The sequence below is a fragment of the Hydrobacter penzbergensis genome, assembly GCF_900106985.1.
Classification (GTDB): domain Bacteria; phylum Bacteroidota; class Bacteroidia; order Chitinophagales; family Chitinophagaceae; genus Sediminibacterium; species Sediminibacterium magnilacihabitans.
The window spans coordinates 173,014-230,684 of the sequence record NZ_FNNO01000004.1 but is presented as its reverse complement, the minus strand read 5'-3'; the positions used below and the strand labels follow the sequence as shown (position 1 = coordinate 230,684).

Genomic DNA, 57,671 nt, shown 5'->3' with positions numbered 1-57,671 from the left:
CGCGGATTCAATGAATGCCTGATTACCTATGTACTGGCAGCCAGCAGCGAACGGTACCCTGTTCAAAGCAATGTGTACCATCGCGGATGGGCCATCAACAATTATTTTAAAAACGGAAAAGAGTTCTATGGTATCAAACTGCCGCTTGGCTTTGATTATGGGGGGCCGCTGTTCTTCACACATTATTCTTTCCTGGGTCTAGACCCGAGAGGATTGAAAGACCGCTATGCCGATTACTGGCAGCAAAACCAGAACCACACGCTCATCAACCATGCCTATTGTTTAGATAACCCCAAAAAATTCAAAGGTTACGGAGCAAATTGCTGGGGCCTCACTGCAAGCGACAACCACCAAGGTTATAGCGCCCATTCACCCACCAATGACCTGGGTGTGATCACACCTACTGCCGCGCTCTCGGCATTTCCTTATACGCCTGAATTTTCAATGAAAGCATTGCGTCATTTTTACGACGACCTGGGCGATAAGATATGGGGTGAATATGGTTTTACAGATGCTTTCAGTGAAGAACATAACTGGTATGCTCAATCGTACCTGGCCATTGACCAGGGGCCGATTGTTGTGATGATCGAAAACTATCGTTCGGGCTTGTTGTGGAAGCTCTTCATGAGCTGTCCCGAAGTTCAACAAGGATTGAAGAAACTCGATTTCAAATCACCGTCTATCAATTGATCTATGAAAAAGGCAAAGATTTATTGTTCCATTGCACTGGCATTGTTGCTGAGTACAAAAAGTTTCTCACAGCAACGTACTTATTGCAACCCGATTAACATCGATTACGGTTATACGCCTATTCCCAATTTTGCTACCGAAGGGAAGCACCGCGCCACAGCCGATCCGGTAATCGTAACATACAAAGGCGACTATTATCTCTTCTCCACCAACCAATGGGGTTATTGGTGGAGCAGTGATATGAATCACTGGAATTTTGTTTCACGGTCGTTCTTACGACCCGAACACAAAGTGTATGATGACCTGTGTGCGCCGGCAGTATGGGTGCAGGGAGATACTTTGCTCGTTTTCGGCTCCACCTATACTTCCAAATTTCCCATTTGGATGAGTACCAATCCCAAAGCCAATGAATGGAAAGAAGCCATTCATGATTTCACACCGGGGGGCTGGGATCCCGATTTCTTCAGGGACGATGATGGCAGGTTGTACCTATATCATGGCAGCAGCAATCGCTATCCCATCTATGGTGTAGAAGTGGATCCCAAAACATTTCAATTGATTGGTGCCAGGAAAGAAATGTATTTGCTGGAACCTTATAAATATGGATGGCAGCGCTTTGGAGAAAACCTCGACGATATTTTTCTCGATCCGTTTATTGAAGGCGCATGGATGACCAAACACAATGGCAAGTACTACCTGCAATATGGCGCTCCGGGAACAGAATTCAGTGGTTATGCAGATGGCGTGATTGTAGGTAATGCCCCGCTTGGGCCATTCAAGCCGCAGCCCATGCCCTTCAGTTATAAGCCTGGTGGCTTTGCACGTGGAGCGGGGCATGGCGCTACTTACCAGGACAAATGGAAAAACTATTGGCACATATCCACCATTGGCATATCGGTAAAAAACAATTTCGAGCGGCGGGTAGGCATCTGGCCTACTGGTTTCGATAAAGATGGGGTGATGTATTGTAATACCGCATTTGGTGATTATCCGACTTATCTGCCTGATGGCCCTGCTGATCATTTGAAAGGGAAATTCACCGGATGGATGTTGTTGAATTATAACAAGCCTGTAACCGTGTCTTCTACCCTCGGCAGTTACAGCGCCAACAACGCTGTTGATGAAGACATCAAAACCTATTGGAGCGCTGCTACGGGCAATGCAGGAGAATGGATCGTGACCGATCTAGGAAATATCAGTACGGTTAATGCTGTACAGATCAATTACGCAGATCAGGATGCGGAATTTCTGGGTAAATCGCACGATGTATATCATCAATATCAGTTATGGTATTCTGCAGATAACAAGCACTGGCAATTATTGGCAGACAAAAGCAAGAACAAAACCGACGTGCCGCACGACTATGTTGAGCTGGACAACCCCGTTAAAGCCAAATACATCAAGCTGGTTAACCTGCACATGCCTACCGGCAAGTTTGCCCTCAGCGGCCTGCGGGTTTTTGGCAATGGCGGCGGCGCCAGGCCAGATACGGTTCAGCACTTCATCGTTTTGCGTACGGAGAAAGACAAGCGCAGCGCCTGGATCAAATGGCGTTTATCTGGCGATGCCTATGCATACAATATCTATACCGGCACAGAGCCCGACAAGTTATACAATTGCATCATGGTGCACAATACCAACCAATATTTTTTCAAAGCAATGGACAAAGACCTGCCTTTTTATTTCCAGATTGAAGCCATTAATGAAAATGGCGTATCGGAACGCACCAAAGTGATCAGGTCTGAATAACTTTACCATACCAAATTCCTTTTACCATTCATCCAGCAATATGAAAAAGAATCACTTCATCGCCTTTTTGGTGGCTATCGCCTGTAGCTTCAACGCCCTGGCGCAAACGCCTTCATCCTCCAAAATGAATGCATTCATCACCGGCCTCATGAGTAAAATGACCCTCGATGAAAAGATCGGACAGCTCAACCTGCCTTCTGTGGGTTTTGATGTAACCGGTCCTATTTTGAGTCAGGGAGTGGAAGGAAAGTTAGAGAAAGGTTTAGTAGGAGGTGTGTTTAATACGTATACACCTGCTGCCATGCGCAAGTTGCAGGATATAGCTGTTAAAAAAACGCGGTTGAAAATACCTTTGCTTTTCGGTTATGATGTGATCCACGGGCATAAGACTATTTTTCCTATACCTCTGGGTTTAGCTGCAAGCTGGGATCTCCCGTTGATAGAAAAAACTGCCAGAGCAGCTGCTGATGAAGCCAGTGCCGATGGTTTGAACTGGGTGTTCTCTCCCATGGTAGACATAGCACGCGATCCACGCTGGGGACGGGTTGCAGAAGGCAGCGGTGAAGACACATGGTTGGGATCTCAGATTGCAAAAGCAATGGTGATAGGATACCAGGGGCATGATCTCACGAAACAAGATGCCGTAATGGCTTGTGTAAAACATTTCGCACTCTATGGCGCTGCGGAGGCAGGAAGAGATTACAATACGGTGGACATGAGTGAGCGAAAAATGTTTGAAATGTACCTCCCTCCTTACAAAGCCGCTATCGATGCCGGTGCCGGATCGGTAATGAGTTCTTTTAACGATATCAACGGAATTCCTGCCACTGCCAATCAATGGTTACTCACAGATGTGTTACGCAAGCAATGGGGTTTCAAGGGTTTGGTGGCTACAGATTATACTGCGATTTTGGAATTGATGAACCATGGATTGGGTGATGAAGCACAAGTGGGTAAGTTGGCGCTGATGGCCGGCTCTGATATGGATATGGTGAGTGAAATATTTCTCAACCGGTTAAAAAAACTGGTGACGGACAAAAAACTGGATGTGCATTATATAGACCAGGCTTGCAGGCGTGTGCTGGAAGCGAAATACAAACTCGGGTTGTTCAATGATCCTTATCGGGGAGTAAGTGAAGAGCGCGCAGCAAAAGAGATCATGTCTTCAGAAAAAATGGAACTGGCCAGAACAGCCGCTACAAAAAGTATTGTGTTGTTGAAGAACCAGGACAATATCCTTCCTTTGAACAACCAACAGCGTATTGCATTCATTGGTCCGCTTGTAAAAGATCAGCGTAACCTCATCGGTTGCTGGAGTGGCGCTGGTGACTGGAAAAAAGCCACCAGCTTTTGGGAAGCGCTTACAGCACAATACCCGCAAAACAATTTCAGCTATGCCAAAGGCGCAAACCTTATCGATGACCCTGTACTGGTGAAAAAATTAAACCCGCATGGAGCCGCTATTACAGCAGACAGCCGCAGTGTAAAAGAGCTGATCGAAGAAGCCGTTGAGCATACCAATAAAGCAGATGTAGCTGTTGTATTCCTGGGAGAATCTGCGCTGATGAGCGGTGAGGCTGCCAGCAGAAGCGATATCAGCTTACCCGAAAACCAGCAGGTATTGCTACAAGCGTTAAAAGCAACCGGCAAACCCATCGTATTGGTGCTCATGAACGGCCGTCCGCTGACATTACAGTGGGAAGATGCCCACCTGAACGCAATAGTAGAGACCTGGTTTGCAGGCATGAAAGCCGGCAATGCGATTGCAGATGTTCTTTTTGGCAAATACAACCCTTCTGGAAAATTGACCATGACTTTCCCAAGAAGTGTTGGGCAGATACCCATTTATTACAACGCCAAAAGCACGGGCAGGCCTTTCAGTGAAGGGCAAAAATATACCACACAATACCTCGACGTACCCAACACGCCATTGTATCCTTTTGGTTACGGACTGAGCTATACCCATTTCAATTACAGCGCCGTCAGTTTGAATAAAACAAGCATCAAACCTTCAGAAAAGCTTACTGCTACTGTAACCATCAGCAACACTGGCAAATACGATGGAGAAGAAACGGCGCAGTTATACCTTCACGATGTAGTGGCTTCTGTAACAAGGCCCGTAAAAGAATTGAAAGGCTTTCAAAAGATATTCCTGAAAGCAGGTGAATCAAAAACCATTTCATTCACCATCGGCGCAGCCGATTTGAAATTTTACAACACCAACATGAAATACGCTTCCGAACCGGGAAAATTCAAACTCTTCATCGGCACCAATTCACAAGAAGTAAAAGAAACCGAATTCGAACTGCTGCCTTAACTCATTGTCGAATTGTCGAATTACCTAATTGCCAAATTAACTCATGCTTTCATCAACATCAATTCTTTCCCTCCCCATTCCGGGAATAAAGTTTTATCATCGTTGATCTTAAGATGACCGTTGGCCACCGCGCTGAACACCGACCTGAAATCGGTACTCACCGGCAGGTCGCGGCCATCTTCGAGATCGGCCTTGGCTAATGATTTGATGTTGTTGTACACTTTTCCGCCTGCTACATCATTACCCAATACAAACAGGCAACTTGCCCTGCCATGGTCTGTGCCTCCGGTGCCGTTCTGGTATGCCGTTCTTCCAAACTCGGTCATGGTCATCAGCGTTACTTCATCCTGGTAAGCAGCCAGGTCTTGCCAGAATGCAGCAATACTGTTACTGAAATCTCGCAGGTTATTTGCCAATGCACCAATGGCCGTACCCTGGTTATAATGTGTATCCCATCCGCCGCTTTCGGCAAAAGCCACTTCCATGCCCACATCCATCTTGATCAATATGGCAATCTGTTTCAATGCATTTCCTAATGGCGATGCAGGATACATCACACCTTGTGCGGGTTGGTAATTCCTGATATTGTTCACGTTCAGCATCTTCATGGCATCGAAACTTTCTTTGCCTGCCTTGTTCAATATTTCGCTGGAAGTCTGGTCGTACAATTGCTCAAAAGATTGAGCTACCGCATGTGTTGCTACCGGGTTCCCCCTCATCTGTATGGCGAAATCCTGCAGGTTGCTGATGGCCAACGCTTCATTATCTCCATAAAAACTCCTGGGCAAAGCGCTCGTAAGACTCACTGCACGGAAAGGAGTTGCTGCATCATGCCCCGTTAAACCCACCGCCCTGTTCAGCCAACCACTTGCCGTTCCTTTGTTGAAGGGTGTTCCACTTTCCATATAATCCTGTGCATCGAAATGGCTGCGCGTATTATTCGGACTGCCTACTCCATGCACAATTGCCATGCGCCCCTCGGCGAAAAAAGGATGCAAACTATTCAATGAAGGATGCAGTGCAAAACGTCCGTCGAGATCCGTCATGCTGCCTTCGGTTTTAGCAGGACTCATAAAGAGAGAGGGACGCAATAATTTGAGGTTGGGATCTGCATACGGACTTACTGCCATCAGTCCGTCCATTGCTCCACGTTGGAAAATACAGACCAGTACTTTATTTTTTTTATAAAGCGTCCATATCTTCCTGTTATCAGCAGCACGTGCCACAAAGCTTGGCACACCACCGAAGCCCGCTGCAAAAAGCGCCAGGGCGCCCGATTTCATGAATGCTCTCCTGTTGATCATAGAATATGCTTTATAATGTGATGGTGTTATTTCCGCTGGAATTCCGGCGACCCGATGAGGATACCTGTTATCTGCGATATCATGGTATTATTACCAGCCGCATAGGCCAATGTGAAATTGTTGTTCTTTTTATTCAGCGCAGCCAGGTTTAGTTTAACGCCAGGAATTTTTTCTGTAGCGAAAGCAAGACCGAAATTCATCCGGTTCAGCAGAGAGCCGGTATTGATCCAATATTCGGCCTTATCGGGAAAACCGGTGGGCGCCTGGTAGAAATAGAAACGTTGTCCCATTTTCATACACCATGCATAAATTTGAAAAGGCTGCTGTATATCTGCGTTGGTAGCTCGAATGGCGCTGATAGCCAATTCAAAAGGAGATTTTACTTTTTCTCGTAATGCTTTCTGGTCCCAGAACTCAGGACTGTTCACCATCGTAATCAACACCGCTTTAATATTGCCATTCGTTTGCAGAAAAACATCTGCCATCCTGTTCACCAATGCGGTAGCAGGTGTATCACATACAAAACGGTTAGCCAGTTTGGTAGCAATGAATTTAGCGGTGGAAGGATGTGTAGCCAGCATGTGCAGTACTTCCATACCCTCCTGGTAACCGCCGTTGGCCGGGAACCGGCGGCCGAGTATTGTTTTCTCTCCCTGGTCGTGCCGGTTGGCGCGAAATAAGAAATCACCTTCATGCACAAAGCCCTGCTTCTTCATTCGTTCTTCTCCCGCTATGTCCATTATTTTTTTGGCAATACCATTATTGTACAACGGTGCGGGAGCCCATCCTGTAAGTGCACGCGCCACTTCCGTCACATCTTTTTGAGTATATCCGCCGTCTACTCCCAGGGTATGCAATTCCATGATCTCTCTCGCATAGTTTTCATTCAACCCCTGTCTCTTCTGCGCATTCATCACCTGCTCTATCAGGCGCATACCGGCTTCACCAGTGGTATCGTTGTTGTTCATCTTACGCAACTGCAGTTTGCTCCTGAGTTGCTGTACATTGTTCTCCTGCTTGCGAATCAATTCATTGTTATTGCTTACGCTCGATGCATTGTCGAGGTATTCCAGCATGGCAGGGTGCTTGGCAGTAGCCACCAGCATGGTTTCAAAATTCCCCAGTACATTCGGGCGGATCGCATCCCGCTCATACGTTTGTATATACTGCTCACACTGGTTCTTGGTTAGTGATACATTGAAATGATTGAACCAGAAATCTGTGAGCACTTCTTTGAGTTGGTTCTGCCCATAAGCTGCACGGATGATTTTCTGGTTGATGAGTTCCCGTTGCAGGTCCTGCATCGGTTTATATCCGGTCTGTATCATGAGCGTATGCAACCTGTCCTGGTATTCTTTTCTGCCAGCCGATTGTAAGGAGTCTTTGTCTATCAGGTGCTGCATGATCAACACGCGTATCAACTGGCCCGGGTTGAGGTAGGTATTGACGATGGTACTATTATCAAGACCCAATGTATTATATCCTTCCAGCCGTTTGTTCACTTCATCATCGGGGAGATCGGCATTCAATTGTTGCTTCAGCCATTTATCAAGTCCCATAGATACCACTTCATCTACCTGTCCGGGTGTTGCGCCGAAACTGAAGCGGCTCAGCAGATGCGCCGCTGCCTGCCTGGAATCGAGGCCTGTTTTTTTGTACGGCATTTTTATTCGCGGTTCGGAAGAATGGCTCGTCTGAGCAAAAGCAGACAAGACAGTCATTACCGCTCCCACCGCAAAAGTCTTCGCCATCCGTTTCAGATTCATACGAACTTTTTTCGTTTGATGCGAAGGGTGCGAGAAAGTTTAATGGGATCACAAACATAAAGATGAGGTTCGTCCTGTTAAAGCAACGTTTTACCGACAAATGCTATCAAACTGTTAAGCGTGGCGCATTCCTTTGGCCACCCGGAACAGGTGTAATACGTAAGGGAACAATGCTTCCATTGTTTCTGCTGCACCTTTGGTAGAACCAGGCAATGTAATAACGAGGCTGTTTTGAATGAATCCTGCCACACCCCTGGAAAGCATGGCATAAGGCGTTCTTTGCTGGCCATAATTACGCGCCGCTTCCATGATGCCGGGAATCTCCCTGCTGAGTAACGGGCGAATGGCATCGGGTGTAACATCGCGGGGAGACAATCCTGTACCGCCTGTAAAAAGTACCAGGTGATAACCTTCTGATGCCAACTGTTGCGCTTTCTCTTGTATGAGCGCAAATTCATCGGGAATTACTTCATATATGGATGCCTGCAAATGATGTTGTTGTAATTTTTCTACTACCGTTCTTCCGCTGCTGTCTTCTTTCGAACCGGCAGATACTGCATCTGAACAAACGATCACTGCGCAACGCAGGCTATCGGTGAGTGTTTCATTAAAGGTGGTTTTGCCGCCTTTTTTAGACTCCAGGTGAATGTTGGTTATTTCAATGCCTTTGTCGATAGGCTTCAGCATATCGTACATGGTCAATGCTGTGATGGCAGCGCCATGCATCGCCTCTACTTCAACACCTGTTTTATAAATGGTGCGTACTTCAACCCTGATTATAATAGACAGTTCTTCTACCTGGTATTGTATAGATGCGTGTTCTACCGGCAGCGGATGGCAGTCGGGAATCACATCACTGGTTCGTTTGATGGCCAGCAATCCGGCCGCCCTGGAAAATTCGAATACATCGCCCTTGGGAACTGTTTTGTTTTGTACGGCATGGATCGTTAACAGATCAGATACTTTCAATACTGCTACTGCCACTGCTTCTCTCAGGCTGTTCGATTTGGAAGTAATATCTACCATGGTCATTGATTCGTTTTCCATTGATGGGTTTCATCTTCAAACAATTCTTTTCCCCACACAGGTAATTCTGCTTTGATCCGCTCTACCAGTTCGCTGCAAGCATCTGTTGCTACTTTCCTATGCGGCGCAGAAATAAACACAAACAAACAAATTTCACCGGCCTGCACATTGCCTAAGCTATGCCATACATGCATGCAGGTCAGCGCATATTTTGCAAATGTTTCTTCCCGTATTGCATGCATTTTTTCAATAGCCATTTCTTCGTATGCACTGTATTCAATAGCTGCCACTTTTTTTCCGTTGATCACATCGGCCCTTACCTGTCCCAGGAAAATACTGTGTGCGCCAATATCTGTTTTGGTTTGATGACCCTGTATTTTCTCTGCAATGAACGAAGCAGCAATCGCTCCGCGCAAAAAGAGGTTCTTATATTTCTTTACCTCGTTCATATTTTTATTGCAACCATTACTCACCCACCGGAAAAAGCAGGAAGCAATGCTACTGTTGTTGTATTGGTAATAGTTGTATTTTCTGTAATAAGATTTTTGTTCACCGCAATCCTGTAATGCATACTGCTCAATGCCGGGAACCGCTTGTTAATTTCCTGCACCAGTTGGTCTGTATCCCGCACATCGAAAATTTCCATTTCCGGCGCGGCCGCTTCTGCCAACTGTCCAAATAAAAGCACTTTTGTTTTCATACCATCAATGATGTTCAACCAGTAATTTATAGGATGCGATACATAATACCATGGCCAATGTATATTTTAATACCATTTGTGTCATGCGCATCGCTCCAATATATGCACCGCATAAACCGCCTGCAAATGCAATGGCCACATACAAATACATATCTCCATTGAAATGTATTCCATTGGTCATCTGACCCACCAGTCCTGCTATTGAATTAACAAAAATAAACAAAGCGCTGATAGCGGCTGTCTGCTTCATATCGGTCCACCGCAGGAGCAATAAAATGGGGGATAAAATAATGCCGCCGCCAATACCTATCAAACCTGAAAAAAAGCCAAGCGATGCGCCGATCAATAATGACAAACCAATGCTGGACTTTTTGCATTCCACCTTTCCGGTATATTGGAAAAACAGGAAACGGGCAACCGATATCAACAATAAAACACCCAGTATTTTTTTATAGGTAACGGCATTGATGGTGATTAGTCCGCCTACAAATGCCGCCGGCATAGACGCCACCGCCAAAGGCAGAAAGATGTTCCATTTGAAATGGCCTCCTCTGTAAAACTGTATAAAAGAAGTAAAGGATACAAAGAGATTCAGCATCAACGCTGTTGGTTTCATTACATCGGGAGCGATGCCATAAAGCGCCATCAATGCCAGGTAACCACTGGCGCCGCCATGCCCAACCGAAGCATACAGAAAGGCAATTACAAACAAGAGTACATAAAACAAGATCATTGGGTCCATCGTAAAAGATCAGCAGGTTAATAAATGTATTTCAACAAGGCTGCCTTCTTCGCAGCGCTCTGTTTCTTCATCTACTTTAATCAAACAATTGGCTGTTGCAAATGAACGCATCCGGTATGACTCCTGTGCATCCAACAGCGTCACCTTACTTCCATCATAATATCCTTTCAGGAAATGAGTCAATGCATTTGTTTTAGTATAAACGCCCTCAAGGGGTGTGCGAACAACTGGCAACGACAGGTTGCGCTTATTGAGCAAACTGATCGCATCGAGTACATACTCATAAAAACAGGTAAGCACCGAAGATGGGTTGCCGGGTAAACCAAATACAGGCTTATTCATTTTGATTCCTGAGTACAAAGGCTTTCCCGGTTTTTGTTTCACTTTATGAAAAAGAGATTCCACTTTGCATGCAGCCGCAGCTTCTGTAACAAAATCATATTTGCCTACGCTTACACCACCCGTGAGTAAAACCATATCGCTCTCATCCAACGCCTGCTGCAACATATTCTTCAACGTTCTCAGATCATCTTTTGCCCTGTACACTTTTATGCTTTCGATACCGAAAAACTGCAATACAGCAACCAATGCATAAGAATTGGATTCATATACCTGTCCGTATTGCAGGGGTTTGCCCGGATCCTGCAACTCGTTACCCGTAACGATCAGGCTGATTTCCGGGTTGGGATAAACAGTTGCTTTTTCAATTCCTATTCCTGCCAGAAAACCGATGGATGCAGGCGTAAGCAGGTGGCTCTTTTTCATAGCAATTTCACCTGCTTTTATTTCCGAGCCCTTCGGTCTTACGTTGGCACCGTGACGGATATGTTCGTCCTGCAAGGTCAGTGCATCATGCGTGGCATTGGTTTTCTCCTGCATGATCACCGTATCTGTTCCTGCCGGAACAGGCGCCCCGGTAAAAATGCGGAAAGCTTTACCCGGCATTTTCTTTTTGATAATCCCACTGCCTGCCGGTACTTCACCTGCGATCCCGAGAGGCTTTCCCGGTTGCCAGTCCTGGAATGCAAAAGCATATCCATCCATGGCCGATTGTGCAAAAGCGGGGATATCGAATGGTGCGTGCAGGTCTTCTGCCAATACTTTTCCGGCAGCATCTGCCAGGTGCATGGTTACCGGCTCTAATGCATGAAAAGCTTCGGCTATTCTTTTTTTGGCTTCTGTTACTGAGATCATCGTAATTTTTTATCAACCACCAATGGTGATCATGCTTCTGTTCTGGATTGTGTTGGCATACAGGTGTTCAAAATCTGTATTAAATTGTCCGCCTAATTCTTTTGCTTTCCCCCATATCGACTGTTGCACCAGCGGCACTACGGGTTCCCCATTTCTTAAAGCAGTAAGCAGATCGGTTTCTTCTTTGGAGAAAAGACAATTCTTCATTTTCCCATCAGCGGTGAGCCGCATCCGGTTGCAACCTCCACAGAAAGGTGCACTCATGGTACTGATCACTGCAAAGCTGCCTGCATGCCCGGGAACCTGGTATGCTTTCGCCGTATCGTGCGGCTTGCCGGGTAAAGCAGTGAAGGCATAGGTCTTTTCAATGGTATGCATCATTTCCTGCCAGGTAACCACTTTATTATTGGTCCACCTGTTGCCGGTAAAAGGCATGAATTCAATGAACCGGATATGAACGGGTTCCAGTTTTGTCCATTCAACAAAATCGGTCAGCTCATCTTCATTCAATCCTTTCATCACCACCACATTGATCTTAACATGAAAACCCCTGTTCAACAACAGGGCAATATTTTGCTTTACCGTATTAAAATGATTTTGCCGGGTGATGAAAAGGAATTTATCTGCCAACAATGTATCCAGGCTGATATTGATGGAACGGACGCCTGCGTCTTCCAATACCTGCACAAACTTATGCAGCCTTGTACCATTGGTAGTAAGCGTAAGCGCTACCGGTAATTTCGCGAGTGCTTGCAGAATAGCAGTAGCATCTTTGCGTACCAGCGGCTCGCCACCTGTGAGCCTGATTTTCTTCACACCCAGGCTTACAAAAATTTTTGCCAGCTCCTCAATTTCAGTTGCCTGCATCAATTGTTTGGCTGGGGTAAACACATAATCTTCTTCCGGCATGCAATAAAAACAACGCAAGTTGCAATTATCTGTCAGCGAGATACGCAAATAGTCGTGAGTCCTGTTATGTTGATCTACCAGCATATATATTCTTTTTCATCAACCAGCTCGAATAATCAGTAAATTTATGTAGCCTAAAGGCCCCAACCCAACTTTAATTTATACATTTTATATGAAGCCCACCATCACCATCACTTATTGTCCCAAATGCCACTGGCTGCTGCGCGCCGCTTATATTGCACAGGAGCTGCTGACCACTTTCGAGGCAGAGCTCAAAGCCGTTGCCCTCGAACCCAGCGAGACCAGCGGCGAATTCCACATCAGTCTCGACAACGAAAAAATTTTCGACCGGAAAGAATACGGTGGCTTTCCCGAAATAAAAGAGCTGAAGCAAGTCGTAAGGGACCGGGTTAGTCCGGGTAAAAGCCTCGGCCATGCCGATACCAAACCCCACCATACCGATATCCTTTAACAAAATAATTCAAATTATGTTGGGTATTATCCTTTGCGGTGGTAATAGTTCCAGGATGGGGAGCGACAAAGGGTTGCTCAAACTGGAAGCCAAGACCTGGGCGCAGACAGCCATTGATAAAATAACGCCGTTGGGGATACCGGTTAAACTTTCTGTGAACCAGCAACAATACAAAGATTACACAGCGGTTTTCGATGCTGCTGATCTGGTAGTGGATGCCCCTTCGCTGGATTTACGCGGCCCATTATTAGGTGTACTAAGCTGCCATCTGCAATATCCGCAGAGAGCTCTTTTTACACTTGCCTGCGATATGCCGCTGATGGAATCCACTTTGCTCAAAGAACTTCATGAACGATACCAACAGGCACCTGAAGCAGAAGCCTGCGTTTTCACAAACGACGGAGAACCGGAACCTCTATGCGCTATCTACAGTGCAAGAGGATTGGCTAAGATATTGGCGCTGCTACAGAATGGGCATTTGGCCAAACACAGTATGAAGTACATGCTCGATCATCTTAGTATTGTCTGCATTCCCATACAACCACAACAGAAAATCTCGTTCCGCAATTTCAATGCGCATGCAGAACTAAATGGTTTGTAGTTCAAGCCCGGCTTTTTCAATGCGCGTATAGCTCGATTTATCTGCATCGCATAATGGGCAATGGTAATCTTCATCCAATGATTCAAATGCAGTACCGGGAGCTGCTCCTTTCTCCAGGTCGCCAAACGATTCATCGTATATGGTAAAGCAATGCCGGCATTGGTGTACATAAGATAGCTGCTTCTTCAGTTCGGGTGCTTTCTCAGCAGCTACCTGTTTTTCCATGATCGCATTCTTATCTGCACGATTATTATAAAACGCAATCACCAAACGTCTCAACTGTTCGCCCAACAAGAATTTCGGATTGGCCCTGCTGAATACAAAGCCAGTGCGTGCATTCGGATTGAAATCATGTGCACAAAGGATATCATATACATACAGGCATTCCAATCCCCATAAGTTGATCAGTGGCCTGCGGCGTACCAATACACTACAGAATACTTCACTTTTTTTCCTGGTTTTGATACCAATGCATACACCGAATGTGCGGGTATCTTCATCATTCAATTTTTTAACCAGGTAATTTTTCAACTCCAATCCTTCACGGCAATGATCTTCCACCTGGAAATTCAATTCATTGGCAGCATGCCGCATGTTCACCTGGTACTTGTTCAGCAATTGATTCCATTTGGGCCGGTCTTTTTCCTCCACCCCTTTGATGATGATCGACTTCCAGGGCGTAGAACAAAGCTGGCCGATCTTGGTATCCAGGCAAAGTTTACACAGCGCTTTCAAAAAATCAACCGCAAACAATTCGTCGCGCCTGTAAATACCCACCCAGTATTTATCGTTGACCCTGTTCACCCCCTCATAGTAAGGCAGGTTGAAAGCAGGTAATGCCGCAGGTTTTTCAGCAGGCTTGGTAATGTATTGCTGTTTTTGAAGCAGTTGCATCAATGCTTCACCCTTCGCCTGTTTGTTGTCGTAAAACGCTTCTCTGTGCTGAAAGATCAGTTTTTCAATTTCTTTTGACACACCCGGAATATCATTGGTGTATACCATTTCATTCCATTCGTAAATACTGTTGGTCTTAGGAAAACGGATGAATAAATGCCAGAAATGAAGGGACGTAGCCGAAGCTACCCAATTAATATTGCCCGTAAGCATGGGTGTAAAACTCTGGTGACTGTCCGAAACATTGATCTTGAGCTCGGGCTCATAATCGAGTCCATCGAATATATCCTTGTATACACCTTCACTCAGCCAGGTATTGGTAATGAATATTTCCTCTGCCGGATAAGAGCTTACGATATTGGGATGTTGTTCATTATCCAGATCATAAGAAATGGCCAATTGACCCAATCCTTCACGAAGTATATGAATGGAATCAGCTGATGCATTCAACAGCAATTGCTGACGCAACCCGAAGCTTACATGCAACACGCCCGCCTTCCTTGCTACTACAAGGATATTATAAAGATCGCCTGGCGAGATAATTCCTCCCCTGAAGTTGATCTTGATAGTATGATTGCTTCGTATTCCCATACATGTTTATTTTTCAACCAGCACATTTTCTTTTGCCGATACGCCCAAACAATTTTCCAGGATGGCTTTCACTTCCGGTCGGCAGCTGCCGCAGCCCATGCCGGCGCCTGTAAGCTGGCACAATTGCAAATGGTCTTTACAACCCTCCTTGATCTTATTGAGCAGGTTGCCTTCGCCCACGTTGTTGCAACTGCATACCAGTTTTCCGATAACAGGTTCCGCGGCCTTACCGGAACGCAGTAACTGCAAGCGTTTTTCACTCAGTTCAATTTTTTGTTCGATGAGGTTCCTGAATTCCAGGAACTCAGATTTATCCCCGATAAGGATGGCGCCGATGAGCCGGTCGTTGTGAATGATGCATTTTTTATAATATCGCTTGGCTTTGTCGATGAATACCACTTCTTCATACGCAGGATCATCAGGACATTCCACTTCACCCAGCGAACAGAGATCGGTTCCGTGCATTTTTAAAATATTCATCAACAAAGAGCCTGTATAGTATTTTGAAATATCACCGGTCAGGTATCGCGCAACAATTTCTGCCTGCTGTTCTGCAGCAGCCGTAATGCCATACAGGAATCCTTTGAATTCCGCTATCTCGCCAACAGCAAAAATGTTAGGATCACTGGTTTGCAGGTACTCGTTGATCAGCACTCCTCTTTTACAATGCACACCTCCTGCTTTCGCAATCTCAATGTTCGGAACAGTTCCTATGGCTATTACAATAGCCTGACAGTTCACGATCAATCCACTTTTCAACCGGATGCCCGATACCGTGTTATTACCCAGGAAGCGCTCTATCTCATCGTTATAATAAATCTCTACACCTTTATCAACCAGCTCTTCATGCAATAATTGACTGCCAAGCGGATCCAACTGACGGTCCATCAGCCTGGATATCCTTTGTACAATGGTCACTTCCACATTCACTTCACGCAGCGATGCTGCCAGTTCGATGCCAAGCAATCCTCCGCCTACAATGACCACCCTGCCATTGGCAGCGTCTATGTGATTTTTAAAATGATCAGCATCGGTTCTGCTACGCATGGTAAAGATTCCTTGCATGGCAGGAACATCCCTGAGCATGGCAGCCCTGCTGCCTGTTGCCATGAGCAGCACATCATACGAATGCACACCGCCTTTATCATCGGTAACCAACTTTTTTTCTTTGTCGATATGCGTGATGCTTACACCGCGATGCAGTTTGATATTATAATGGTATTCTTCTTCATCAGACATTTTCACCAGGTTACCCCAGGGAAGTGTGCCGGTAATATAATCGGGCAGCAATACGCGGTTGTAAAAAGGAAAATTCTCTTTGCTGAATATTTCGATCTCGTCTTCTGTATTCAGCGTCCGGTAACTTTTCACAAAGCCGCAAGCGCCTGCACCCGCGCCAATTACAATGATCTTTTGTTTGGGCTTGGTATACAATTTTACTTCAACTGCAGAGAATTTAAAATCAGGCTCTTTGCTTTGCGGATCTACCAGGTTATTTGTGAGGTTATTGGCGCGATTGAGATCACTATCCAACACCTTGCCCCAGTGCATGGGCAGGAATACAACGCCCTGTTTAATATTGTCAGACAACCTGGCTTTCACCCGCACATGACCTCTTTCATTGGCGATCTCTACCAGGTCGTTCTCCCTGATCTTTCTTTGTGCAGCATCTTCGGGATGCATTTCAAGAAAAGATTCGGATATGTGTTGCTTCAGTTTATTTACTTTACCCGTTTTGCTCATGGTATGCCACTGGTCTCGGATACGGCCGGTAGTAAGTATCAGCGGGAAATCGGGGCTAATTTTCTCCGACAGGTTTTCATCAGGAAAAGAACGGATGATCGCACGTTGAGAAGCTGTATAAAATGTTTTATCGGTAAAAAGTCTTGCAGTGCCATGTCCATTAATAGTCTTTGTATAAGGCCACTGCACAGCGCGTTTTTCTTTCAGTATAGCATGACTGAGATCACTGATATCAACATGAGTATCCTTTGTCAATGCAGCATGTTCGGCAAAGATGGCGGCGGCATTGGGATAATCAAATCCTTTGTATCCCATTTTCTGTGCAAAACGGCAAATGATCTCGGCATCGGGTAACGCCTCGCCGGGCGCTTCTTTTATTTTATGCAGGTAACCAATGCGTCGTTCAGCATTGGTCATGGTGCCTTCTTTTTCTGCCCAGGCAGCAGCAGGTAATACCACATCGGCGTATTTGATCATCTCCGATTGATGGCTAATCTCTTGTACTACCACAAATTTTGCTTTTTGCAAAGCAGCTTCTGCCTTGCGCACATCGGGCAGACTGATCAAAGGATTGGTACACAACACCCATATCGCTTTAAGCCTGCCCTCGTTCAGTGCATCGAACATTTCGGTAGCGGTCAATCCGGGTTGAGCCGCGATCTTTCCGGGCATAATATTCCAGAACTGTTCTACTTCGGCGCGGTGCTGCGGGTTTTGCAAATCGCGATGCGCAGGTAATAAGTTAGACAATCCACCTACTTCCCGCCCGCCCATGGCATTGGGCTGACCGGTCAGTGAAAGCGGGCCGGAGCCTGGTTTACCAATATGTCCTGTGATGAGATTGAGGTTAATGAGCGACAGGTTCTTATTCACACCAATCACACTCTGGTTAAGACCCATGGTCCACATGGTAATGAACCCATTCGCATCAGCGATCATCCTGGCGGCCATCCTGATATCGCTTTCTTCTATACCGCAGATGATCGCCGCTTCGGCAACCGTTCTTTCAAAAACGATCGCCCGGTATGTTTCGAATCCTTCTGTATGGTTTTCAATGAATGCAGGGTCGACGTCGTCGTTTTCTATGAGTGCCCTGCCAATGGCATGATGCAGTGTGATATCCGTTCCGGGATTCAGTTGTAAATGAAGATCAGCGAGGGAACAGGTTTGTGTTTTACGCGGATCGCTTACAATGATCTTGAGGGCCGGATTTTTTTCTTTGGCCTTTTCTACCCGTTGCCATAAGATCGGGTGACACCAGGCTGGGTTGGCGCCTGCTACAAAGATCAGGTCGGCCAGTTCAATATCATCATAGCATACGGGTACACAATCTTCACCAAGGCTCATCTTATAGCCGGCCACAGCGCTACTCATACACAGCCGCGAATTGGTGTCGATGTTATTGGTTCCGATGAACCCCTTCACCAGTTTGTTGATCACATAATATTCTTCTGTGAGACATTGACCGGAAGCATAGAAAGCAACCGCATCGGGTCCGTATTTATCAATCAATGTTTTGAACACTGCAGCCGTTCTTTCCAATACACTATCCCACGAAACCTTTTGCCTTGGCTGATTTCTGGCATAACGCATTTCAGGATAGAAAATACGGTCGCTGGTATCGTTCACCGTATAGTGCAGGTTCCTGCCTTTGCTGCAAAGCTGTCCCCTGTTCACCGGATGATCGGCATCTCCTTCAATGGTAACCCGTCCAAGCTTATCGGTATCTGCCATAATGCCGCAGCCTACACCACAGTAACAACAGATAGTTGTTTTTTTTTCGATACTATTTGTCTTTATCTCACTCACGGTAATGATTTAATAAGGCAAGCAATCGTTGACAGGTATTACTTGTTGTATTCCATCGCCATTTTCAGACGCACACGTTTTTCTTCTTTTGAGAACCTGGTCACCAGTACTATCAGTGATACGCCAATGACGATCATTCCTATATAGCTGAACGCGTCCAGGTAAGTAATACCTTTCGCTTTGAACAGGAATCCGAACAACATTCCTCCTACATTGCCTCCGGCGCCTACAATGCCGCTCACTAAGCCTATGTTCTTTTCGCTGATAAATGGTGTAATAGCATAAGTAGTACCGTTAGCCATTTTAAGGAACAGGGCAAAAAAGATCATGAAGAAAATGGCCATACCAAAAGAACCCGATTTGGCAAACAGGATCAGGCCGAATCCTTCCAGCAGCAGTACCAGCGACAAAAGAATACCCTTTCCCCACATACCATAAGTTTTCCCTACTTTGTCTGCAAAGAGTCCGCCAAGCGCTCTTGCAAAAAGATTCATGAAGCCGAATAAGCCTGCACAGAGACCGGCGGTGCCCTGGCTGAGTTTGTATTCCTGTACAAAATGAAGGGCCGCTACATTATCGAATGTGATCTCCATTCCAAAACAAACGGCATAAGCGAGTGCGAGCGACCATACACGCCAGTCTTTCAGCACGCTGTAATTCTTTTTTCCTTTGACTTTAGGCGCTCTTTCTATTTCGTCGAAATTCCCGGCAGGTGTGTCTTTGGTAAAACGATAATAGAGAAATGCAGCGATGAGCATCAATGCGCCGGGAACGATCATCGCATAACGCCAAGCTTCCTGTTTGGTATAACCTATACCGACAATGGCGGCGAATATCACCGGCATGATCATATTGGTAACACCTCCGCCCAGGTTACCCCACCCACCGGCTACAGCGTTGGCAGTTCCTTTGATTTCCGGGGCAAACATCATGGAAGTATGGAACTGTGTGATCACGAAAGAAGCGCCAATAACACTGATAGCCAGGCGAAACAACAGAAATGAAGTGTAATCATGTGCAAAACCCACGCACATCACGGGAATAGCACCCAGTAACAACAAAGCGGTATAGGTTTTTCTTGGGCCCCATATATCGCATAATTTTCCGATTAGCAAACGGGCGATAATGGTACCTGATACTGATGCAATAACCACATTACCTATCTGCGATTTATCGAGGTGAAGGTCTTCCTTGATGGTAGGCATCAAAGGAGCAAGGCCAAACCACCCAAAGAAACATACAAAAAAAGTAAACCACGTAATATGAAAACTACGCATCTGAATTCCTTTAAAGGAAAAGACATTGAGTTTAGTGAGTGGTTGATTCGGATTGAGCGACATATAATTCAGTTATAAAAGGTGAATAAAAGAGGCTGGTATTACACGATACCTTCTACTCCAATGAATACGTGGCCTCCCTCTATCTTCACTGGATAAGTGCGAATTGAACATTCGTCGTCGTTCAGACATTCACCCGTTACCAGTGAAAATGTTTTCTTATGAAAGGGGCATGCCACTTTGGGTACATCATTTTGCGAACCGATCATGCCCCTGCTCAATGCCATCTGGCGGCGATGCGGACATTCATTCTGCGTAGCATACCATTCGTTACGGCGGGTAAAATGATAGAGCGCAATTTGCTCTTCACCGTATTTTACGCATACCCCGCCATTGGAAGGAACATCTTCTACACTGCAGGCATGGAACCATGCCATTGTTTCCATTTCTGTCATAGTTGTATTTTTTAAATGATGAATTGAATAATTATTATTTCCATTCTTTGGCCCTTTTCTGTTCCCGCATCTCTTCAAAAGCAATGCTGGGGTCTTTTTCTTCGGGCGCATTTACAAAATGGTTGAATCGTTTTCTTATTTCCGGGTTTTCGATCGCTTCTTTCCATTCGCACTTATAACTGTCTACCAATAACTGCATTTCTTCTTCCAGCTTTGCTGCAATGCCCAGGCTGTCGTTAACCACTACATTTCTGAGGTAGTCGATACCACCTTCCATTTTATTCAGCCAGGTAGCAGTTCTTGTCAATGGATCGGCAGTTTTGATATAGAACATCAGGAAACGGTCAATAAAACGGATACAGGTTTCTTCGTCGAGATCAGTTGCTAGCAATAAAGCGTGTTGCGGTTTGGAACCACCGTTACCACATACATAGAGGTTCCATCCTTTTTCTGTGGCAATGATGCCGAAGTCTTTACTCTGTGCTTCGGCACATTCACGTATGCATCCCGAAACCGCAGATTTGATCTTATGCGGAGCCCGGAGTCCACGGTACCTTTCTTCAACACGAATAGCAAAACTTACACTGTCATGCAAGCCAAACCGGCACCAGGTGCTGCCCACACAACTCTTCACTGTACGCAGCGCTTTTCCATAAGCATGTCCGCTTTCAAAACCGGCCTCGATCAGTTCTTCCCAGATCAATGGCAGGTCTGATAAATGCGCACCGAAAAGATCAATACGCTGGCCGCCTGTTATTTTAGTATAGAGATGATATTTTTTAGCTACCTGTCCGATCACTATCAACTTATCGGGCGTGATCTCACCGCCGGGTATGCGCGGCACCACAGAATAAGTACCACCTTTCTGTATGTTGGCCAGGAAACGGTCGTTGCTGTCCTGCGCGGTATCGTTTCCTTTTTTCAGGATCATTTCATTCCACAGGCTGGCCAGGATGGAAGCCACCGAAGGTTTACATAATTCACAGCCATCACCTGTTCCCAGTTTATTCAATACATCTTCATAGCTTTTCAATTCGTGCAGTTTCACCAGGTCGTACAATTCCTGGCGACTGTAATGGAAATGCTCACAGATAACATTACGGATATATTTACCCTGTGCTTTTAATGTATGATTCACCAGGTCTTTGATCATGGGCAAACAACCACCACAGCCCGTTCCGGCTTTCGTACATTTTTTGATAGCATCCACTGTTTCTTCGCCATCTTCTACTGCTTTGCAGATAGCTCCTTTGGTCACACTCTCACAACTGCATATATAAGCGTCATCGGGCAGGCTCAATACACCGGCTTCCTGCGATTCTCCACCCCTGGCACCCAGGATGATGTCTTCGGGATTGGGAGGTAATACGATCTTGTTTTTGCAGGTCTGCAACAACATATTGTATTGTTCGGCATCGCCTACAAGAATACCGCCCAGGAGTTGTTTGCCGTCTGCACTGATGTTGACTCTTTTGTAAACACCATTGATGCCATCATTAAACACAATAGTTCTTGTTTCGCCATCATTGATGAAAGGATTTCCAAAGCTGGCCACATCAACGCCGATGAGCTTGAGCTTCGTGCTCATGTCAAAACCGGTAAAAGCTTTTTCGCTATCGGTCAGTTGTCCCACCACCACTTCGGCCATTTCATAACCCGGCGCAACAAGTCCATAGATCATTTCATTATGCAGCGCGCATTCACCGATGGCATAGATATCGGGATCAGATGTTTGTAATAAATCATTCACTACAATACCACCGCGCGGACCGGTGAGCAACCCGGCAGCTTTGGCCAGTTCGTCCCTGGGTTTGATACCCGCCGAAATAACAAGCATATCGGATTCAAGGATGGACCCGTCTGCGAATGAGAGACCGGTTATTGCTTCTTCACCCAGAATAGCTGATGTGTTTTTAGCAGTATAGATGGTAAGTCCCAGGGCTTCCAGTTTTGATTGCAGTAATTGCGATCCCAGTTCATCTACCTGGCGAGGCATCAGGCGGGGTGCAAATTCTATCACGCTGGTGTCGGCGATACCCAGGTCGAGCAAGGCTTTGGCCGCTTCCAGACCCAGTAGTCCGCCACCGATCACAGTACCTTTCTTCGCCCTGCCTGCCCATGCTTTCATCAATTCCAGGTCTTCGATCGTCCTATATATAAATACACCGTTTTTTTCCACTCCCGGTATGGGAGGCACGAAGGCCGATGAGCCTGTGGCCAGGACCAGGTAATCATAATGGACTTCCAGGCCTTTGTGGGAATACACTGTTTTACGATCACGGTCGATCTTCTGCACGGGATCGCCCAAATGAAGCTGGATGTTATTGGAAAAGTACCAATCGGCGGATGCCATGGAAAGGTCTTCGGCAGATTTGCCGGAAAAAAACTCACTGAGGTGCACCCTGTCATATGCGGGGCGGCTTTCTTCCCCGAATACGGTCAGCTCAAACTGACCATGGGTGTTTTTAGCTACCAGTTTTTCGCAAAACTTATAGCCTACCATACCGTTACCTACTACCACTACTCTCATAATGCTTGGGTTAAGCGTGAAATAGTGGCAAACAATCGAATTATAAATAATTATATGTAATATTATTTACACAGATATTATATTATTTCATTTCAAATGGCGATTTACATCATAAATTTAGAAACAATTATGTAATTTTATACAAAACACTAAAATATTTTTTACATAATTTTAGTAATAATATGAAACTATCAGTACCTTCGCTCTATCTGATCGGGGCCGGACCGGGAGATCCGGACCTAATCACCTTAAAAGCTATCAAAGCCCTCCGGAAAGCAGAAGTTGTTCTATATGATGCCCTGGCTAATGAAAGCCTGCTCGATTACACCCCTCCAGGTTGTATCAGGCAATTCGTTGGTAAACGGTATGGATGCCATGCTTTGTCTCAGGAAGAGATCAACCGGCTGATCCTGGAACATGCAGGCACCTATCGCCATATTGTACGGCTGAAAGGGGGCGATCCCTTTGTATTCGGAAGGGCGATGGAAGAAATTTCCATTGCAAAAGCAGCCGGAATGAACATAGAACTCATTCCGGGTATTTCCAGTGCACTGGCCGTACCAGCTACCCAGTTGATCCCTCTTACATGCAGGGGCATCAATGAAAGCTTTTGGGTCACTACCGGAACAACCCGTTCAGGAGAAATATCGGCCGATATACAATGGGCCGCACAATCTTCTGCAACCGTTGTCATACTGATGGCCATGAGTAAACTCGAAGCCATTATGGAAACATTCGAACGTTATGATAAAAAAGATACTCCTGTTGCCATCATCCAGAGTGGCACAACTGCAGCCGAAAAAATGGTGATCGGTACCGTGAAAGATATTTTCTTCAAAGCCCAGTATGCCGGCATAAGCAATCCGGCAGTCGTAGTGGTAGGAGAAGTGGTGAAACTGCACCCTTCTTTATTAAAAGATGAACTGATGCACCGGCTGATACCTGCCACCACCGGATAAAATGCTTTACCAAAAGCTGCAGGAGAACTAGGCGATTATGAAAAAAAACAAGAAGAACTGCGATCTCAAAAGTTGCATGCTTTGTAAGCACTGTCTGAGCGATTGGCTGCCTGCCGTAGATAAAAACCGGAAAAGTTTTCACCTGAAAAAAGGGGAACTGCTGTTCAGGGAAGACGAAGAAGTTACCGGCATGTACTTCATCCATACCGGCCTCGTGAAAGTACATAAGAAATGGGGCTTGGAAAAAGAACTGATCCTGCGTATTGCCGGTAACGGCGCTATTGTAGGGCACAGGGGATTGGGCTCCGACACTGTATACCCCGTGTCAGCCACCGCACTTCAACCTACCGATGTCTGCTTCATTGACCTGGACTTTTTTCGCTCTACCTTAAAAGTAAACCACGATTTTCTTTACCACCTGATGATGTTCTTCGCTGCAGAATTAAAAGAGTCGGAAAAGCGCATGCGAAACCTGGCGCACATGACCGTAAAAGGAAGGATCGCCAATGCCCTGCTCACTTTCAAGGAAAAATTCGGCATGAACAGCGAAGGATGTATTGACCTGTACCTCAGCAAACAGGACCTGGCGTCTTACACCGGCACTACCTACGAGACATTGTTCCGTATCATGAATGAAATGACAGAAGAAGCAGCTATTTCAGTAGACGGTAAAAAGATCACCATCCAGAACCTAGACCTGCTGCACCGTTTCATCAAAGACGAATAAAGTAACTATGCCGTCTTTTTCATTGCCACACGGTACAGTATAATGCCCATCAATGTGAAGAACAACGCGCCCACCAGGAAATAACCATCCTGCGATAATGCATGACTGATATTGTCTTCCATGCTTACAGCATTCAGGAATCGTTCCCCTTTATCACTTCCGGCAATAAAAGCAATCAGCACGCCGGCAACAGCGCCACCCGCCACCAATCCTGTTGCAAACAGACTTCCTTTACTCAGCTCCTCTTCTTCCGCGCTCAACTGCTTATTCGCTTTCTTCTGTTTTGCTTCTACAATTCCCCTGATAGCACCTCCCACGAAAATGGGCAGCGTGGTAGAAAGCGGCAGGTAAACACCAATAGCAAAACTCAATGCCTTCAAACCGCATAGTTCTACAGTAACCGCCAGGAACATACCCACCATTACATATTGCCAGTCGAGGTTCTGCGATAGTATCCCTTTGATCAACGTAGCCATTAATGTAGCTTGCGGCGCCGGGAATTTCTCTGAACCGATCGCATGTTGCACACCTTGTTGCAACATTTCCGTTGAAGGTTTATCCAGGAACTTAACCGTTATACCAATAATAACAGAAGATACGATAGCACCAATGAACAAAGCGATCTGTTGGTTACGCGGCGTGGCACCTACCAGGTAACCGCTCTTGAGGTCTTGCGAAGTACCTCCGGCATTGGCTGCAGCAATACAGATCATCCCTCCAACCACCAGCACCAACGGCTCAAACGCTTTACCTGTCCAACCTACACTGAGGAAAATCAAGCTGGTACCCATCACCGTGGCAATGGTCATACCACTGATGGGACTGTTGGATGTACCGATCAATCCTACAATACGCGAAGCTACCGTTACAAACAAAGCGCCGAACAACAATACCAGTATACCAATGAATAATTTCTGGAGCAGGTTATCGCCGGGCACTTGCGGTAATAAAGTAATAACAGCGATCAGGCCCAGGCTGCCCAATCCTACTACTCGCAGGCTCAAATCTCTTTCTGTACGCAACACAGCAGTTGCAGCACTTTCTTCATTACCGGCCTTCAAAGAAGACAGACTTCCTTTCACCGATTTTACAATAGTAGGAATGGTTTTAACAAGGGTGATGATACCGCCGGCTGCTACTGCACCCGCACCTATCTGCCGTACATACGCGTAATAAATGGCCGATGCATAATCATTGAAATGATGTGTAACCGGATCCCATCCGCCTTTTCCACCGGGCTTGGCAATATCTGCCAGGTAACCCAGTTTAGCCAGTTGTAACGCAATCACATCACCTGGAACCAGGGTAGACAAGAGCGGAATAAATACCATCCAACTTAATACACTACCCGCTACCAGTACGCCGGCAATGCGCGGGCCGATGATATAACCAATACCCATGTATTCAGGCGTGATCTCACCGCTCACTTTCGCCGAAGGAAAGAACTTATTGATCTGTTTGGTAGCATAATAAGGCGTCTCGGCAATCACGTGCAATATTTTTTGCAAGAACGCATACAGTAACGCCACACCCAGTCCCCAGAAAGCCGTCTTGGCAAAATCGCCGCCTTTCTCCCCCGCCTTCAACACATCACCACAAGCAGTTCCCTCTGGATAAGGGAGGGTATCATGCTCATTAACGATCAAGGCCCTACGCAAGGGTATCATCAACAAAGTGCCTAACAGTCCGCCTACAATAGCCAATACCAATATGGTTAAATAATTGAAGTATTCGGCGCTGGTAGGCGATGAAAGAAAAAGAAAGCCCGGCAGTGTAAAAGCCACCCCACCGGCAATACTTTCACCGGCAGAGCCGGTGGTCTGGATGATATTGTTTTCCAGTATGGTGGTCTTGAGGAATCTCCGGCCAAGTGTAATGGCAATAACAGCAATAGGGATGGAAGCAGTTACGGTGAGGCCCGCTTTCAAAGCCAGGTACACGGTGGCGGCGCCAAAAATAACGCCGAACAAACTGCCCACGAGTATGGACTTAACGGTCAATTCTTTCATATTCGTTTCGGGAGAAACGAAGGGCTTAAAGGTCTTTTGTGATTCAGACATAGTTATAGTTGTTAGTTGATAGTTGTTAGTTGATAGCGTTATGTGTTAGCATCTGTTTCTAACAACTGACAACTATCAACTAACAACTCATAAAATCCTTACTTTCGACACGATTTAAAATTTCAAAATACGATTTATGCCCGAGATACCAAACGAGCAAAAAAAAGCTAAAATGCCCAAGTCGGTGCCATTTATTATCGGAAATGAAGCCGCCGAACGTTTCAGCTTTTATGCCATACGAGCCATCATGCCTACTTTTCTGGTAGCGCAATTCTTCAATCCGGCACATAACCCGGCCCTGCAGAGCATAGCCGAAGCCCGCGCCAATGAGCTATCACACCTCTTTGTGTTCTTTGCTTATTTCATGCCGTTGGTGGGTGGTATTGTGGCCGACTGGTTCTTCGGCAAATACAAAGTCATTCTGTATGTCTCTATATTATATGCCATCGGTAACCTGGTATTGTCGTTGTCTACACACGATCTCAGCCTGTTCAGCACCGGCCTCATCGTCATAGCCATTGCGGCGGGAGGCATCAAGTCCTGCGTGTCGGCCAATGTGGGCGACCAGTTCGACAAATCAAACCTGGAACTGATGTCGAAAGTTTATGGCTGGTTCTATTTCAGCATCAATTCGGGTTCTGTGCTGTCTACCCTGTTGATCCCCATCATCTATAAAAAATACGGACCGGAACTCGCTTTCGGCATACCGGGTATACTCATGTGCCTGGCCACGCTGATCTTCTGGCTGGGCAGGCATAGATATGTGAAAGTGCCTCCCACGGGTGTGAAGAAAGAAAATTTTATGAGGATATCATTATATGCCTTGAAAAAAGCTTTTTTATATGCCTGGAAAAAAGTTTTTTTCAATCGCCAGGACAAAACCGTTTGGGAAACGGTAGCAGAAAAATACTCACCCGAAGCTATTGATGGCGTACAGGCTGTGTATCGCATCCTGGCTGTATTTGCGTTCACCCCTATCTTCTGGGCGCTGTGGGACCAAAACCTTTCCGAATGGGTATTACAGGCTACCAAACTGGATCTGCATATTTTCGGTTATGAGTTCCTGCCGGAGCAGATACAAACATTCAACCCACTGTTCCTGATCAGCCTGATACCGGTGTTCACGTATGGATTGTTCCCACTCATTGAAAAAACGGGCATCAAGGTTACGCCGCTGCGCAAGATCGGTGCAGGGTTGTTCCTCACCATATTGTCTTTTATCATCATTGCTTTCTTACAGGAAAAGATCGACCAGGGTGGCAGGCCCACCGTGTGGTGGCAGATACTGGCTTATTTCATCCTGGCCGGCGCCGAAGTACTGGTATCCATCACCTGCCTGGAATATGCCTATACCCAATCGCCCAAATCCATGAAGAGCACCATGACGGCCTTGTACCTGCTGGGCATTTCATTGGGTAATATCTTCACCAGTCTCGTCAACAACAGCATTGCCAACAATGGGTTCTTTGCACGCTATACAGGTGCCAGTTATTTTTGGTTGTTCATCAGCATATTGTCGGGCTTTTTCCTGCTTTACCTGCTGGTGGCCAAACGTCTGCCGGAAAAAAGTTACGTGGAATGAATTAAGTTCTACTTTCGCCCCACAATCAGCATTTTATCATGAATATACTCTTACTTGGTTCGGGCGGAAGAGAACATGCGCTGGCCTGGAAAATGAGCCAGAGCCATCATTGCGACCAATTATTCATTGCTCCGGGCAATGCCGGAACAACTCAATACGGCACCAATTTACCCATTGGTGTAACAGACTTTGCAGCTATTAAAGAAGCCTGTATTACACATCACATCAATATGTTGGTAGTAGGACCTGAAGAGCCGCTGGTAAAAGGCATTTACGATTTTTTTCAGGCCGATGAGCAGTTGCAGAAGATCACCGTAGTAGCCCCTTCGGCGGCGGCGGCCCAATTGGAAGGGAGCAAGGCTTTCAGTAAAAAATTCATGCAGCGTCACCAGATTCCCACTGCAGCTTATGCCGAGTTCACAGCCGATAATTTTGAAGAAGGAAAAAAATACATCGCCGCGCATAGTCTGCCCGTGGTATTGAAAGCAGACGGACTCGCCGCAGGCAAAGGAGTAGTTATTGCCGAAACCCACGAACAGGCACAGGAAGTATTTGCTTCCATGATCCTGGACAAACAATTTGGCGAGGCCAGCAGCAAAGTGGTGATCGAATCATTCCTGCGGGGCATTGAAGTGAGTGTATTTGTGCTCACAGATGGCATCGACTATCAACTCATCGGCCACGCTAAAGATTACAAACGCATCGGTGAAGGCGATACCGGGCTCAACACCGGTGGTATGGGCTGTGTAAGCCCCGTGCCTTTTATGGATGAAGTCTTCATGCAAAAAGTAGAGTCACGTATCATACGTCCAACAGTAGATGGATTGAAAAAAGAAGGACTGATTTATCATGGTTTCATTTTCTTCGGACTGATGAACTGCGATGGTGAACCCTATGTGATCGAATACAATTGCCGCATGGGCGACCCCGAAACAGAAGTGGTGATGCCGAGGTTACAGACAGACCTGGTGGCACTTTTTGCAGCGATGGATAATGGCACGTTAATTGATACTAATATCGCTTTCGACGAGAGGAGCTGCTGCACCGTAATGGCAGTTAGTGGAGGGTACCCCGGTGATTATCAAAAGAATATCAGGATCGAGGGACTGGCCCATGCCGGCGATAACAAAAATACCTTCGTATTCCATGCAGGAACCCGACAGTTGGACACCACTGTGGTGACAAATGGCGGGCGGGTATTGGCGGTATCAGCATTTGGCAACAACATTACCGAGGCAGTGAACCTGTCGAAAAAAACACTGGCTGGAATCAGTTTTGACGGCATGTACTACCGGAAGGATATCGGATACGAATTTGCCTGAAAAATCGGTATTTTAGACTTTGTTAATTCAACCAATTTCATCCACCTTTGCAAGCATTAGCTGACTAATTAGAATTTTAGATTTACAATGGGATTGTTCAACTTTTTCACACAGGAAATTGCGATGGACCTGGGTACTGCGAATACCCTCATCATACATAACGACGAAGTAGTAGTCAATGAGCCTTCGATAGTGGCGCTGAACCGTAACAACATGAAAGAAGTGTTGGCGGTAGGAAAGAAAGCGCTCATGATGCATGAAAAAACACACGAAAGCATTCGCACGGTTCGTCCGTTGAAAGACGGTGTGATCGCCGACTTCAACGCCGCCGAGTTGATGATCAGGGAACTGATCAAAATGATCTACCCCAAGAAACCTTTGTTTCCGCCCAGTTGGCGCATGGTCATCTGTATTCCTTCTTCCATTACCGAAGTAGAAAAACGTGCGGTGCGCGACAGTGCCGAGCAGGCAGGCGCCAAAGAAGTGTATATGATCCACGAACCCATGGCTGCCGCATTGGGTATCGGCATAGATGTAGAAGAACCGGTTGGTAATATGATCATTGACATTGGAGGTGGTACTACAGGTATTACCGTGATCGCTCTCGCCGGTATTGTATGCGACCAGAGTATCCGTATCGCGGGTGATGAATTCACCGCCGATATCATGGAAGCCCTGCGTCGTTACCACAGCTTACTGATTGGTGAGCGTACCGCAGAACAGATCAAGATACAAGTAGGCGCTGCGATGAAAGACCTCGACAATCCGCCGGATGATCTTCCGGTAAACGGCCGCGACCTGGTAACAGGTATCCCCAAGCAGATCATGGTAAGCTACCAGGAAATTGCAGAAGCGCTGGATAAAAGCATTTTCAAAATAGAAGAAGCCATCCTGAAAGCGCTGGAGACCACGCCGCCCGAGCTGGCCGCCGATATCTATCGCAGGGGATTATACCTGACGGGTGGCGGCGCGCTGTTGCGTGGTCTGGACAAACGCCTCAGCGCCAAAATCAAATTGCCTGTACATGTAGCCGATGATCCACTCAAGAGCGTGGTACGCGGTACAGGGCTGGCTTTGAAAAACTATCAGCGGTTCCCTTTTATTATGAGATAGCCCCTTGAAAAACATATTTTTTTTTATACGGCGGTACTTTGGTTTTCTCAGCTTCCTGCTGTTACAGATTGCTGCCATTATCTTATTAAGCAACGCAAGCAAAACCCACGAGGCTTTTTTCTCTGCTGCGCTCAATGAAGCAACCGGCGACCTCAACCATCGTTACAGCAACCTGCGCAGTTATTTCAGCCTGAAAGAGACCAACCGGCAGCTGGCCGAAGAAAATGCACGCCTGCGCAATATGCTGGCAGCCAATTTCCAGGCACCCGACAGCAGCCGCAAAGCCGTTACCGATACCACGTTACGCGATACACTGGGGCATTACCGTAAATACATTTACCTGCCGGCCAGGGTCATTGGTAATACCGTAACCCTGCAAACCAATTTCATCACGTTGGAAAGAGGTACCCAACAAGGCGTAAAAAAAGGAATGGCCGTCATTGGTCCGGAAGGCATTGTAGGTGTTGTGGTGGAAGCCAGTAACAACATCAGTCGCGTGATGAGCCTGTTGCACCGCAACAGCAAAGTGAGCGCCATGCTCAAGAAAGATAATTATGCAGGAAGCATCGAATGGGATGGCGTCAATCCTTACTATCTGCAACTGAAGAATGTGAGCAAAAGTGCGAAAGTGAACAAGGGCGATACCGTACTCACCAGTAATTATTCTGCCAATTTCCCTTCACACCTGATGGTTGGCACTGTTGCCGCTATTAGCGCCGATCCATCAAGTAATTTTTATCTCATCAAAGTAAAAACAGCCACTAATTTTTTCAACCTGCAATATGTTAACGTGATAGCGAATGCACGCTATGCCGAGCAGACGGCTTTGGAAAACACCCCATCAAAAAATCCATGAGCAGCCTTGTAAGAAATATCATCCGTTATGTACTGTTCATCCTGCTGCAGGTGTTTATTCTGAATGAAGTGCCCCCGCTGCACCAGTTCATCGTGCCCTATATTTATTTCTTATTCATCATCTGGCTGCCCTTCAATATCAATCGCCTGTTCCTGATGGTGTTGGCATTTGTATTCGGACTCACACTGGACGCTTTCACCGGAACGCCCGGTTTGCATGCAGCTCCCTGTGTGCTTATCGCTTTCATACGCCCCGTTCTCCTTGGCCTCCTCATTCCACAGGAAACCACCGAACAGAGCTATGCCGAGCCGAGTGTGAAAAGTATGGGATTGGCGCCATACAGCCTCTACGTGGTTATACTGACTTTCGTGCACCATTTTTACCTTGTATTGATCGAATGGCTGCAATTCGGTAACTTCATATACTTCCTGGGGAAAGTAGCGGGCACCACTGCGGTGAGCCTGTTGCTGATAGCCCTTGCCGAAATGTTGTTCCCTCGCAAGAGAAGGTATAAAACCAATGCAGCGTAGATTTGCAATATTCTTTACAATAGTTTCTTGAGTTATGCCGGTATTTAATCAGAACAGGAGCCGCGTAGTGCAGATCGTTTTTGCCTGCGTTGTCCTGGTCATCGTTGGCCAGCTGGTCAACCTACAACTGTTCTCTGCCAAATACAAACTGGCGGCCGATAATAATGCTTTCTTCCGGAAAGTGGTGTATCCCGACCGCGGCATCATCTTCGATCGTAAAAAAAAGGCCATCCTTGAAAATGCGGTCAGCTATGACCTGATAGTCATCCCTGCCGACGCGAGGGGAACCGATACACTGGCGCTTTGCAACCTGCTGAACATCGATACCGTTACTTACCGTAAAAGAATGCGGGAGATTATTTTTAAGAACACCAGTGTAAAACCCAGCGTTTTCGAAGCATTGCTTACGCCTGAAATGTATGCAAAGCTGAATGAGAACATGTATAAGTTTCCTGGCTTTGCGCTGAACGAACGGTCAGTGAGGAGCTATCCTTATGATGCTGGCGCCGCTGTTCTCGGATACATTGCAGAAGTAGATACCGGTTTCCTCAGGAGACATAAAGAGGAAGGTTATGAGATGGGCGATTATGTGGGAAGAACAGGCCTGGAAAATACATACGAGAAAGTGCTGATGGGACAAAGGGGTATCAAGCGCTACATCAGGGATAACAGGGGCCGTATACAGGGGCCATGGGAAAATGGCGCTTATGATACAACCGCTATTGCCGGAAAAAACCTTTATTCCAGCATTGACGTTGAATTACAAAAACTCGGTGAAACATTAATGACCAATAAGGTAGGAAGTATCGTGGCCATTGATCCCAAAACAGGTGGTATCCTTTGCATGGTAAGTGCCCCGACTTACAACCCGAACTACCTTACGGGAAACCAGCGCAGGAAACATTTCTCTGACCTCTTTCTCGACCCCAGGCTGCCCTTGCTCAACAGGACCATTGCTACTACTTACTCGCCGGGCTCTACCTTTAAAACGGTAGTAGGTATTGCCGGTTTAACCGAAGGCGTAATCAACGAAAGAGAAATGATCAGCTGCCCAGGTTATTTTACCGGTTGCGGTACAGGCAAGCCTAAATGCCTCGATAAAGGTGTATTCAATTTTAAAGAAGCAGTTGCGCATAGTGACAATACCTACTTCTCCACAGTATACAAGCGAATACTGGATCAACGAAGATATGGCAGCATAGACAGCTCCTTAGCTGTATTCAACAAGTATGCCTATTCGTTTGGCCTGGGTCGTAGATTGGGTATAGACCTACCCTCAGAGAAAAAAGGAAACATCCCTACACCTCAATTCTACCGTAATCCCAAAGTGCATGGCGCTTATTTTCATTCCTGCAATATTATTTCCAACGCTATCGGACAAGGTGAGGTAAGCACTACATTAGCACAGTTGGCCAATGTAATGGCCATCATTGCCAACAGGGGCTGGTATTATGCACCCCATCTTATCGATTCAATTGAAGGAGGAGATGAGTTCAACATGCTTGAAGCTTACAAGACAAAACACCACACAGCCAATCATATCTCCGACTCTGTTTTTGAGGCTGTGCAGGATGGCATGCAGGCTGTGGTAGAATATGGAACAGCTGTGAGGTCGAGAATACCGGGTATCAATATGTGCGGCAAAACCGGTACAGTAGAGAACTATGCCAAAGTCAATGGCAAAGTAGAAAAACAGATCGATCACTCTTTCTTTGGCGCTTTTGCTCCAAGAGAAAATCCTAAAATAGCTATTGCAGTCATTTGCGAAAATGCAGGTCAGGGTGCCTGGGCCGCCGCTCCTATTGCCAGCCTACTCGTAGAAAAATATTTAAGAGATTCTATCTCGGGAACAGAGCGGAAAGCAATGCTGGAAGAGTTCACTAAAAAGAACCTGATTCCCGCATTGATGCGAAAAGCTATAGCTGCAAGGGATTCCAGCAGGCAGGCAAAAGAGTCGGAAGCTGCAAAGAAAGCCATGCGTGACACTTCAAACATTGAAGAGGAGCCAGATATAGACATTCCTCCTGCCGCGCCTGTAAACAATCCACCCAAACCTAACAAAAACAAACAGCAGCGTACAATAACAACACAGGCGATTCTGCCCGATGACCCGCGTAAATTTTTACCAAAGAGAACAGCAAGCGCTTAACCCTTATGAATAACAAGAGTAACAAAGTGGCACAAGGTGTTGATTTTACTATGATTTGGCTCTACGCTATCATGGTAAGCATAGGCATTCTTTGCATATTCATGGTAGAGTACCGCACCGGCACCAACTGGGTGCAGTCTTTCCTCAGCGGTAAAACCAATTACAGCAAACAGCTCATCTTCAGTGGCATCTGTGCCATCGTTGCTATTTTCATCCTGCTAACAGACAGTAAATTGTTTACCGCTTTTGCCAACCTGCTCTATGCTTTCGGGATTGTGCTAATGCTGGCCACTTTTGTATTGGGGAAAAATATCAACGGCTCTAAAAGCTGGATACCGTTGGGCGGAGGCTTCAACCTGCAGCCGGCCGAAGTTTGCAAGATATTTACCGCGCTGGCGCTGGCCAAATTCATATCGCGGCAGGAAGTGGATTTCAGCAAGCTGCGCTCCCAGATCATTGCAAGCATTATTGCTGCTGCTCCGGCTATGTTGTCGATCTTACAACATGAGATGGGATTGGCCCTCGTATATTCTTCTTTCCTGGTTGCCATGTACCGCGAGGGTCTGCCCGGCCAGATACTGGTGATAGGCTCCTCTTTTGCCGTGCTGGTGATTGCCACACTGGTGGTTGAACCAAATCTATTGGCCATCATTCTTACCGTTATCGCCGCTGTGCTGATCTTTTTGTTGCGCAAACAATTCCGGAGGAACAAGGGATTGCTTACCATTATTATAGGGACCTGGTTACTCTGTGTAGGCATACAGCGTTTTGTAGTGCCATATATATTCAACAACGTATTTGAATGCTATCAAAGTACCCGCATTTACAGCATGGTTGGTAAAGAATACGATTGCAGTCTGAATAAAAAATCGGCACGGAAAAACCCCAATGAAAAAGCGGCGCATAAACCAGACGACTATAATGTAAGACAAAGTAAGATCGCCATCGGCTCGGGAGGATTATTGGGCCGGGGCTTCCTCAAAGGAACCCAAACAAGAGGCAAATACGTGCCTGAACAACATACCGATTTCATTTTCACCTCACTGGGCGAAGCTTTTGGTTTTACAGGTTGCCTGGTATTCCTGTTGCTTTACCTTTTCATGCTCTTCCGCATCATAAAAATCGCCGAAAGACAGCGAAGCACTTTCAGCCGGGTATACGCTTACAGTGTGGCCAGTATCATCTTCTTCCATATTGCCGTGAACGTAAGTATGACCATTGGGTTGTTTCCCATTGTGGGCATACCTTTGCCGCTGATCAGTTACGGAGGATCTTCATTACTGACGTTTACCGTACTGATCTTCATCCTGCTGAGGCTGGATGCAGACAGACAAATGGTTTTACGATGAGCAACCCTATTCAAATTGTTCCGCTTTCAGAAGGCGCATTTACAGTAGATAAAACAAAAGTTTTCAACCCCTTCGATCCGGAAACAGAAATACTCAACAGCAGGCCCGTTGGAAGCATGCTGGTTGAGATACAGCCTTTTGTTGTGATAACCAATAACGACGTCATCCTGCTGGATACAGGGCTGGGATACAACGATGCCGATGGCAAACCCCAACTCCACAATAACCTGCTGAAAGCAGGCATCAACCCTACCCAGGTTACCAAAGTACTGATGAGCCACCTGCATAAAGACCACGCGGGAGGTATCACACTTACAGATGACAGAACAGGAGAACGCTTCATCAGCTTCCCATATGCTACTTATTACGTGCAAAAGAGAGAATTCGATTTTGCGATGGAAGCAGGCAATGCTTCTTATATCTCCGAAGATTTCAGTTTGTTACAGGATTTTAGCAGGGTGGACTGGTTGACAAACGATGAAGGATGGATAGGCGATCATATCCATTACCAGTTAACCGGTGCACACAGTAAATTTCACCAGGTGTTCAGCATCATTTCCGATAGGGGGACCGTTTTTTTCGGAGGTGACGATGCACCGCAATTACAACAAATGAAAAACCGTTTCGTGGCCAAATACGATTACGACGGGAAAAAATGTATGGAATTAAGACAGCAGTGGTGGCAGGAAGGCCAGGAAAAAGGCTGGACCTTTTTATTCTACCATGATATTAAAACGCCTGTTTGGGGAGAAAATAATTAATTGCCCTGCTTATTACTATTGCGCTGTTTTCTAAACTCGGCTCTTTGTTGCAATTCCTTTTTTACTACCTGGTTGAAATCGCGATCGATAGTGAGTGCTTTATTGGCGCGTTCGTCGGTACCCAGTATCTTTTTGTATTCAACCTTGTACCTTTTGCGGATGTTGAGCAATCTTTCTTCAAAAGCCAGCACATCCATTTTTTTCTCTTCTTCCCTCGCTTCTTTCATATCGTCTACATAATCGTAATACACAGGCCAAAATTTCTGGGCTTCTTCTGAACTGAGGTTCAATTGCCTGGTTACAAATGCAATCTTCAAACCCATCACATTGATGGTGGGTTGTGGTGGAGTGGATTGTTGGGCTGCTGCGGCAGGCGGTTGTTGCTCTTGGAATGGGCAAGCACCAGTGGTACAGTAGAGACCTGCTATTAATAATAGTAAAACTAGTATCCGCTTCATCATAAATTATTCGCCTCCGGGGGTTTCTTTAACAAGCTCCAGATCCTTATTCTCATCCAGGAACTCCTTCAGTTCCTCATCGGAATATTGGCTGATGTGTTTGCTCAGATCTGGTAATTCTTCGCTGGCGGTAACCATGGTCTGATCAACACTTCCGGTCAGTCGCTCATTTTTGTCCAGGTAATTCACCAGCTCCGTATCACTCACTTTATCTATGGCTGAAGATACATCCACCTTCGTATATTTTTCATAATCGCCCACCTGTTCTTTGCGGGAGGCGAAGAAAATACCGGTACCAATGGCTCCTGTAAGGGCGGCCGCAGCCGCATAACGCATCCACTTACGCGGACGATGCATAGACACTACCCTGGCAGGGGGTTGCACAATGGTTTGCTCAAAATACCCCTTAGGGACAGTGTATACGTTTCTCCTGGCCATAGCATGAAGCAAGGGAGCAACATCCGCCAGTTCATTGGCATCAGTATCTTTTCCTTCTTCCAGCAACCTGATTTTCTGCATGATACGATCAGCCAACCCATCGAAATAGCCGGCAGGCACACTGAATACCGTGCGCCGTTGCAGACCTGCCAGAAGGGGGCTGATGCTGTTCAATTCGTTTTCTATGGGCTGATATTGATCCATGTACAATTATAATAGACCCCGGCGCTAACCGAAAGTTTAATAATTTTTAATGAACTCCTCGATTTTCCTTGCGGCATGATGGTAACTGGCCTTCAATGCCCCTTCACTGGTATCCAACACCCTGCTCATTTCCTCATAAGGCATTTCTTCATAATATCGCAGGTTAAACACAATCCGCTGCTTTTCAGGCAGTTGTTGTATCGCCAACTGAAGCCTCCATTCCAATTGGTTGGCATCGAACCCCTGATCGGCCTTTATTTTGTCGCTGATAGCAGCATCCAGGTCTTCCATGCTCAACGCGCTTCTCTTCTTTTGTTGTTCCAGGAAACTCAAACATTCATTGGTAGCGATCCGGTACAACCAGGTATACAATTGGCTATCCTCCCTGAACTGCTCAAGGGCATTCCATACTTTGATGAATACATTTTGAAGCACATCGTTGGCATCCTCATGGTTTATCACCATTCTTCGGATATGCCAATACAATTTCTCCTGGTACTTTTTTACAATGGCATTGAAGGCCCGTTCTTTGGTGGCCGGTACACGAAACTGAAACAATAGTTCCTTATCGTCTGGATGCATTCAGGGCAATTTTTATATAGGCAGCTTACAAAGGTATTGGATTCTATTCCCTGCAAAAGAATACCAAATAAATGTAAGTAACAAACTCCATAACAAACATTCATTAGTGACAACTGAACAGTCTACAATTTTTGTTAAGATCATTAACAGCAAATAGACTAACTTCGGAGCCGTTTAGAACAGGATATGTCTTCATCAGTATACACCAATAACTTCAAACGCAACGTAGCAGATAAATATACCATTTACAATAGTCTGTTTGCAGCGCTGCCTTTTTCCGGAGTAGCCAATGTTGGCGCTTTTCTCCCCATTCTTTTACAAGCTTGTGTTGACGGATACGCCAATGGGAAAAGCCCCATAGAGATCATCAACGAGTTCTTTCAGCAGCATACCCGCGTGCGCGAGGAGACCGACAAGATCGACCGGCTCTTCAAATCCGTTCAGTATATCGAAAGGCAGGTGGTATTATTCGATGCCATCGAAGATGCTGCTTTTGATTCTGTCAATGATATCAATGGCGCCGGCAGCCTGAAGGGCCTCTATAATGAAGCTGTTTTCACCGGAAAAACACAGGCCCTGAAAAACAAATTGCGCAAATTCAAGGTGCGGGTTGTACTCACAGCGCATCCCACCCAGTTTTATCCGGGTAATGTACTGGGCATCATTCACGACATGAGCGATGCCATCAATAAAAACGATTTCCATACCATCAACCAATACATCCAGCAGTTGGGCATCACGCCTTTCTTTAACAAGAAGCAACCCACGCCTTACGATGAAGCGGTCAATCTCATGTGGTACCTGGAAAACATCCTTTACCAATCCATCGGTAATATCTACAATTTTATTGCCCGCGAAATATTCGACAACGATTACGACGGAGACAATCCTTTTATTGAACTGGGCTTCTGGCCTGGTGGCGACAGGGATGGGAATCCCTTTGTCAATGCCGCTACTACTATCAAAGTAGCGGAGGCACTGAGAAGCGCTATCATCGTATGCTATTACCGGGATATCCGCAAACTCAAGCGCCGCCTCACTTTCTCGGGTGTAGACCAGATGGTGCACGAACTGGAGGAACAACTATATGCAAACGTTTTCCGTCCAACCGATTGCTGTCATATCGGCAAAGATGAGCTCCTTCATAAGCTTTACGATATACGCAACCTGATGGTATCGCAGCACCATTCCCTGTTCCTGCAAAGAGTTGATAGCCTGATACACAAAGTGAAGATATTCGGTATGCATTTCGCTTCACTCGACGTGAGGCAGGACAGTCGTATACACAGGCATGTGTTGCTGCAGATCAACAAAGAATTAAAAGAAAACTCTTTACACCCCGTACTGCCCGACAATTACGAAACGCTCAGCCCCACTGCACAAATTGCGGTGCTGGCCGATCTGCACGGCAACATCGATCCTGCGCTCTTCAAGGATACCATTACCAGGGATACCCTTGAAAGCATGTATGCCATCAACCACATACAACAGTTAAACGGAGAAGCCGGCTGTCATCGTTACATCATCAGCAATTGCCAGAGCGCGGTAAATGTGATGGAAGTATATGCCCTGCTCCGTTTATGCGGATGGAGCAAGGAATTGCTCAGCATCGACATTGTTCCTTTGTTTGAGACCATCGACGACCTGCAGCATGCAGAATCGATCATGGAGTTGCTTTATACACTTCCCATCTACAAGCAACACCTGCACCTGCGTAAGCAACAGCAAACCATAATGCTCGGCTTCAGCGATGGCACCAAAGACGGTGGATACCTGCAGGCCAACTGGAGCATTTATACGGCCAAAGAAAACCTTACTGCTATTTCGCGCAAATACAATATTAAAGCCCGCTTCTTCGATGGCCGCGGAGGCCCCCCTTCTCGCGGCGGAGGTAAAACGAATAAGTTTTATGCTTCACTCGGCAGCAATATTGAGAACGAGGAAATACAGATTACTGTACAGGGACAAACCATTACGTCCAATTTCGGCACCATACAATCATCGCAGTATAACCTGGAGCAATTACTGAGCGCCGGGGCCAGCAATGAATTGTTTGCCGAAACACGCATACAGATATCGCAGCACGACCGTTTCATGCTGGAAGAACTGGGCAGGATCAGTCACGAAGCATACCAGTCGTTCAAAACACATCCACTGTTTCTCTCTTACCTGCAACGGTTCAGTCCGCTGAATTATTACAGCAAAAGCAATATCGCCAGCCGCCCTTCCAAAAGGGGTAACGGTGGAAGTTTGAAATTCGAGGACCTCCGCGCCGTTCCATTTGTAGGAAGCTGGAGCCAGCTCAAACAAAACGTACCGGGCTTTTATGGTGTAGGTACCGCTTTGCAGGAAATGAAGAATAAAGGTTTGTGGAATGATGTGAAAGCCATGTTCCGCAACGTGCTTTTCTTCCGCACATTGATCGACAACAGCATGATGAGTATGCTGAAATCTTATTTTGCCTTAACGCAATACATCAAAGAAGATCCGCAGTACGGGCCCATCTGGCAACTCATCAAAGACGAGTTCGATCTCACCCGGAGGCTCGTATTACAACTGGCCGATGCGGCCGACCTGATGGCCGATGACCAGCCGGGCCGCGCTTCCATCCAGATGCGTGATAAGATTGTATTACCCTTGCTTACTATCCAGCAGTATGCATTGCATCAATTGAACCAGCCCGAAACCAACGAACAACTGAAAGTGGTGTATGAGAAACTGGTTACCAGGAGTATGTTCGGGATCATCAATGCAGCAAGGAATTCGGCGTAACATCAGGCATCTTTCCATGCCCATAAATGCAAGCATGCGTAGGTCCTGTATGGTGTCCATTTCGAAGATAGGCGGAGCATTTTTTCTTTCATCGCTTTTTTATCGGTGGCATCCAGTTTGTATATATGGGTCATAGCCTGTTGAATACCCAGGTCGTCCACAGCGAAAACATCTTCACGTCCCAGCGTAAACATGAGCAGCATTTCAACCGTCCACTTCCCCACGCCTTTGATAGCGGTCAACAGCTCTATGATCTCTTCGTTGTTCATAGCCAGCAGTTTCTTATCGGTGATCTGATGGTCGATGCAAAAGCGCGCTACATTTTGTACATAAGATACCTTGGCATTGCTTAGTCCTATAGCACGCAGCTTTTCCGGTGGTGTATCCAGTACCTGTTGCGGATTGGGCTCTTTTCCGTTGTACAATTCCAGGAAACGATGGTAAATAACCCTGGCTACTTTGGTACTCAGTTGTTGGCTCATGATACTGGCCATTAGTCTCAGCGGAATATTCTTGTGCAGTTTCAACTCATGCACTTCCTCACCTATGGCCTTTGCCAGCTTTTTGTCTTTTTGCAGATGTTTGATATACTCCATGCGGTTAAGTTAGCTAATTTGCAAGGCCATGCAAAGGGAAATTAGATTAACGGCAGATGGTTCGCATACAGTTGCCATACCGGCGATGGATGTAAGCTATCATAGTAAACACGGTGCAGTAAGTGAAAGCATGCAAGTATATATTGAAGCCGGACTGCTTACCTGTATGAACGGTTTTGCCAGTGACCCTGTTTGCATATTTGAGATGGGGTTTGGTACAGGGTTGAATGCCTTACTCAGCTTGCGCGAAGCGATCAACCAGCGAAGAAATATTTTTTACCTGGCCATTGAACGATATCCCTTAACTACTACGGAAGCTGCGTTATTGAATTACGGGAGGATCACCGGCCTTGAAGATGCTTTTCAATTCTTGCATACAGCAGCATGGGAGAAACCAGTTTCTATAAATCCCTTTTTCACACTCCATAAAACACAGGCGGCATTGCAGGATTTCACTACAGGCTATTCTTTTCACTGCATTTATTTCGATGCTTTTGCGCCTGAAACGCAACCTGAACTATGGACAACAGGCATCTTTTCACAATTATTTCCCCTGCTCCTGCCAGGAGGATGCCTCGTTACTTATTCCAGTAAGAGCATCGTAAGAAAAGCCATGACAGCAGCGGGCTTCAGGGTGGAAAAGATTCCGGGTCCGCACGGCAAAAGGGAAATGGCAAGAGCATGGAAACCGCAATAATTGTTATATTCAATGATCATCTTTAAACGTATTACATGAAATACTTTGTCTTCATAACCGTCTTTCTATTCCAACAGCCTCTGTATGCCCAACACAAAGACGAGCAGGCTATCCGTCAAATACTGACCGATCAAACAACCGAATGGAACAAAGGAAATCTGGAAGCCTTTATGAAAGGCTATTGGAAAAATGATAGTTTATTGTTCGTAGGCAAAACCGGTCCGCATTACGGGTTCCAGACAACACTGGATAATTACCACAAAGGATATCCCGATACTGCTGCGATGGGCAAATTAAGCTTCAACATCATACAGGTGAAGCGGCTTTCTCCGGACTATTATTTTGTATTGGGGAAATGGATGCTCAAAAGAAGTATGGGCGACCTGAGCGGACATTACACGCTTTTATTCAGAAAAATAGCCGGCCAGTGGAAGATAGTAGTAGACCACAGCAGCTAAACCTCATTCATCATCTTCCTGCTTCAACGGCTTGCGCCATAACCATACAATATACCATATAAAAGCGCCCAGGCTCAATAAGAACCATGTATAAAAAAGCAGGTTTTTGAGCTGCATGCGTTCATGTATGAAGGCCAGATCGTACATGATGCCGGCTGTGGAATTAACGGCAAGCCAAAGCAAACTCACTGAAAGGGTGTTCAGAATGCGTATCAGGTATCGTTTTACGATGGGTTCCATGCCAACTGGCTTTAATCAAAGCTTTGATTGCTGGCCGCTGCCATTTTAAGTATCCTGTCGAATTGTGCCGGTGTAAGATCGTTGTAGAAATAATAAATGGGATCCACCGCAATGCCATTCTTATGTACTTCATAATGGCAATGCGGTCCGGTGCTCTTGCCCGTATTGCCCACATAGCCGATCACTTCGCCCCGCTTCACCGATTGTCCCACCCTTGCTTTGATACGATACATGTGTCCATATAAAGTTTCATAGCCGTAACCATGACCAATCACCACACGGTTACCATACCCACCGGTATTGAATCCCGCGTCCTTCACCACTCCATCGGCCGTAGCATAAATGGGCGTTCCCTGCGGTGCCGAAAAATCGAGGCCCATATGCGCCCGCCGCTCTTTGTACACAGGGTCTATACGATAACCGAAACCAGAGGCAATGCGGTTGAGGTTTTTATTACTTACCGGCTGGATAGCAGGAATGGACGCCAGCAGCTTTTCCTTATTCTTCACCATATTGGCGATCTCATTGAAGGATTTCTCCTGGTAAGCGATGCGCAGGGCCAGGTTGTTCAGTTGGCCGGTCATGCTTTTGATGAGTTCTGTCTCACCCATCGCCTGCACCAGTGTTACCTCCTTACTCTTTTCCATTTCACGTATTCGCGCACTGTCGGGAATAGGTTTGGCTTCGAAAATGGAACGGTAAACCGTATTGTCGCGGTTCTCTATTTCGTCCATCTGTAATTCGAGCTGCTTCAGGCGTTCCTGGAAAATGCTGTAATTCTGGGTAAGGTCTTCATATTGCTGGCGCAACAGTTTTTCCTTGGGAGAATCGATGTAACGGAAAGTAATGGCCACGATGATCATGCCGGTAACCGCCGAAGCCATCAGGAAGCCCATCACGCGCAACAGGCGAACACGCAGGGGGGTTTCCAGTTTCTCATAGCGGAGCGTATGGGTATTATAATAATATTTTATTTTCTTCATCGGGGGGTGCTACTTCCAAAGAGACGCCAAATCCCTACCTTTGATGCCCTTGAAAAGCTTCCAAAGATAGTTTCTAACCGCATAAATGCCTTTATAAAAATTTTTGCCCAGATGATGACCAGTGCCGAGATCAGACAGCAATTCCTTGATTTTTTTGCTTCCAAACAGCACCAGATCGTTCCTTCTGCCCCTATCGTGGTAAAAAATGATCCCACACTTTTGTTCACCAATGCGGGGATGAACCAGTTCAAAGATTTTTTCCTGGGAAACAAAAAACCGGTAAGTCCTCGTGTGGCCGATACCCAAAAATGTCTCCGGGTAAGTGGCAAACACAACGATCTCGAAGAAGTGGGTGTGGACACTTATCACCATACCATGTTTGAAATGCTGGGTAATTGGAGTTTTGGCGATTATTTCAAGAAAGAAGCCATTGCCTGGAGTTGGGAACTGCTTACCGAAATATATAAGATCGATAAAGACCGTTTATATGTAACCGTTTTTGAAGGCGATGTCCAGGAAGGATTGCCAAAAGATGATGAAGCTTTCACAGAATGGGAAAAACACATAGCGCACGAGCGGATTTTGCTGGGCAATAAAAAAGATAATTTCTGGGAGATGGGGGATACCGGTCCTTGCGGCCCCTGCTCAGAGATACATGTAGACTGCCGTTCAGATGAAGACAGAAAAGCAGTAGCCGGCAGTACGCTGGTGAACAAAGACCATCCGCAAGTGATTGAGATATGGAACAATGTATTCATGCAGTTCAACCGCCTGAAAGATGGCAGCCTGCAACCCTTGCCTGCTAAGCATGTAGATACGGGCATGGGCTTTGAAAGACTCGTGAGGGTATTACAACAGAAACAAAGCAATTACGATACCGATGTATTCACCGGCACCATCGCCGCTACTGAAAAGATCACCGGGCAACAGTATCATTTTGGTGATGATAAAAAAGACATTGCTTTCCGTGTGCTGGCCGATCATATCCGCGCCATCGCTTTTACCATCGCAGACGGGCAGCTCCCATCCAATACCGGCGCTGGTTATGTGATCCGCCGCATCCTGCGACGCGCCGTTCGTTATTATTATTCATACCTGCATTATAAGCAGCCGCTTTTGTTTCAACTGATTCCAGTTCTTGCCAAACAATTTGCTACCGTATTTCCTGAACTGCAACAGCAGGTTGAGTTCATTGGTAAAGTGGTGAAGGAAGAAGAAGAAGCATTCCTTCGCACATTGGAAAAAGGATTGAAGCGGATAGATGACATCATTGGTAATGCTAACCTCAACAAGACCAAATCCATCGAAGGAAAAGCGGCGTTCGAATTGTTCGATACATTCGGCTTCCCAGTTGATCTCACACGCCTCATTGCTTTTGAAAATAACCTGGGGGTTGACGAAGCGGGCTTTGAAGCAGAAATGCAGCAACAGAAAAACCGTAGTCGCGCTGCAACGGCAGTAGATACCGAAGATTGGGTGATACTGCATGAAGATGCACTTTCAGAATTCGTAGGATACGATTCATTGGAAATACGCAGCCGGCTGATCCGCTACCGAAAGGTCAAAGCAAAGGGAAAAGAGCTGGTACAACTGGTATTAGAAGCCACTCCTTTTTATGCAGAGAGCGGCGGACAGGTAGGTGATACCGGCGTGCTTGATTTCGAAGGCGAGCGGATTGAAGTGATCGATACCAAAAAAGAGAATAACCTTACCATCCATCTTACAGAAAAATTACCTGGCAATACACAGGCTTCGGTGATCGCTAGTGTAAACAGGCCCAAGCGCCATGCCACCACTATTCATCACAGCGCTACGCACTTGCTGCATGCGGCGCTTAGATCGGTATTGGGTACACATGTAGCTCAAAAAGGAAGCCTGGTGAATGAAGAAGGACTGCGATTCGACTTCTCTCATTTTACCAAACTGAGCGAAGAAGAAATCATCCACATTGAGAGGTTGGTGAATGAAAAGATCAGGGCCAATATTCCTGTTCATATCAAAGAAATGAATAAGGATGAAGCGATTGCTATGGGCGCAATGGCCTTATTCGGTGAGAAATATGGCGATTCTGTGCGTGTAGTAATCATAGATCCTGCTTATTCTGTTGAACTCTGCGGAGGTACACATGTGGGCAACACCGGAGAATTGGGCTTTTTTAAAATAAAACACGAATCTGCGGTGGCAGCCGGCGTTCGGCGCATAGAAGCCTTGAGCGGAGTAGCCGCAGAGCAACTGGTGTTGGAACAATTTGAGCAACTGCGCCAGGTAAGGGAATCATTGAAACATCCCAAAGAGCTGCTCAAAGCAGTAGATGCACTGGTAAGCGATAACAATGAATTGCGCAAACAGGTCGAGAGCCTGGAAGCCAAACAACTGATCGTGATTAAACAGGAATTACTGAAGCAAGTGGAATCAGTGAACGGCAACACTTTCCTCGGTGCAATCGTAGAAGTGAGTAATGCAGATGGTCTTAAAAAATTATGCTTCGAACTGAAAAAAGAACTGAACAACTACCTCGTAGTGCTGGCTGCCAATATTGATGGTAAAGCACAGGTGGCCATACTTATTGATGAATCATTGAGTACTGCACGCGGACTCGAAGCGCCAAAAATTATCAAAGAACAAGTGGCCCCGCTGATCAAGGGCGGTGGCGGCGGGCAGAAAACATTGGCCACTGCAGGCGGCCAGGATGCAGGTAATCTTTTGCAGGTTCTTGCAAAAGTCAAGGCGCTTATTGAATAAGTGGTTTAAAACCGATCGGATTGCGAGGTAGGGGGCGCATTTTTTCTTCCATGATCTCTTTGATCAACTCAAAAATGGTTTCGATCTCACCGTCGTGCATTTTTACATCATGGCCTATATTAACGAGCTTTTTATCCAGTTGCTCTAATTTCAATAATATATCCCTATGGGCAAGCAGGGCTTCGCGAAGCTTTGTAAAAACACGCATGATGCGGATATTCACTTCAATAGCCATATCGCTACTCAGTACACTCGATAACATGGCTACACCCAGCTCAGTAAATACATTGGGCAATTGCCTTCTACCAATTGATTCTTTTTTTAATATCACAATTTGTGATTTTAAAATCTCCAATTCTTCCTCCGTAACCTGAAACATAAAGTCTTCTGGGAATCGCTTCATATTTCGTTTCACCGCCTGGTTCAGTGTCCTGGTTTCTACACCATACATTTCAGCCAGATCCCTGTCCAGCATTACTTTTTGACCACGTATCCAATAGATTTTATTGATAACAATATCCTCATTTACCGTTACAGCCTTATTCATACTGCTTCTTTTTAATTTAATCTTATACTTTATAAGACCAGTTAACAAATTAAATCCTCACGCTCAATAAATGAACAGGTATAAATACCCTTCTTAACCATCTGCAAGGATCCTTTAACCTTATTTAACATCTCCGAAGGTATTCGTATGTGACAAAAAGCGGTAAATTTGATCTACTAATGATTTCGTATAATTAAAATCATCTTTTATGTATTTCAAATGTATTACAGCTTCTGTGCTGGCATTGTGCATAGCGGGCTCAGTTGCAGCCCAGGAAACACTTCCTCCTCCTGTTCCGGATAAGAAGTTCAAAAAAGAGGAAGACATCATCATTCGTAGAAAAGGTGACCGTGATGAAAAGACAACCATTGTAATGGATGGCGATAAGATCACCGTCAATGGAAAAGACATTGATGAACTGCACGATTCCGATTTGCAGGTATTGAGAGGTCCCGACGGATTGGCCATGGCAGGGCCACGGATCAGGATGAAAGGACCCTGGGTTACAGTGCCAGACCATGATTTCAATTTTTCTTTCAGCTCCAACCGTGCATTCCTGGGAGTGATGAGTGAAAAAAATGAAAAAGGCGCCAGGATCATCGAAGTAACCAAAGAAAGTCCTGCTGCCAAAGCCGGCCTGCAAAAAGGCGATATCATCACCAAAGTGGGCGATAGCAAGATCGAAGGGCCCGATGATCTCTATGCTGCGATCGGAAAATACAAGCCGGAAGAAAAGGTGAACATCAGCTATCTGCGCGATGGCAATGAAAAGAACACTTCCACTGCACTGGGAAAAAATAAAGAAAACCGGGTATTCAATTTCAGAAGAGATGAAATTGGTCCTCATTTCAAGTCTGATATGATGCCCCATATTCAATTCGATGGTATGCCTTTTATGCGCCCCAGATTGGGTTTGCAAATGCAGGACCTCGACAACAGCAAAGGAGTGAAAGTGATGGATGTGCATGAAGACGCTCCTGCTGCCAAAGCGGGTCTGCAAAAAGGCGATATCGTTACCGCCATCGATGGCAAAGAAGTAAAATCAGTAGAAACCCTTCGGGAAAAACTGCGTGATTTGAAAGAGGGCGATAGTGTAAAACTTACTTATGAGCGGAATGGCAAGACGCAGACCGCTGAAGTAAAGTTCCCTAAAAAGCTGAAAACAGCCGATTTATAAAGATATCATAAAATAACTTTATTTCCCATGTTGCATTGTGCCGCGCCATTCCAGGCGCGGTTTTTTGTTATTTTTGCGCCCGATGTCAGTCCATTCCAAATACGAAGCAGTCATAGGCCTCGAAGTGCATGCCCAATTGGCAACAGTGAGCAAGCTTTTTTGCGGAGATAGCATTGCCTTTGGTGCAGCGCCTAACACACATGTGAGTCCTATTACCCTTGGCCATCCCGGCACCCTGCCCAAGACCAACCGCAAAGCGGTAGAGTATGCCATTAAAATGGGACTTGCCTGTCATTGTGAAATTGAACGCGACAATTATTTTGCCCGGAAGAATTATTTCTATCCCGATCTGCCCAAAGGATACCAGATATCCCAACATACCACACCTATTTGTAAAGGCGGTCATGTAATCATCAAAACAACAGCAGGAGAAAGGGCCGTCCACCTCAACCGCATTCACATGGAAGAGGATGCCGGCAAAAGTATTCATGATATCGACGACAAGTATACCTGTATCGACCTCAACCGGGCCGGTACTCCGTTGATAGAGATCGTTACCGAACCCGATATCCATACTGCTGAAGAAGCCTGGCTTTATGTAACTGAAATACGAAAATTGGTTCGCTGGCTGGGTATATGCGATGGCAATATGGAAGAAGGAAGTCTGCGTTGTGATGCCAACGTTTCCATCCGCCTGAAAGGCGAGACCAAACTGGGTACCAAGGCCGAGGTGAAGAACCTGAACTCTATCCGCAATGTGAAAAAAGCCATCGAGTTTGAAATACAACGCATGATCGATATTGTAGAAGCCGGTGGAACCATTCAGCAACAGACACGCAGTTTTGATGCAGGCAATGACACCACATTTGCTATCCGCGACAAAGAGGAAGCGAATGATTACCGTTATTTTCCCGATCCCGATCTGGCTCCCTTCCATCTCAGCGAAACATTCATCAACGGCATTCAGGCAGCATTGCCTGCACTACCCGCACAGTTGTTTGCCCGATACCAGGAGGTTTACCAGTTGAGTGAATATGATGCCGGTCAATTGTGCGATGACAAAGCCACGGCTGATTATTTCGAAGCAACGGCACAACACTGCAGCAACTACAAAGCCATTGCCAACTGGATGCTGGGCCCACTCAGGCAGGTATTGAATGAAACCGGCAAGGGCTTTGAAACGCTCAGCCTGCTACCTGCTACACTGGCCAGCCTGATTCAACTGGTAGATGAAGGAAAACTGAGTTTTTCTGTGGCTTCTTCTAAAATATTGCCTGCTGTAATGCTCACCAATGCGTCACCCTTGCAGACAGCCGAGTCGATGAACCTGTTGCAGGTAAGCGATACAAACGAACTCGATGCATGGGTGCAACAAGCACTGGAAAAAATGCCGGAAAAAGTAACGGAATACAAAAAAGGTAAAAAAGGGTTGATCGGTTTATTTGTAGGCGAAGTAAAAAAAATCAGCAAAGGGAAAGCCGATCCGAAATTGGTTACGCAGTTACTCGAAGAAAAACTTAAATGAGATGTTAGTTGTTAGAAAAAATCTATCTAACAACTGACATCTAACAACTAACATCTATCATGAAAAGAATCATCTATTTACTCTCCGGCATTCTGTTCCTTACAGTTGCGTGCCGGCAACAGCAATCGGGTTCATTTACCGTAAGTGGTAAAATAACGCATGCACCCGGCAAGAGAATTTACCTGCAGGAGTTACCGTATGGCGGCGAACAGCCGGTAGTACTCGACTCCGGCAGCCTGCAATCCAACGGCAGTTTCGAACTCAAAGGCATGGGCAAGGAAGAATCTTTGTACCGGTTGGTGTTAGAAAATGGACCTGATGTGTTGTTGGTCAATGATGCCAGGCATATTGAGTTGGCACTCGATGTTAATAATTATCGGTCTTATAAAATTGAAGGCTCTCCTGTGAGCGCCAGTTTGCATACTTTGTTCGAAGACTATCGCAGGAAAGATTCAGCATTGTACAAAGCGTTTCAGCAGCTCGACACTTTGCAGAAACAAAAAGCGCCCGACAGTGTGCTGGCGATTGTACGCAATACCCGCGATGCCGCCATCAAAGACATGAATAAGATGGTAACGGATTTTATTGAGCAGTCGCCCAGTCCAGCTGCCCGTTATTACGCTATTGGTATGGTTTCCCGCACCTTGCCGCCCGATGAGTTGAAGAAACTGGTTACTGCTTCTGCCGACAAGTTCAAAGAACACGGCGGACTGGCCAGGATCAAAAGTATGCTTACTGTACAACAGCAGTCCGCCGCTACATCGAAATATGCTTTGCTGAATCAACAGGCGCCCGAGATCAGTTTACCCGATACCGACGGTAAAACTTTCCAGTTGAGCAGCCTCAAAGGAAAGTACGTGCTGGTAGATTTCTGGGCCAGCTGGTGCGGACCCTGCAGAAATGAGAACCCCAATGTAGTAGCGGCTTTCAATAAATATAAGGATAAGAATTTCACCATCCTGGGTGTATCACTCGACTCGGATAAAGCATCCTGGCTGGAAGCCATTAAAGAAGACAAGCTGAACTGGAAACATGTAAGTGACCTGAAAAAATGGGAAAGCAGCATGGTTTCTTTGTACCAGTTCGATGGTATTCCTTTCAATGTATTGGTTGACCCTGCCGGTAAGATCATTGCAACAGAGTTAAGAGGTGAAGCGCTGGATCAGAAGTTGGCAACCGTATTGAAATAATAAAAAACCGGCGGATTAGTTAGATTTTTTCATAAAAAAGGCCAGTCTCCTTAGAGACCGGCCTTTTAAAAATTATACTGTTATTTAATAGGATCGCAATAGTTATACTGATAATCCTATTATCACTTACTAGTTATCCTTACATAAGGGATTCAACAAAAGTTCATCTGCTGAAATAGGCCATATATATTGCTGACTGGTAGTCGGAATGCTATTCACACCAGGCTTGGCAGGCAGGGGCAGTCCCAGTCGGGTGATATCTGCTCCCCTTAAACCTTCACCCAGGAATTCAATCCTTCTTTCCGTCATGATGGCATCTGCAAGCGCAGAGGCATCGGCAAAGCCGGCAGCAGTGAAAACTGTAGAAGCATCCGAGCGTCCCCTGACAGCATTCAATAATGCAATAGCTTGTGCATCTACCGTGTTGGTCGAGCGTGTTCTTGCTTCTGCCAGATTCAACAATACTTCTGCATACCTGATTACCGGGGCCCAATCAGTGAAGGTAGAAGGCACGCTATACTTAGTCAGGTAGCTTTTACTACCAAAGACCTGTACAAAACTTCTCCTGGCATCAGTAGATTTCCATCCAGTATTGGAAATGATACCAGTAGACAACAAAGAATATTCGCCATTACCTCCGTTGAATGCAGAGGGGCCATAATAATATCCCAACTGATTTTGTGTACCGGGCTGCTCAGTAGTAGAAAAAGGCATGGAGAGCATTGATTCAGTTGAAGTATATGGAGGCTTGAAAAGTGACGTATAATCTGACTGCAACGCATTCGCTACTCCCGATGTGGCAGTGAACGGAGGAGTTGCCGATACGATCTTATTGGCTTCTGTGATCACTTCCGCATATTTCTGCATGCTCAGGTAAACCCTGGTCTTCCATGCAATAGCCGTATTGCGATGGGCCCTGGTAGTGTTAAGCGCTGCATTGTTATAGTCGAGCGGCAGGTTTTGCTCGGCAAACGTAAGATCGCTCAATATTTGTGTGTACACTTCCGCAACTGATGCCCTTGCCAGCGCATAATTTCCCGAATTGGTATTTCCTTTCAAACGGAGCGGTACACCAGGTTTAGATCCATTACCATCCCAGTAGGGCCGGGCATACAATTGCAGCAATGAATAATAGCTGATGGCACGCAGTAACCTGGCTTCACCCAGGTAATTGTTGGAAAGTGTTGTGCCAACCACAGCAGAACCTTTCGCAGCCATACCATCGATGAACACATTTGCCAGGTTGATCACATAGTAAGCGCGCGCCCAATGGTTCAGAACACTATTGGTAGAACTGTTACTGGGCGTATAATTCCAGATATCAAAACCGGTTACCACATTGGTACGCTCGTTGTTGAATTCTTCTCCACGGATATCATTGAATATTTGGTAACGACCTCCGTACATGCCCGAATTCTTAATGGTGGCATATATTCCGCGGACCTGTCCTTCAATCCTGTCTTTCGTATTAAAAGCCGTAAGATCAGAAATAGAAGTAGAGGGTACGGGATTCAGGGCGTCTTTCTTGGCACAGGATGTTACGTGAACAACCGTTGCTGCCAGTATAATATAAATCAGGTTCTTTTTCATTTTGCTGAATTAATAGTTTAACAATCAGAAACCAACATTCAAACCAACTGTAATGGTCCTTTGATTCGCAACAGTGTTCCTGTCAATACCGAAATTGGTGGTACCATTTCCATTGGATGAAACCTCAGGATCAGGTCCGGGATAGTTGGTAATGATCAACAGGTTAGAGCCTGCCACATAAAAACGGGCATTGTTGATCTTCACTTTTTCCAATATGGTTTTCGGCAGATTATATCCGACAGAAACGGAACGCAGTTTTACGAAATCACCTTTGAATACGTTAATGTCGAGCGGGAAAGAAGAACCGTTCGAAATATTATCTCCGAATATGGGTTTGGGATAAGCTGTAAGATCACCCGCTTTCTGCCAGCGGTTCAACACGCCTACTTCATTGTTCCAGAAACGCTGATCTCTCAGGCCCGCTCCTGTACCATAATAAACATAGTTGCCAAACTGGTAAGTGAACATGGCTGTTAGTTCAAAGCCTTTATAACGGAAGGTATTTTCCCATCCGCCAAAAACTTTAGGCTGGGTGGTCTTGTATACAATCGCATCGGCACTGCTCACACCAGGTGCAACAGTTCCATCGGCATACATGAATCGCGACTGACCTGCAGGCGCCACGTGCTGGAAGTAAACATCTTTACCCTGCGAATTCACAAATATCCTTCTTCCTGTTGCCGGATCAACTCCTTTTGTCTGTGTCACGAATAACATACCAATGGGGTAGCCGGGCAGGGTAATACTCGGGCTTTCCAATCCACCGGTTATTCCAATGATACTGTTTACACCAGGCGCCAGTGCAGTAACTTTGTTGGTATTGGTAGCAACATTGAAACTGCTGGTCCAGCTGAAATCTTTTTTCTGGAGAATGGTTGCATTTACTGCAATTTCAATTCCCCTGTTGTACATGGTACCGATATTCTGCGGAATGGCAGTAGGCACACCGGCAGACGGAGGTTGCGGTACATTCAGTAACAGACCATCGATATTGTTGTTGTAATAAGTGACATCACCTGTGATCTTGTCGTTCAGCAAACCGAAGCTCAAACCGATATCGGTTTTCTTACTGGTTTCCCAGGTAAGATTGGAGTTGCCTGCTTGGTTGTAAACTGCTGTACCATTACCTCCGTAAAGACCGGATCCGTAGGTTGAAAGGGAAGCATAATTATTCAGACCGCCTATATTTCCTACTTTACCATAGCTTCCTCTTAATTTAAAGCTGCTGAAGATCCTATCAAGCCTCGCCGATGTCCAGAATTTTTCTTTTGTGATTTCCCATCCGGCCGATACACCCCAGAAAGTACCATATTTTGAATTGACACCCAACTGAGAGGCGCCGTCTCTTCTAAGGTTACCACTGATATAATATTTTTTATCGAAGTCGTACTGCAAACGGCCGAACTCTGAATAAAGATAATTCTCTCCTATAGCCAGATTCGACGGATTTGGGGTAGCCCATCCACCCTGGACATTGGTAAACGCCGGGTCAGAAACAATAGTACGGTTCAACCCATACCCTGTATTGTTCGACTTCTGGTGTTCCATACCTGCCAGTAATCCAACTGTATGTTTATCGGCAAAAGTCTTGTCGTACTGGATGGTATTGGTCCAAACCCATCTTTTGTTTTTATTCAATGCTGCGGTTACCGAACCATTAGAACTGAAGCCTTCCCCTGAAATAGGGCTATAATAAATATCATTGTCCACCAGCACATAATCAATGCCAAAGACTGTGCGAACAGTTACTGAACTGATCGGCTTCACTTGTGCATAAGTATTACCAATAATGTGCTCTACTTCAGCATTGTTGCGGTTTTGATCCAGTTGGATCACTGGGTTATTGAAACCTACCTGTCCTACTTTGTTGTTCATTACTCCAATCAAAGCGCCCGAGTAATTATAGGTTCCGTCGTTGTTATAAGGAGATACATTGGGAGCAGTGATCAGCGCCACGCGACCAAGACCTGCAGTGGCAAATGCATCCCCCAATGATCCGGAACTCACTGCTGCCAGGTTCTTTTCGTTGGTATATTGAATTTTACCTCCCAGATTCACCGCTTTGCCAATCTTGTGATCGATGTTCATCAATATGCCCAGCCTTTTAAAATCATTTCTCTGTATGATACCCTGTTGTTCTGTATAACCAGCAGAGAAATAATAACTGGTAGATTCATTAGCGCCGGAAATGCTCACGGTATTACTGTGTTGGAAGCCGTTGCGGTATACATAATTATACCAATTCGTATTGATGGGTTTTCCATCCGGTCCATTGGTAAGCGCAAAAGCATTCGTATTCGCATTATAAGTACCTGCATTCTTCAGTGCTTCATTTTTATAATCGGTATACTGGGAGGCATTCAGCAAATCGGGGAGGCGTTGCACTTTACTCCATCCCACCCAACTATCGACCGTTACCCTGCTTCTTCCGGCTTTACCTTTTTTGGTGGTAACAAATACAACACCATTTGCTGCACGGCTTCCATAAATGGCTGTAGCCGCCGCATCTTTTGCAATGTCAATGCTTTCAATATCGTTCGGATTGATGCTTGCCAGGATATTTCCTGCAGCAGCGGTAGAGCTGAAATCACCTGTAAAAGAAGGCACTCCGTCTACCACAATCAGTGGGTATGACGAAAGTGAAATAGAATTCGTACCCCTTACGCGTATCACAGGCGGCGCATTCAGCACTCCACTGGGGATCGTTATCTGCACACCGGCAGCACGGCCTCCCAGGTTCTGATCAAAACTTTGCGCGGGCTTGTCTGCCACAGCTCCCCCACCTATCCTTGAAATGGCACCGGTTACTTCCCTTTTTTTCTGAACGCCATACCCCACTACCACTACTTCCGAAAGTGTTTTGTCTTCCGGTGTCAGACTGAGGCTTACAGAAGATTTACCTGTTATAATGACATCAGTGGCATTATAACCTACATAAGTGAAATGTAAAGATTTAGCAGTAGCTGAAACCTGAATAGTGAAATTGCCACTATTATCAGTAACCGTGCGCCTTTCTGAACCGGCTGAAACAGTCACTCCCGTAAGCGGGGACCCTTTATCATCGGTTACTTTACCGGTAACCGTACGGTTTGTTTGAGCTTGCAATTGTACTACGAGTAGCACAATACCAGCTGCAAGAGCCAATAGTTTTCTCATTTGCAATAAAGTTTTGAGTATTAAAAAACAATTAAAATTAAATAATTATTCGTTGGAAATACTAGATTCTGCCGGAAAAACTTAAAAAAAACTTAGCCGTATCATACCATCCATTAAATGCTGAGGCGGAATAGGGGCCGATAAAACGGTTGACGATTAAAGTATACTATTGGCATACTTGTAGAGCACTGGAAGGACACTGGGGTAACACTGTCGCAACACTTCTACTAACAGCTATTTTTTTGCTTTACCGCTGGAAGTATGCAATATCAACACCGGCAGGAGGATCAGATTGGTTAGGGTTCCTGTTACCAGCGTCAGCGAAGTGAGCCAGCCCAAAGCCTTGGTTCCACCGAAATCACTCCAGCAGAAAATGATGAACCCGGCGATCAATACCAGCGAAGTATAGATGATGCTGATACCGGTATGCCTGATCGTCTGCACCAGGGTAGCCGATACCTGCTTGTTGTAATGCGACAGCTCCTGTTTATAGTTGATGAGAAAACGGATGGTCACGTCAATGGCAATGCCCAATGCTACACTGAACACCAATACGGTGGATGGTTTCAATGCAATACCCGCCCAGCCCATCACACCAGCAGTGATCACCAGCGGAATGAAGTTAGGTATCAGCGAGCAAACCAGTATGCGGAACGAGCGGAACAAGTAGAGCATGCACAAAGTGATAAGCAGGAAAGCCCAGCAAATACTTTCTTTCAATCCTTTGATGATGAAACTGGAACCTTCCAGGAATGTGATGCTGCTGCCTGTAAACGTTACATGGTAACTGGCTGTATCAAAAATCTCGTTGGCTTTGTGTTCAAAATCTTTCAGCAGCACAGGCAGCCGGGCGCTGCCCACATCTTTCATGTTCACACTGATACGCGCTACCTGCCGTGAGCTGTCCATAAAACTACTCATCAGTTGCGCGAAGCCCGATTTCTTTTGACTGCCTCCGGCGCTGTCGGGCCGGGCCTTCAGGTAAGGAGCCATGAATGCCAGGTCGCCTTCATAAGGAATGGCATAGCTCAACGTATCATCATCGAAATAAGCCTGCTTGGCAAACTTCAATCCTTCTACAAAAGACAGCGGCCGTGCGGCTTCCGGACTGCTCGCTATGTATTGCGAGAGTTCTTCAATATTTGCAATGGGTTTAACGGAACGCACCAGTCCGTTCTTCTTTTTGGTATCCACCAATATTTCCAGCGGCATCACACCTCCGAAATTGCTTTCGAACCATTTCAGGTCGGTATAGATCTTATCATTTTTAGGAAGATCATCCACAATAAATCCTTCACTCTTGATCCGCAGCAATCCGATTGCAGCGAAAATGGTCAATGCCGCTGTTACTCCATACACCCATTTTGCATGATGGAAGGTCCAGCGCTCGATACGCACCAGCACACGTTCTAAAAATGCATTGTCGAGGTAGCGTGTATGTTTGTTTTGAGGAGCCGGAAGATAACTCAGCACCACCGGTATAAAAATGAGTGAAATAAGGAACAGGGCAATGATATTGATACCTGCCACCGCACCGAACTCTTTCAATACCGCGCTGCGTGTAAGGGCAAATACAGCAAAACCGATAGCAGCGGCAATATTGCAAAACAGGGTAACAATACCCATTCTCCCTACCATAGTTACCAGTGCTTTTTGCTTATCACCTGTTTCGCGGTAGGCGGTATGGTATTTATTGAGGAAGTAGATACAGTTGGGAACACCAATCACTACCACCAGTGGTGGAATGATGGCTGTGAGCAATGTGATCTTGTAGCCGAAGAGTACCACGGTACCCAGGCTCCATATCACTCCCATCCCCACCACGAACAGACTCATGAGCATGGCGCTGGCAGAACGGAAGAAAAGGATCAGGGTAATGGCCGAGAGCAGCAGGGAACCAATGAGAAACCAGTTCATCTCATCCTTGATGCGGTTACTCATGATGGTTCTGATATAGGGAAGTCCGCTCATGTGTACCGATACCTGCGCTTTTTGCTCAAAAATCTGCACCTGCTTTACAATGTCGTTGATCAGCCGGGTACGGCTCTTACTATTGACCGTATCCTTGTTCACATTCACCCCCATGAGGTAAGAATGGGTGGCAGAATTGTACAACAGGCGTCGGTAAAAAGGCAGGTT

General features: G+C 46.0%; 46 protein-coding genes (2 of these 46 only partly in view). 22 read left to right on the top strand and 24 right to left on the bottom strand.

The features are described 5' to 3' along the window. The 3 genes in view from BLU98_RS06630 to bglX are tightly spaced (at most 40 nt apart) and all read left to right on the top strand, a layout consistent with a single transcriptional unit that may run on beyond the window. A protein-coding gene (locus BLU98_RS06630) for a glucoamylase family protein (protein ID WP_026772790.1) crosses the window boundary here: on the top strand, window positions 1-690 show its 3' portion. 630 nt of this gene lie to the left of the window's left edge; the window shows 690 of its 1,320 coding nt (coding positions 631-1,320); its start codon lies beyond the left edge, outside the window; it ends in the stop codon at window positions 688-690. 3 nt (window positions 691-693) lie between these two features. Further along, window positions 694-2,439 (top strand): family 43 glycosylhydrolase, encoded by a 1,746-nt coding sequence (locus BLU98_RS06625; RefSeq protein ID WP_092723244.1) that lies wholly within the window; start codon window positions 694-696, stop codon window positions 2,437-2,439. Between the two features lie 40 nt (window positions 2,440-2,479). Beyond that, a complete protein-coding gene (gene bglX, locus BLU98_RS06620) occupies window positions 2,480-4,756 on the top strand; it encodes a beta-glucosidase BglX (protein WP_092723242.1) in 2,277 nt (758 codons plus the stop codon). 41 nt (window positions 4,757-4,797) lie between these two features. On the opposite strand, the gene BLU98_RS06615 is transcribed toward bglX, so the two are convergent. From BLU98_RS06615 to moaA, 8 genes are all read right to left on the bottom strand, one after another. Next, a complete protein-coding gene (locus tag BLU98_RS06615; RefSeq protein WP_092723240.1) occupies window positions 4,798-6,060 on the bottom strand; it encodes a DUF1501 domain-containing protein in 1,263 nt (420 codons plus the stop codon). 26 nt (window positions 6,061-6,086) lie between these two features. Further along, window positions 6,087-7,826, bottom strand: a complete 1,740-nt coding sequence (locus BLU98_RS06610; RefSeq protein WP_092723238.1) for a DUF1800 domain-containing protein — start codon at window positions 7,824-7,826, stop codon at window positions 6,087-6,089. 114 nt (window positions 7,827-7,940) lie between these two features. Further along, window positions 7,941-8,873, bottom strand: a complete 933-nt coding sequence (gene moaCB / locus BLU98_RS06605; RefSeq protein WP_257574767.1) for a bifunctional molybdenum cofactor biosynthesis protein MoaC/MoaB — start codon at window positions 8,871-8,873, stop codon at window positions 7,941-7,943. After that, complete coding sequence (locus tag BLU98_RS06600; RefSeq protein WP_092723235.1) at window positions 8,855-9,301, bottom strand: molybdenum cofactor biosynthesis protein MoaE; 447 nt, start codon at window positions 9,299-9,301, stop codon at window positions 8,855-8,857. The genes moaCB and BLU98_RS06600 overlap by 19 nt, the downstream gene beginning before the upstream one ends. Window positions 9,302-9,321: 20 nt before the next feature. Further along, on the bottom strand, window positions 9,322-9,552 hold the full coding sequence (locus BLU98_RS06595; protein WP_139173858.1) for a MoaD/ThiS family protein: 231 nt from the start codon (window positions 9,550-9,552) through the stop codon (window positions 9,322-9,324). A 4-nt stretch (window positions 9,553-9,556) separates the two neighbouring features. Continuing rightward, window positions 9,557-10,294, bottom strand: coding sequence for a sulfite exporter TauE/SafE family protein (locus BLU98_RS06590; RefSeq protein WP_257574766.1), 738 nt, complete (start codon window positions 10,292-10,294; stop codon window positions 9,557-9,559). 9 nt (window positions 10,295-10,303) lie between these two features. After that, complete coding sequence (locus BLU98_RS06585) at window positions 10,304-11,488, bottom strand: molybdopterin molybdotransferase MoeA (RefSeq protein ID WP_092723231.1); 1,185 nt, start codon at window positions 11,486-11,488, stop codon at window positions 10,304-10,306. Window positions 11,489-11,500: 12 nt separating this feature from the next. Further along, window positions 11,501-12,481: a GTP 3',8-cyclase MoaA gene (moaA, locus tag BLU98_RS06580; protein WP_092723229.1), complete on the bottom strand. Its 981-nt coding sequence runs from the start codon at window positions 12,479-12,481 to the stop codon at window positions 11,501-11,503. Between the two features lie 88 nt (window positions 12,482-12,569). Between moaA and BLU98_RS06575 the strand changes: the two genes are divergently transcribed. Continuing rightward, window positions 12,570-12,869, top strand: coding sequence for an Rdx family protein (locus BLU98_RS06575; protein WP_092723227.1), 300 nt, complete (start codon window positions 12,570-12,572; stop codon window positions 12,867-12,869). 16 nt (window positions 12,870-12,885) lie between these two features. Further along, complete coding sequence (gene mobA, locus BLU98_RS06570) at window positions 12,886-13,470, top strand: molybdenum cofactor guanylyltransferase (protein WP_257574765.1); 585 nt, start codon at window positions 12,886-12,888, stop codon at window positions 13,468-13,470. On the opposite strand, the gene BLU98_RS18055 is transcribed toward mobA, so the two are convergent. The 5 genes from BLU98_RS18055 to nirB form a co-directional block, all read right to left on the bottom strand. Then, window positions 13,456-14,955, bottom strand: a complete 1,500-nt coding sequence (locus BLU98_RS18055) for a rubredoxin (RefSeq protein ID WP_092723223.1) — start codon at window positions 14,953-14,955, stop codon at window positions 13,456-13,458. The genes mobA and BLU98_RS18055 overlap by 15 nt on opposite strands. Before the next feature lie 6 nt (window positions 14,956-14,961). Next, entirely contained in the window at window positions 14,962-18,507 is a 3,546-nt protein-coding gene (locus tag BLU98_RS06560; RefSeq protein WP_092723221.1) for a nitrate reductase, read from the bottom strand. Between the two features lie 38 nt (window positions 18,508-18,545). Then, window positions 18,546-19,784, bottom strand: a complete 1,239-nt coding sequence (locus BLU98_RS06555) for a NarK family nitrate/nitrite MFS transporter (RefSeq protein WP_092723219.1) — start codon at window positions 19,782-19,784, stop codon at window positions 18,546-18,548. 101 nt (window positions 19,785-19,885) lie between these two features. Continuing rightward, entirely contained in the window at window positions 19,886-20,239 is a 354-nt protein-coding gene (nirD, locus tag BLU98_RS06550) for a nitrite reductase small subunit NirD (RefSeq protein WP_257574764.1), read from the bottom strand. Window positions 20,240-20,273: 34 nt separating this feature from the next. Beyond that, entirely contained in the window at window positions 20,274-22,769 is a 2,496-nt protein-coding gene (nirB, locus tag BLU98_RS06545; protein WP_092723217.1) for a nitrite reductase large subunit NirB, read from the bottom strand. A 182-nt stretch (window positions 22,770-22,951) separates the two neighbouring features. On the opposite strand from nirB, the gene cobA reads away from it, so the two are divergent. Both cobA and BLU98_RS06535 read left to right on the top strand, forming a co-directional pair. Beyond that, window positions 22,952-23,728: a uroporphyrinogen-III C-methyltransferase gene (gene cobA, locus BLU98_RS06540; protein WP_092723215.1), complete on the top strand. Its 777-nt coding sequence runs from the start codon at window positions 22,952-22,954 to the stop codon at window positions 23,726-23,728. 37 nt (window positions 23,729-23,765) lie between these two features. Further along, window positions 23,766-24,455 (top strand): Crp/Fnr family transcriptional regulator, encoded by a 690-nt coding sequence (locus tag BLU98_RS06535; protein WP_092723213.1) that lies wholly within the window; start codon window positions 23,766-23,768, stop codon window positions 24,453-24,455. 5 nt (window positions 24,456-24,460) lie between these two features. Here BLU98_RS06535 and BLU98_RS06530 read toward each other — a convergent pair whose 3' ends face one another. Beyond that, complete coding sequence (locus BLU98_RS06530) at window positions 24,461-26,515, bottom strand: OPT family oligopeptide transporter (protein ID WP_092723211.1); 2,055 nt, start codon at window positions 26,513-26,515, stop codon at window positions 24,461-24,463. 136 nt (window positions 26,516-26,651) lie between these two features. On the opposite strand from BLU98_RS06530, the gene BLU98_RS06525 reads away from it, so the two are divergent. The 8 genes from BLU98_RS06525 (at window position 26,652) to BLU98_RS06490 (ending at window position 36,177) form a co-directional block, all read left to right on the top strand. Beyond that, on the top strand, window positions 26,652-28,097 hold the full coding sequence (locus tag BLU98_RS06525; RefSeq protein WP_092723208.1) for a POT-type proton-dependent oligopeptide transporter: 1,446 nt from the start codon (window positions 26,652-26,654) through the stop codon (window positions 28,095-28,097). A 38-nt stretch (window positions 28,098-28,135) separates the two neighbouring features. Further along, window positions 28,136-29,419, top strand: coding sequence for a phosphoribosylamine--glycine ligase (purD, locus tag BLU98_RS06520; protein ID WP_092723206.1), 1,284 nt, complete (start codon window positions 28,136-28,138; stop codon window positions 29,417-29,419). 87 nt (window positions 29,420-29,506) lie between these two features. Continuing rightward, on the top strand, window positions 29,507-30,532 hold the full coding sequence (locus BLU98_RS06515) for a rod shape-determining protein (protein WP_026772767.1): 1,026 nt from the start codon (window positions 29,507-29,509) through the stop codon (window positions 30,530-30,532). A 4-nt stretch (window positions 30,533-30,536) separates the two neighbouring features. Continuing rightward, entirely contained in the window at window positions 30,537-31,388 is an 852-nt protein-coding gene (gene mreC, locus BLU98_RS06510) for a rod shape-determining protein MreC (protein ID WP_092723204.1), read from the top strand. Continuing rightward, entirely contained in the window at window positions 31,385-31,918 is a 534-nt protein-coding gene (locus BLU98_RS06505) for a rod shape-determining protein MreD (protein ID WP_092723202.1), read from the top strand. Before mreC ends, BLU98_RS06505 begins: the two co-directional genes overlap by 4 nt. A gap of 34 nt (window positions 31,919-31,952) precedes the next feature. Then, entirely contained in the window at window positions 31,953-34,067 is a 2,115-nt protein-coding gene (mrdA, locus tag BLU98_RS06500) for a penicillin-binding protein 2 (RefSeq protein WP_092723201.1), read from the top strand. 5 nt (window positions 34,068-34,072) lie between these two features. Continuing rightward, window positions 34,073-35,416 (top strand): rod shape-determining protein RodA, encoded by a 1,344-nt coding sequence (rodA, locus tag BLU98_RS06495; protein WP_092723199.1) that lies wholly within the window; start codon window positions 34,073-34,075, stop codon window positions 35,414-35,416. After that, window positions 35,413-36,177, top strand: a complete 765-nt coding sequence (locus BLU98_RS06490) for an MBL fold metallo-hydrolase (protein WP_257574762.1) — start codon at window positions 35,413-35,415, stop codon at window positions 36,175-36,177. Before rodA ends, BLU98_RS06490 begins: the two co-directional genes overlap by 4 nt. Here the strand turns inward: BLU98_RS06490 and BLU98_RS06485 are convergent. Genes BLU98_RS06485 through BLU98_RS06475 form a run of 3 tightly spaced genes read right to left on the bottom strand, consistent with a single transcriptional unit; the run spans window position 36,174 to window position 37,859 of the window. After that, entirely contained in the window at window positions 36,174-36,635 is a 462-nt protein-coding gene (locus BLU98_RS06485) for a hypothetical protein (RefSeq protein WP_139173857.1), read from the bottom strand. The genes BLU98_RS06490 and BLU98_RS06485 overlap by 4 nt on opposite strands. A gap of 6 nt (window positions 36,636-36,641) precedes the next feature. Continuing rightward, window positions 36,642-37,277 (bottom strand): hypothetical protein, encoded by a 636-nt coding sequence (locus tag BLU98_RS06480; RefSeq protein WP_092723195.1) that lies wholly within the window; start codon window positions 37,275-37,277, stop codon window positions 36,642-36,644. 36 nt (window positions 37,278-37,313) lie between these two features. Next, the gene (locus tag BLU98_RS06475; RefSeq protein ID WP_092723193.1) at window positions 37,314-37,859 is read right to left on the bottom strand and encodes an RNA polymerase sigma factor; all 546 of its coding nucleotides are present in this window, start codon (window positions 37,857-37,859) and stop codon (window positions 37,314-37,316) included. A 186-nt stretch (window positions 37,860-38,045) separates the two neighbouring features. Here BLU98_RS06475 and BLU98_RS06470 point away from each other — a divergent pair, with 186 nt between their 5' ends. Beyond that, on the top strand, window positions 38,046-40,631 hold the full coding sequence (locus BLU98_RS06470) for a phosphoenolpyruvate carboxylase (protein WP_092723191.1): 2,586 nt from the start codon (window positions 38,046-38,048) through the stop codon (window positions 40,629-40,631). A gap of 2 nt (window positions 40,632-40,633) precedes the next feature. Here the strand turns inward: BLU98_RS06470 and BLU98_RS06465 are convergent, their stop codons facing one another. Further along, entirely contained in the window at window positions 40,634-41,227 is a 594-nt protein-coding gene (locus BLU98_RS06465) for a DNA-3-methyladenine glycosylase family protein (RefSeq protein WP_092723189.1), read from the bottom strand. A 28-nt stretch (window positions 41,228-41,255) separates the two neighbouring features. Between BLU98_RS06465 and mnmC2 the strand changes: the two genes are divergently transcribed. Both mnmC2 and BLU98_RS06455 read left to right on the top strand, forming a co-directional pair. Beyond that, the gene (gene mnmC2 / locus BLU98_RS06460; protein ID WP_092723187.1) at window positions 41,256-41,924 is read left to right on the top strand and encodes a tRNA (5-methylaminomethyl-2-thiouridine)(34)-methyltransferase MnmC2; all 669 of its coding nucleotides are present in this window, start codon (window positions 41,256-41,258) and stop codon (window positions 41,922-41,924) included. Window positions 41,925-41,959: 35 nt separating this feature from the next. Further along, window positions 41,960-42,382 (top strand): YybH family protein, encoded by a 423-nt coding sequence (locus BLU98_RS06455; protein ID WP_092723185.1) that lies wholly within the window; start codon window positions 41,960-41,962, stop codon window positions 42,380-42,382. A 3-nt stretch (window positions 42,383-42,385) separates the two neighbouring features. On the opposite strand, the gene BLU98_RS06450 is transcribed toward BLU98_RS06455, so the two are convergent. Continuing rightward, window positions 42,386-42,622: a hypothetical protein gene (locus BLU98_RS06450; protein WP_092723183.1), complete on the bottom strand. Its 237-nt coding sequence runs from the start codon at window positions 42,620-42,622 to the stop codon at window positions 42,386-42,388. Window positions 42,623-42,633: 11 nt separating this feature from the next. Continuing rightward, on the bottom strand, window positions 42,634-43,605 hold the full coding sequence (locus BLU98_RS06445; RefSeq protein WP_092723181.1) for a M23 family metallopeptidase: 972 nt from the start codon (window positions 43,603-43,605) through the stop codon (window positions 42,634-42,636). Window positions 43,606-43,716: 111 nt separating this feature from the next. On the opposite strand from BLU98_RS06445, the gene alaS reads away from it, so the two are divergent. Continuing rightward, window positions 43,717-46,347: an alanine--tRNA ligase gene (gene alaS / locus BLU98_RS06440; RefSeq protein WP_257574761.1), complete on the top strand. Its 2,631-nt coding sequence runs from the start codon at window positions 43,717-43,719 to the stop codon at window positions 46,345-46,347. Here the strand turns inward: alaS and BLU98_RS06435 are convergent. Then, a complete protein-coding gene (locus BLU98_RS06435) occupies window positions 46,337-46,894 on the bottom strand; it encodes an ORF6N domain-containing protein (protein WP_092723177.1) in 558 nt (185 codons plus the stop codon). The genes alaS and BLU98_RS06435 overlap by 11 nt on opposite strands. 208 nt (window positions 46,895-47,102) lie before the next feature. Here BLU98_RS06435 and BLU98_RS06430 point away from each other — a divergent pair, with 208 nt between their 5' ends. The 3 genes from BLU98_RS06430 (at window position 47,103) to BLU98_RS06420 (ending at window position 50,786) form a co-directional block, all read left to right on the top strand. Further along, the gene (locus BLU98_RS06430) at window positions 47,103-48,071 is read left to right on the top strand and encodes a PDZ domain-containing protein (RefSeq protein ID WP_092723175.1); all 969 of its coding nucleotides are present in this window, start codon (window positions 47,103-47,105) and stop codon (window positions 48,069-48,071) included. Window positions 48,072-48,153: 82 nt separating this feature from the next. Then, window positions 48,154-49,596, top strand: a complete 1,443-nt coding sequence (gatB, locus tag BLU98_RS06425) for an Asp-tRNA(Asn)/Glu-tRNA(Gln) amidotransferase subunit GatB (protein ID WP_092723274.1) — start codon at window positions 48,154-48,156, stop codon at window positions 49,594-49,596. Window positions 49,597-49,655: 59 nt separating this feature from the next. Continuing rightward, the gene (locus tag BLU98_RS06420) at window positions 49,656-50,786 is read left to right on the top strand and encodes a TlpA disulfide reductase family protein (RefSeq protein WP_092723173.1); all 1,131 of its coding nucleotides are present in this window, start codon (window positions 49,656-49,658) and stop codon (window positions 50,784-50,786) included. A gap of 129 nt (window positions 50,787-50,915) precedes the next feature. Here the strand turns inward: BLU98_RS06420 and BLU98_RS06415 are convergent, their stop codons facing one another. From BLU98_RS06415 to BLU98_RS06405, 3 genes are all read right to left on the bottom strand, one after another. After that, the gene (locus tag BLU98_RS06415; RefSeq protein WP_092723171.1) at window positions 50,916-52,376 is read right to left on the bottom strand and encodes a RagB/SusD family nutrient uptake outer membrane protein; all 1,461 of its coding nucleotides are present in this window, start codon (window positions 52,374-52,376) and stop codon (window positions 50,916-50,918) included. 24 nt (window positions 52,377-52,400) lie between these two features. Next, the gene (locus BLU98_RS06410; protein ID WP_092723169.1) at window positions 52,401-55,532 is read right to left on the bottom strand and encodes a SusC/RagA family TonB-linked outer membrane protein; all 3,132 of its coding nucleotides are present in this window, start codon (window positions 55,530-55,532) and stop codon (window positions 52,401-52,403) included. Between the two features lie 234 nt (window positions 55,533-55,766). Then, a protein-coding gene (locus BLU98_RS06405; RefSeq protein ID WP_092723167.1) for an efflux RND transporter permease subunit crosses the window boundary here: on the bottom strand, window positions 55,767-57,671 show its 3' portion. 432 nt of this gene lie beyond the right edge of the window; the window shows 1,905 of its 2,337 coding nt (coding positions 433-2,337); the start codon falls outside the window, past its right edge; the stop codon is at window positions 55,767-55,769.

Excerpts from the sequence above, each read along its gene's own strand:
- moaCB (WP_257574767.1), bottom strand. The coding sequence starts at position 8,873 with ATGGAAAACGAATCAATGACCATGGTAGATATTACTTCCAAATCGAAC.
- BLU98_RS06465 (WP_092723189.1), bottom strand. The coding sequence starts at position 41,227 with ATGGAGTATATCAAACATCTGCAAAAAGACAAAAAGCTGGCAAAGGCC.
- BLU98_RS06490 (WP_257574762.1), top strand. The coding sequence starts at position 35,413 with ATGAGCAACCCTATTCAAATTGTTCCGCTTTCAGAAGGCGCATTTACA.
- mobA (WP_257574765.1), top strand. The coding sequence starts at position 12,886 with ATGTTGGGTATTATCCTTTGCGGTGGTAATAGTTCCAGGATGGGGAGC.
- purD (WP_092723206.1), top strand. The coding sequence starts at position 28,136 with ATGAATATACTCTTACTTGGTTCGGGCGGAAGAGAACATGCGCTGGCC.
- BLU98_RS06435 (WP_092723177.1), bottom strand. The coding sequence starts at position 46,894 with ATGAATAAGGCTGTAACGGTAAATGAGGATATTGTTATCAATAAAATC.
- rodA (WP_092723199.1), top strand. The coding sequence starts at position 34,073 with ATGAATAACAAGAGTAACAAAGTGGCACAAGGTGTTGATTTTACTATG.
- moaA (WP_092723229.1), bottom strand. The coding sequence starts at position 12,481 with ATGCTGGTAGATCAACATAACAGGACTCACGACTATTTGCGTATCTCG.
- BLU98_RS06415 (WP_092723171.1), bottom strand. The coding sequence starts at position 52,376 with ATGAAAAAGAACCTGATTTATATTATACTGGCAGCAACGGTTGTTCAC.
- BLU98_RS06615 (WP_092723240.1), bottom strand. The coding sequence starts at position 6,060 with ATGATCAACAGGAGAGCATTCATGAAATCGGGCGCCCTGGCGCTTTTT.
- bglX (WP_092723242.1), top strand. The coding sequence starts at position 2,480 with ATGAAAAAGAATCACTTCATCGCCTTTTTGGTGGCTATCGCCTGTAGC.
- nirD (WP_257574764.1), bottom strand. The coding sequence starts at position 20,239 with ATGACAGAAATGGAAACAATGGCATGGTTCCATGCCTGCAGTGTAGAA.
- BLU98_RS06470 (WP_092723191.1), top strand. The coding sequence starts at position 38,046 with ATGTCTTCATCAGTATACACCAATAACTTCAAACGCAACGTAGCAGAT.
- BLU98_RS06575 (WP_092723227.1), top strand. The coding sequence starts at position 12,570 with ATGAAGCCCACCATCACCATCACTTATTGTCCCAAATGCCACTGGCTG.
- BLU98_RS06590 (WP_257574766.1), bottom strand. The coding sequence starts at position 10,294 with ATGGACCCAATGATCTTGTTTTATGTACTCTTGTTTGTAATTGCCTTT.
- BLU98_RS06525 (WP_092723208.1), top strand. The coding sequence starts at position 26,652 with ATGCCCGAGATACCAAACGAGCAAAAAAAAGCTAAAATGCCCAAGTCG.
- BLU98_RS06625 (WP_092723244.1), top strand. The coding sequence starts at position 694 with ATGAAAAAGGCAAAGATTTATTGTTCCATTGCACTGGCATTGTTGCTG.
- BLU98_RS06420 (WP_092723173.1), top strand. The coding sequence starts at position 49,656 with ATGAAAAGAATCATCTATTTACTCTCCGGCATTCTGTTCCTTACAGTT.
- BLU98_RS18055 (WP_092723223.1), bottom strand. The coding sequence starts at position 14,955 with ATGGGAATACGAAGCAATCATACTATCAAGATCAACTTCAGGGGAGGA.
- BLU98_RS06480 (WP_092723195.1), bottom strand. The coding sequence starts at position 37,277 with ATGGATCAATATCAGCCCATAGAAAACGAATTGAACAGCATCAGCCCC.
- BLU98_RS06450 (WP_092723183.1), bottom strand. The coding sequence starts at position 42,622 with ATGGAACCCATCGTAAAACGATACCTGATACGCATTCTGAACACCCTT.
- BLU98_RS06505 (WP_092723202.1), top strand. The coding sequence starts at position 31,385 with ATGAGCAGCCTTGTAAGAAATATCATCCGTTATGTACTGTTCATCCTG.
- mnmC2 (WP_092723187.1), top strand. The coding sequence starts at position 41,256 with ATGCAAAGGGAAATTAGATTAACGGCAGATGGTTCGCATACAGTTGCC.
- BLU98_RS06445 (WP_092723181.1), bottom strand. The coding sequence starts at position 43,605 with ATGAAGAAAATAAAATATTATTATAATACCCATACGCTCCGCTATGAG.
- BLU98_RS06530 (WP_092723211.1), bottom strand. The coding sequence starts at position 26,515 with ATGTCTGAATCACAAAAGACCTTTAAGCCCTTCGTTTCTCCCGAAACG.
- BLU98_RS06555 (WP_092723219.1), bottom strand. The coding sequence starts at position 19,784 with ATGCGTAGTTTTCATATTACGTGGTTTACTTTTTTTGTATGTTTCTTT.
- BLU98_RS06515 (WP_026772767.1), top strand. The coding sequence starts at position 29,507 with ATGGGATTGTTCAACTTTTTCACACAGGAAATTGCGATGGACCTGGGT.
- BLU98_RS06535 (WP_092723213.1), top strand. The coding sequence starts at position 23,766 with ATGAAAAAAAACAAGAAGAACTGCGATCTCAAAAGTTGCATGCTTTGT.
- BLU98_RS06595 (WP_139173858.1), bottom strand. The coding sequence starts at position 9,552 with ATGAAAACAAAAGTGCTTTTATTTGGACAGTTGGCAGAAGCGGCCGCG.
- cobA (WP_092723215.1), top strand. The coding sequence starts at position 22,952 with ATGAAACTATCAGTACCTTCGCTCTATCTGATCGGGGCCGGACCGGGA.
- gatB (WP_092723274.1), top strand. The coding sequence starts at position 48,154 with ATGTCAGTCCATTCCAAATACGAAGCAGTCATAGGCCTCGAAGTGCAT.
- BLU98_RS06410 (WP_092723169.1), bottom strand. The coding sequence starts at position 55,532 with ATGAGAAAACTATTGGCTCTTGCAGCTGGTATTGTGCTACTCGTAGTA.
- BLU98_RS06455 (WP_092723185.1), top strand. The coding sequence starts at position 41,960 with ATGAAATACTTTGTCTTCATAACCGTCTTTCTATTCCAACAGCCTCTG.
- nirB (WP_092723217.1), bottom strand. The coding sequence starts at position 22,769 with ATGAGAGTAGTGGTAGTAGGTAACGGTATGGTAGGCTATAAGTTTTGC.
- BLU98_RS06475 (WP_092723193.1), bottom strand. The coding sequence starts at position 37,859 with ATGCATCCAGACGATAAGGAACTATTGTTTCAGTTTCGTGTACCGGCC.
- BLU98_RS06485 (WP_139173857.1), bottom strand. The coding sequence starts at position 36,635 with ATGAAGCGGATACTAGTTTTACTATTATTAATAGCAGGTCTCTACTGT.
- alaS (WP_257574761.1), top strand. The coding sequence starts at position 43,717 with ATGATGACCAGTGCCGAGATCAGACAGCAATTCCTTGATTTTTTTGCT.
- BLU98_RS06600 (WP_092723235.1), bottom strand. The coding sequence starts at position 9,301 with ATGAACGAGGTAAAGAAATATAAGAACCTCTTTTTGCGCGGAGCGATT.
- BLU98_RS06430 (WP_092723175.1), top strand. The coding sequence starts at position 47,103 with ATGTATTTCAAATGTATTACAGCTTCTGTGCTGGCATTGTGCATAGCG.
- BLU98_RS06585 (WP_092723231.1), bottom strand. The coding sequence starts at position 11,488 with ATGATCTCAGTAACAGAAGCCAAAAAAAGAATAGCCGAAGCTTTTCAT.
- BLU98_RS06610 (WP_092723238.1), bottom strand. The coding sequence starts at position 7,826 with ATGAATCTGAAACGGATGGCGAAGACTTTTGCGGTGGGAGCGGTAATG.
- mrdA (WP_092723201.1), top strand. The coding sequence starts at position 31,953 with ATGCCGGTATTTAATCAGAACAGGAGCCGCGTAGTGCAGATCGTTTTT.